General features: G+C 58.2%; 52 protein-coding genes and 1 other annotated feature (1 of these 53 only partly in view). Of the genes, 36 read left to right on the forward strand and 16 right to left on the reverse strand.

The window, feature by feature from the left end:
* The first annotated feature begins 97 nt into the window (after positions 1-97).
* From KQX66_RS08325 to KQX66_RS08350, 6 genes are all read left to right on the forward strand, one after another.
* On the forward strand, positions 98-1,126 hold the full coding sequence (locus KQX66_RS08325) for a putative 2-aminoethylphosphonate ABC transporter ATP-binding protein (protein ID WP_216791951.1): 1,029 nt from the start codon (positions 98-100) through the stop codon (positions 1,124-1,126).
* Positions 1,127-1,149: 23 nt separating this feature from the next.
* A complete protein-coding gene (locus KQX66_RS08330) occupies positions 1,150-2,862 on the forward strand; it encodes a putative 2-aminoethylphosphonate ABC transporter permease subunit (protein ID WP_216791952.1) in 1,713 nt (570 codons plus the stop codon).
* Positions 2,863-2,880: 18 nt separating this feature from the next.
* Positions 2,881-3,708, forward strand: coding sequence for a phosphonoacetaldehyde hydrolase (gene phnX, locus KQX66_RS08335; RefSeq protein WP_216791953.1), 828 nt, complete (start codon positions 2,881-2,883; stop codon positions 3,706-3,708).
* Between the two features lie 33 nt (positions 3,709-3,741).
* Entirely contained in the window at positions 3,742-4,842 is a 1,101-nt protein-coding gene (gene phnW, locus KQX66_RS08340; protein WP_216792154.1) for a 2-aminoethylphosphonate--pyruvate transaminase, read from the forward strand.
* Between the two features lie 84 nt (positions 4,843-4,926).
* Positions 4,927-5,712 (forward strand): DeoR/GlpR family DNA-binding transcription regulator, encoded by a 786-nt coding sequence (locus KQX66_RS08345; protein ID WP_216791954.1) that lies wholly within the window; start codon positions 4,927-4,929, stop codon positions 5,710-5,712.
* 159 nt (positions 5,713-5,871) lie between these two features.
* Positions 5,872-6,729 (forward strand): hypothetical protein, encoded by an 858-nt coding sequence (locus KQX66_RS08350; RefSeq protein ID WP_216791955.1) that lies wholly within the window; start codon positions 5,872-5,874, stop codon positions 6,727-6,729.
* A gap of 79 nt (positions 6,730-6,808) precedes the next feature.
* Here KQX66_RS08350 and KQX66_RS08355 read toward each other — a convergent pair whose 3' ends face one another.
* The gene (locus tag KQX66_RS08355) at positions 6,809-7,453 is read right to left on the reverse strand and encodes a TVP38/TMEM64 family protein (protein ID WP_216791957.1); all 645 of its coding nucleotides are present in this window, start codon (positions 7,451-7,453) and stop codon (positions 6,809-6,811) included.
* 220 nt (positions 7,454-7,673) lie between these two features.
* Positions 7,674-8,624, reverse strand: a complete 951-nt coding sequence (locus KQX66_RS08360; RefSeq protein ID WP_216791959.1) for a substrate-binding domain-containing protein — start codon at positions 8,622-8,624, stop codon at positions 7,674-7,676.
* Between the two features lie 213 nt (positions 8,625-8,837).
* Here KQX66_RS08360 and modA point away from each other — a divergent pair, with 213 nt between their 5' ends.
* Both modA and modB read left to right on the forward strand, forming a co-directional pair.
* Entirely contained in the window at positions 8,838-9,683 is an 846-nt protein-coding gene (gene modA, locus KQX66_RS08365; RefSeq protein ID WP_216791961.1) for a molybdate ABC transporter substrate-binding protein, read from the forward strand.
* A 5-nt stretch (positions 9,684-9,688) separates the two neighbouring features.
* Positions 9,689-10,354, forward strand: coding sequence for a molybdate ABC transporter permease subunit (gene modB / locus KQX66_RS08370; RefSeq protein ID WP_216791963.1), 666 nt, complete (start codon positions 9,689-9,691; stop codon positions 10,352-10,354).
* A 43-nt stretch (positions 10,355-10,397) separates the two neighbouring features.
* Here modB and KQX66_RS08375 read toward each other — a convergent pair whose 3' ends face one another.
* Positions 10,398-10,946, reverse strand: a complete 549-nt coding sequence (locus tag KQX66_RS08375) for a DoxX family membrane protein (protein ID WP_216791965.1) — start codon at positions 10,944-10,946, stop codon at positions 10,398-10,400.
* 587 nt (positions 10,947-11,533) lie between these two features.
* Here KQX66_RS08375 and KQX66_RS08380 point away from each other — a divergent pair.
* The 4 genes from KQX66_RS08380 (at position 11,534) to KQX66_RS08395 (ending at position 13,452) form a co-directional block, all read left to right on the forward strand.
* On the forward strand, positions 11,534-11,626 hold the full coding sequence (locus KQX66_RS08380; protein ID WP_438804182.1) for a YjcZ family sporulation protein: 93 nt from the start codon (positions 11,534-11,536) through the stop codon (positions 11,624-11,626).
* Positions 11,627-12,003: 377 nt separating this feature from the next.
* Positions 12,004-12,201, forward strand: a complete 198-nt coding sequence (locus tag KQX66_RS08385) for a hypothetical protein (RefSeq protein WP_216791970.1) — start codon at positions 12,004-12,006, stop codon at positions 12,199-12,201.
* Positions 12,202-12,224: 23 nt separating this feature from the next.
* A complete protein-coding gene (locus KQX66_RS08390; RefSeq protein ID WP_216791973.1) occupies positions 12,225-13,043 on the forward strand; it encodes a ferric iron reductase in 819 nt (272 codons plus the stop codon).
* A gap of 85 nt (positions 13,044-13,128) precedes the next feature.
* Positions 13,129-13,452, forward strand: a complete 324-nt coding sequence (locus KQX66_RS08395) for a DUF2325 domain-containing protein (RefSeq protein WP_036686265.1) — start codon at positions 13,129-13,131, stop codon at positions 13,450-13,452.
* Between the two features lie 61 nt (positions 13,453-13,513).
* Here the strand turns inward: KQX66_RS08395 and KQX66_RS08400 are convergent, their stop codons facing one another.
* Positions 13,514-14,200: a FadR/GntR family transcriptional regulator gene (locus KQX66_RS08400; RefSeq protein ID WP_216791975.1), complete on the reverse strand. Its 687-nt coding sequence runs from the start codon at positions 14,198-14,200 to the stop codon at positions 13,514-13,516.
* Positions 14,197-14,589 carry a DUF2500 domain-containing protein gene (locus KQX66_RS08405; protein ID WP_216791978.1) on the reverse strand — a complete coding sequence of 131 codons (393 nt, stop codon included), beginning with the start codon at positions 14,587-14,589 and terminating at the stop codon, positions 14,197-14,199. The genes KQX66_RS08400 and KQX66_RS08405 overlap by 4 nt, the downstream gene beginning before the upstream one ends.
* Before the next feature lie 211 nt (positions 14,590-14,800).
* On the opposite strand from KQX66_RS08405, the gene KQX66_RS08410 reads away from it, so the two are divergent.
* The 3 genes from KQX66_RS08410 (at position 14,801) to KQX66_RS08420 (ending at position 19,981) form a co-directional block, all read left to right on the forward strand.
* A complete protein-coding gene (locus KQX66_RS08410) occupies positions 14,801-16,333 on the forward strand; it encodes an FAD-binding oxidoreductase (RefSeq protein ID WP_216791980.1) in 1,533 nt (510 codons plus the stop codon).
* Positions 16,334-16,336: 3 nt separating this feature from the next.
* Positions 16,337-17,710, forward strand: a complete 1,374-nt coding sequence (locus tag KQX66_RS08415) for a (Fe-S)-binding protein (RefSeq protein WP_216791982.1) — start codon at positions 16,337-16,339, stop codon at positions 17,708-17,710.
* 576 nt (positions 17,711-18,286) lie between these two features.
* Positions 18,287-19,981: a methyl-accepting chemotaxis protein gene (locus KQX66_RS08420; RefSeq protein WP_216791984.1), complete on the forward strand. Its 1,695-nt coding sequence runs from the start codon at positions 18,287-18,289 to the stop codon at positions 19,979-19,981.
* Between the two features lie 95 nt (positions 19,982-20,076).
* On the opposite strand, the gene KQX66_RS08425 is transcribed toward KQX66_RS08420, so the two are convergent.
* Positions 20,077-21,816 carry a methyl-accepting chemotaxis protein gene (locus KQX66_RS08425; RefSeq protein ID WP_306665868.1) on the reverse strand — a complete coding sequence of 580 codons (1,740 nt, stop codon included), beginning with the start codon at positions 21,814-21,816 and terminating at the stop codon, positions 20,077-20,079.
* Positions 21,817-21,995: 179 nt separating this feature from the next.
* On the opposite strand from KQX66_RS08425, the gene KQX66_RS08430 reads away from it, so the two are divergent.
* On the forward strand, positions 21,996-22,454 hold the full coding sequence (locus KQX66_RS08430; protein ID WP_216791989.1) for a VOC family protein: 459 nt from the start codon (positions 21,996-21,998) through the stop codon (positions 22,452-22,454).
* Between the two features lie 277 nt (positions 22,455-22,731).
* The gene (locus tag KQX66_RS08435) at positions 22,732-22,956 is read left to right on the forward strand and encodes a hypothetical protein (RefSeq protein WP_216791992.1); all 225 of its coding nucleotides are present in this window, start codon (positions 22,732-22,734) and stop codon (positions 22,954-22,956) included.
* A gap of 270 nt (positions 22,957-23,226) precedes the next feature.
* Here KQX66_RS08435 and KQX66_RS08440 read toward each other — a convergent pair whose 3' ends face one another.
* Both KQX66_RS08440 and KQX66_RS08445 read right to left on the reverse strand, forming a co-directional pair.
* Positions 23,227-24,051, reverse strand: coding sequence for an alpha/beta fold hydrolase (locus tag KQX66_RS08440; protein ID WP_216791994.1), 825 nt, complete (start codon positions 24,049-24,051; stop codon positions 23,227-23,229).
* Positions 24,052-24,354: 303 nt separating this feature from the next.
* Positions 24,355-26,625, reverse strand: coding sequence for a helix-turn-helix domain-containing protein (locus KQX66_RS08445; protein ID WP_216791997.1), 2,271 nt, complete (start codon positions 26,623-26,625; stop codon positions 24,355-24,357).
* 357 nt (positions 26,626-26,982) lie between these two features.
* Between KQX66_RS08445 and KQX66_RS08450 the strand changes: the two genes are divergently transcribed.
* The 5 genes from KQX66_RS08450 to KQX66_RS08470 all read left to right on the forward strand — a co-directional run bounded on the left by KQX66_RS08450 (position 26,983) and on the right by KQX66_RS08470 (position 36,885).
* Positions 26,983-28,512 carry an extracellular solute-binding protein gene (locus KQX66_RS08450; RefSeq protein WP_216792000.1) on the forward strand — a complete coding sequence of 510 codons (1,530 nt, stop codon included), beginning with the start codon at positions 26,983-26,985 and terminating at the stop codon, positions 28,510-28,512.
* Positions 28,513-28,663: 151 nt separating this feature from the next.
* On the forward strand, positions 28,664-29,632 hold the full coding sequence (locus tag KQX66_RS08455; protein WP_216792002.1) for an ABC transporter permease: 969 nt from the start codon (positions 28,664-28,666) through the stop codon (positions 29,630-29,632).
* A 22-nt stretch (positions 29,633-29,654) separates the two neighbouring features.
* The gene (locus KQX66_RS08460; protein WP_216792005.1) at positions 29,655-30,521 is read left to right on the forward strand and encodes a carbohydrate ABC transporter permease; all 867 of its coding nucleotides are present in this window, start codon (positions 29,655-29,657) and stop codon (positions 30,519-30,521) included.
* A gap of 18 nt (positions 30,522-30,539) precedes the next feature.
* A complete protein-coding gene (locus KQX66_RS08465) occupies positions 30,540-31,814 on the forward strand; it encodes a glycoside hydrolase family 88/105 protein (RefSeq protein WP_253957015.1) in 1,275 nt (424 codons plus the stop codon).
* Positions 31,815-35,181: 3,367 nt separating this feature from the next.
* Entirely contained in the window at positions 35,182-36,885 is a 1,704-nt protein-coding gene (locus tag KQX66_RS08470) for a DUF8769 domain-containing protein (protein ID WP_216792008.1), read from the forward strand.
* 81 nt (positions 36,886-36,966) lie between these two features.
* Here the strand turns inward: KQX66_RS08470 and KQX66_RS08475 are convergent, their stop codons facing one another.
* Positions 36,967-37,830, reverse strand: a complete 864-nt coding sequence (locus tag KQX66_RS08475) for a hypothetical protein (protein ID WP_216792010.1) — start codon at positions 37,828-37,830, stop codon at positions 36,967-36,969.
* A 105-nt stretch (positions 37,831-37,935) separates the two neighbouring features.
* On the opposite strand from KQX66_RS08475, the gene KQX66_RS08480 reads away from it, so the two are divergent.
* The 7 genes from KQX66_RS08480 (at position 37,936) to KQX66_RS08510 (ending at position 43,322) form a co-directional block, all read left to right on the forward strand.
* A complete protein-coding gene (locus KQX66_RS08480; protein WP_216792012.1) occupies positions 37,936-38,571 on the forward strand; it encodes a stalk domain-containing protein in 636 nt (211 codons plus the stop codon).
* 216 nt (positions 38,572-38,787) lie between these two features.
* A complete protein-coding gene (locus KQX66_RS08485) occupies positions 38,788-39,369 on the forward strand; it encodes a spore coat protein (RefSeq protein ID WP_216792014.1) in 582 nt (193 codons plus the stop codon).
* Positions 39,370-39,587: 218 nt separating this feature from the next.
* Positions 39,588-39,950, forward strand: a complete 363-nt coding sequence (locus tag KQX66_RS08490; RefSeq protein ID WP_054973428.1) for a response regulator — start codon at positions 39,588-39,590, stop codon at positions 39,948-39,950.
* 193 nt (positions 39,951-40,143) lie between these two features.
* Positions 40,144-40,536 carry a hypothetical protein gene (locus KQX66_RS08495; RefSeq protein ID WP_216792016.1) on the forward strand — a complete coding sequence of 131 codons (393 nt, stop codon included), beginning with the start codon at positions 40,144-40,146 and terminating at the stop codon, positions 40,534-40,536.
* A gap of 83 nt (positions 40,537-40,619) precedes the next feature.
* The gene (locus tag KQX66_RS08500; protein WP_308647192.1) at positions 40,620-41,486 is read left to right on the forward strand and encodes an alpha/beta fold hydrolase; all 867 of its coding nucleotides are present in this window, start codon (positions 40,620-40,622) and stop codon (positions 41,484-41,486) included.
* Positions 41,487-41,793: 307 nt separating this feature from the next.
* On the forward strand, positions 41,794-42,504 hold the full coding sequence (locus KQX66_RS08505; RefSeq protein WP_253957016.1) for an HD domain-containing protein: 711 nt from the start codon (positions 41,794-41,796) through the stop codon (positions 42,502-42,504).
* Positions 42,501-43,322, forward strand: coding sequence for a DUF3658 domain-containing protein (locus KQX66_RS08510; protein WP_216792023.1), 822 nt, complete (start codon positions 42,501-42,503; stop codon positions 43,320-43,322). Before KQX66_RS08505 ends, KQX66_RS08510 begins: the two co-directional genes overlap by 4 nt.
* 27 nt (positions 43,323-43,349) lie before the next feature.
* Here KQX66_RS08510 and KQX66_RS08515 read toward each other — a convergent pair whose 3' ends face one another.
* The 6 genes from KQX66_RS08515 to KQX66_RS08540 all read right to left on the reverse strand — a co-directional run bounded on the left by KQX66_RS08515 (position 43,350) and on the right by KQX66_RS08540 (position 49,994).
* Positions 43,350-44,522 carry an aminotransferase class I/II-fold pyridoxal phosphate-dependent enzyme gene (locus tag KQX66_RS08515; RefSeq protein ID WP_216792025.1) on the reverse strand — a complete coding sequence of 391 codons (1,173 nt, stop codon included), beginning with the start codon at positions 44,520-44,522 and terminating at the stop codon, positions 43,350-43,352.
* A gap of 66 nt (positions 44,523-44,588) precedes the next feature.
* Positions 44,589-44,812 (reverse strand) — a binding site (T-box leader).
* Between the two features lie 99 nt (positions 44,813-44,911).
* Positions 44,912-45,526 (reverse strand): ABC transporter ATP-binding protein, encoded by a 615-nt coding sequence (locus tag KQX66_RS08520; RefSeq protein ID WP_216792028.1) that lies wholly within the window; start codon positions 45,524-45,526, stop codon positions 44,912-44,914.
* Positions 45,516-46,457 carry an ABC transporter ATP-binding protein gene (locus KQX66_RS08525; protein WP_216792156.1) on the reverse strand — a complete coding sequence of 314 codons (942 nt, stop codon included), beginning with the start codon at positions 46,455-46,457 and terminating at the stop codon, positions 45,516-45,518. The genes KQX66_RS08520 and KQX66_RS08525 overlap by 11 nt, the downstream gene beginning before the upstream one ends.
* Before the next feature lie 60 nt (positions 46,458-46,517).
* Entirely contained in the window at positions 46,518-47,393 is an 876-nt protein-coding gene (locus KQX66_RS08530; RefSeq protein ID WP_253957017.1) for an ABC transporter permease, read from the reverse strand.
* Positions 47,390-48,376 carry an ABC transporter permease gene (locus KQX66_RS08535; protein ID WP_216792030.1) on the reverse strand — a complete coding sequence of 329 codons (987 nt, stop codon included), beginning with the start codon at positions 48,374-48,376 and terminating at the stop codon, positions 47,390-47,392. The genes KQX66_RS08530 and KQX66_RS08535 overlap by 4 nt, the downstream gene beginning before the upstream one ends.
* Before the next feature lie 25 nt (positions 48,377-48,401).
* Positions 48,402-49,994: an ABC transporter substrate-binding protein gene (locus KQX66_RS08540; RefSeq protein WP_253957033.1), complete on the reverse strand. Its 1,593-nt coding sequence runs from the start codon at positions 49,992-49,994 to the stop codon at positions 48,402-48,404.
* A gap of 375 nt (positions 49,995-50,369) precedes the next feature.
* On the opposite strand from KQX66_RS08540, the gene KQX66_RS08545 reads away from it, so the two are divergent.
* The 6 genes from KQX66_RS08545 to KQX66_RS08570 all read left to right on the forward strand — a co-directional run bounded on the left by KQX66_RS08545 (position 50,370) and on the right by KQX66_RS08570 (position 56,205).
* A complete protein-coding gene (locus KQX66_RS08545) occupies positions 50,370-50,693 on the forward strand; it encodes a metal-sensitive transcriptional regulator (protein ID WP_054974605.1) in 324 nt (107 codons plus the stop codon).
* 13 nt (positions 50,694-50,706) lie between these two features.
* Positions 50,707-50,907 (forward strand): copper ion binding protein, encoded by a 201-nt coding sequence (locus KQX66_RS08550; protein WP_010493235.1) that lies wholly within the window; start codon positions 50,707-50,709, stop codon positions 50,905-50,907.
* Between the two features lie 99 nt (positions 50,908-51,006).
* Positions 51,007-53,250, forward strand: coding sequence for a heavy metal translocating P-type ATPase (locus KQX66_RS08555; RefSeq protein WP_216792034.1), 2,244 nt, complete (start codon positions 51,007-51,009; stop codon positions 53,248-53,250).
* Between the two features lie 274 nt (positions 53,251-53,524).
* Positions 53,525-54,205, forward strand: a complete 681-nt coding sequence (locus tag KQX66_RS08560; protein WP_216792158.1) for a response regulator transcription factor — start codon at positions 53,525-53,527, stop codon at positions 54,203-54,205.
* Positions 54,202-55,272, forward strand: a complete 1,071-nt coding sequence (locus tag KQX66_RS08565) for a sensor histidine kinase (RefSeq protein ID WP_216792036.1) — start codon at positions 54,202-54,204, stop codon at positions 55,270-55,272. Before KQX66_RS08560 ends, KQX66_RS08565 begins: the two co-directional genes overlap by 4 nt.
* Positions 55,273-55,356: 84 nt before the next feature.
* Positions 55,357-56,205, forward strand: coding sequence for a DUF8832 domain-containing protein (locus tag KQX66_RS08570; RefSeq protein ID WP_216792038.1), 849 nt, complete (start codon positions 55,357-55,359; stop codon positions 56,203-56,205).
* A gap of 342 nt (positions 56,206-56,547) precedes the next feature.
* On the opposite strand, the gene KQX66_RS08575 is transcribed toward KQX66_RS08570, so the two are convergent.
* On the reverse strand, positions 56,548-57,024 hold the full coding sequence (locus tag KQX66_RS08575) for an SRPBCC family protein (RefSeq protein WP_216792040.1): 477 nt from the start codon (positions 57,022-57,024) through the stop codon (positions 56,548-56,550).
* A gap of 446 nt (positions 57,025-57,470) precedes the next feature.
* Between KQX66_RS08575 and KQX66_RS08580 the strand changes: the two genes are divergently transcribed.
* Positions 57,471-57,671 carry the 5' end (the start) of an ABC transporter permease gene (locus KQX66_RS08580; RefSeq protein ID WP_216792042.1) on the forward strand. It continues 606 nt past the right edge of the window, so 201 of the gene's 807 nt are visible here — the first part of the coding sequence; the start codon lies at positions 57,471-57,473; its stop codon lies beyond the right edge, outside the window.

Consider the following 57,671-nt stretch of genomic DNA (forward strand, 5'->3'; position numbering starts at 1 on the left):
TTTACTTGCGTTTGATACTCCGTTAACAAAACCGGCCTATACTTGAACTGAAAGCAAGTAAGCCGGTCTCCTGCGGGCCGGTCTGAAGGAGGCTCTTATGCAACCGTATTTATCGATCCGACAGTTGTCCAAATCATTCGGTTCGTTCACAGCGTTGAAACAGATTAATCTCGATATGTACAAAAACGAATTCGTCTGCCTGCTCGGGCCGAGCGGCTGCGGCAAAACGACGCTGCTGCGCTTGATCGCCGGTCTCGAAAGCCCGACCGATGGACGGATTGCCGTAGACGGGAAGGATATCACCGCTTTGCCGCCCGCGAAACGGAACTTCGGCATGGTCTTCCAATCATACGCCTTGTTCCCGAACCTGACGGCTTACCAGAACGTCGCTTACGGGCTGCAGAACAAGAAGTGGTCCAAGAAAGATATCGACTTCAAGGTGCGCGAGGCGTTCGCGCTGATCGATCTTGAGCATGTCATGCAGCGCTATCCGTCCCAGCTGTCGGGCGGCCAGCAGCAGCGCATCGCTTTGGCCCGCGCCATCGTACTGTCGCCGGACATGCTGCTGCTGGACGAGCCGTTGTCGGCTTTGGATGCGAAGGTGCGCGTGAAGCTGCGGCAGGAAATCCGCGAGCTGCAGACCAAGCTCGGCATTACGACCATCATGGTGACGCACGATCAGGAAGAGGCGCTGACGATGGCCGACCGGATCGTCGTCATGAACAATGCGGAGGTCGTTCAGACCGGCACGCCGCAGGACGTGTACGACCGCCCGAACTCTCCGTTCGTCGCCGATTTTGTCGGGGCGATCAACTTTCTGGAAGACGGGGTATGGCAAGCCGGGCAGGAAGGCAAGCGGGCGATCGCCGTCCGGCCGGAGCATATCGAGGTCAGAGCGGGCGATGCGGGCGAAGGCATCCCGGCCGTCGTCCGTAACGTCGAATTCCGCGGTCCGTTCTACCGGCTGAATCTCCAAATGCTGCACTCCGGCGCAGGCGAGCTGGTAACGGTGGACGTTCCCGCCCAAGCCTCCCGCGAGCTGCCGCTGGCCAAAGATGCCCGCGTCCTGCTGAATGTGCCCGCGGAGAAGCTGCTGTCGTTCCAGGCGGAAGCCTTGGCCCATTGAATCCAAGCGAAGGAGATTTCATCATGTGGACTGCACGAACCCGGGCGCTCAGCCCGAAAGCGGGGGGCGCGGAGCTCTGGCAGATGTCGCTTGTCGTCATCGTCGTCCTGCTGCTGCTCACGTCCGTTTTGTTTCCTCTGGGCGTCTTGTTCGCCAAGGCGTTCCTGGACCGTGAAGGAGCTTTCGTCGGGCTGGCTAACTTTGTGCGTTACTTCTCGACGCCGGCGCTGTCCCGGTCGCTAACGAATACGATCTATGTCTCGGTCGTTTCGACGGGCATCGCCGTCACGCTGGCGTTCTTCTACGCGTACGGGGTCATCCGGACGGCGATCCGGGGCAAGGGATTCTTCAAAACGATCGCGCTTGTGCCGTTGTTCGCGCCTACGATGATGCACGGCATCGCGCTGACGTATTTGTTCGGCAACCAAGGTCTTGTCACGAATGGCCTGTTCGGACTGGTGCCCGGGTTTGAAATCGAGCTGTACGGCCCGGTCGGCATCATCATGGCGGAGGTCATCTACTTGTTCCCGCAGGCGTTTCTCATCCTGGCGGCGTCGCTGGCCGTGACCGATTACCGGCTGTACGAAGCGGCCGAGACGCTCGGCGCGGGAAAGCTCAAGCGGCTGCTCACGGTGACGCTACCGTCGGTCAAGTTCGGGCTGATCAGCGCCATCTTTGTCTGCTTCACCGCGTGCTTCACCGATTTCGGAGCGCCGCAGGTCATCGGCGGGAAGTTCAACGTGCTCGCGACGGATATTTACAAGCAGGTGATCGGCCAGCAAAACATGTCCATGGGCGCGGCGGTCGGCATTCTGCTGACGATCCCGGCGGTTGTCGCGTTCGTGGTGGACCGGCTCGTGCAGCGCAGGCAAAATGCGCTGATCACGTCCAAATCGACGCCATACCGCATTGCGAACGGCCGACTGCGGGACAAGCTGTTCACATTGTTCTGCACCCTGATGTCCATCGGAATTCTCATTCCGCTGCTGACAATCGTTTATGCTTCCTTGGTGAACGTATGGCCTTACAACCTGACGCTGTCGCTCAAGCATTTTGATTTCTCCGCGAAGGCGGCGGCCGGGTTCGAGCCGTTCTGGAACAGCTTGGTTCTCTCGCTGCTGACGGCAGTTCTGGGCACGCTATTTGCGTTCGTCACGGCGTACTTGATCGAAAAAACGCGGATGCTGCGAAGCGCCCGGCAGCTCGGCTATTTCTTGGCCATCCTGCCGCTGTCGCTGCCCGGCATGGTCATCGGGCTGGCCTACATTTTCTTCTTCAACGCGCCGGACAACCCGCTGCACCCGATGTACGGCACCGTAGCCATTCTGGTGTTGGCAAATGTCGTTCACTTTTTCTCGGTGCCCTTCATCACGGCAATGACCACACTGAAGAAGCAAGACAAGGAGTTCGAGCTGGTGGCGGAGTCGATGCGAGTGCCGTTCTACCGGACGTTCCTCAAGGTGACGGTGCCGCTGTCGTTGCCGGCCATTATCGAGATGGCGATGTACTTCTTCGTCAACTCTATGGTAACGGTGTCGGCGCTCGTCTTCCTGACTTCGCCGGACTTTAAGCTGGCGGCGGTCTCTATCGTCCATATGGACGATGCGGGCGACACGGCGGCCGCGGCGGCTATGTCGGTGCTGATCCTGGGAACGAATATCGCCATCCGGCTGCTTTACGAGCTGATTTTGCGGGGCGTGAGGCGGCGGACGGAAGCTTGGCAAGTACACAAATGATACGGGAGGAATAAAAATATGACGGTACAAGGAGTCATTTTGGATTGGGCGGGAACGGCGGTCGACTACGGCTGCTTCGCGCCGGTGGCGGTATTCGTGGAAGTGTTTGCGAAACGGGGAATTACGTTGACGGCCGAGGAAGCGCGCGGGCCGATGGGGATGCTGAAGCGGGACCATCTCCGCGAGCTTTGCCGCCTGAAAAGCGTGGCGGAGCAGTGGAAGGCGGCCTTCGGCCGTGCGCCGGAGGAAGCCGATGTCGATTCGCTGTACGCGGATTTCGAGCTGATGCTGTTCAGCATTTTGAAGCAATACGCGACCCCGATTCCGGGAGCGATCGAGCTGGTGGCGCGGCTGCGGTCGCAGGGGATCAAGGTCGGCTCGACCACGGGATATACGACGGAGATGATGGAGATCGTCGCCGCCGAGGCGAAGAAGCAGGGCTACGCGCCGGACGGGCTGGTAACCCCGGACGAAATGCCTGCGGGCCGGCCGTATCCGTGGATGATCTACGAGAACGCAATTCGGCTCGGTATTTATCCGATGAAGCATATCGTCAAAGTCGGCGATACGATCAGCGATATTCGGGAAGGGCTGAACGCCGAGACTTGGACGGTCGGCATTCTCAAAGGCAGCAGCGAGCTCGGCATGACCGAGGCGGAAGTAAACGCATGCGATCCTGCCGTTCTTCAGCGGAAGCTCGAAGAGATCGGGCGGCGCTACCGGTCGGAGGGCGCGCACTACGTCATTGACTCCATCGGCGCATTGGACCCGGTCATTGCAGACATTAACCGGCGCTTGGCGGCAGGGGAATCCCCATGCTCCACAGCGGCCGTATTGAAAGGATGAATTCTCATGACAGAAACGATGACCATTCCGGCGATGCCGGATAATCCATATTTGCTGCTGACGCCGGGACCTTTGTCCACAACGAAGCGGGTGAAGGCGGCCATGCTGAAGGACTGGTGCACGTGGGACCGCGAATACAACGACTTGGTACAGGACATTCGCGGCAGGCTGGTCCGGCTGGCGACGACGGAGACGGACCGGTATACGGCCGTGCTGATGCAGGGAAGCGGCACGTTCGTCGTGGAATCGGTGATCGGCTCGGCGATCCCTGCGGACGGCAAGCTGGCGGTCCTCATTAACGGGGCTTACGGCGAGCGGATCGCGCAAATGGCGGAGCGGCTGCACATTTCGACCGTCCGGATCGCGCTCGGCGAGACGACACCTGCGGACGCAGCCGCCCTGGATGCCGTCTTGGCCGCGCAGCCGGACATTACGCATGTAGCCGTCGTCCATACGGAGACGACGACCGGGATGCGCAATCCGCTGGAGGATGTTGCCCGGACGGCGAAGAAGCACGGCAAAACGCTGATCGCCGATGCGATGAGCAGCTTCGGCGGCATCGCCATCGACGTGGCGGCGCTCGGCATCGATTTTTTGATCAGCAGCAGCAACAAGTGCATCCAAGGCGTCCCCGGCTTCGGCTTCGTCATCGCGAAGACGGAGGAGCTGGCCGCCTGTGAAAGACGCGCCCGGTCGCTCTCGCTCGATCTGTACGATCAATGGGAAACGATGGAGCGGCAGCAGGGCAAGTGGCGGTTCACCTCACCGACCCATGTCGTGCACGCGTTCCATGAAGCGTTGCTGGAGCTGGAGGACGAGGGTGGCATCGCGAAACGGCAGCAGCGGTACGAGAACAACCAGCGCCTGCTGGTGCGGGGGATGGAGGAGCTTGGGTTTCAAGCGCTGCTTCCGGCTTCGTGCCAATCGCCGATCATTACTTCGTTTGTGTACCCGGTGCATCCGCAGTTTTCATTTGCTGAATTTTACGCGCGGATGAAGCTCGAAGGCTTCGTTCTGTATCCGGGCAAAATCTCGTCCGCGGACACGTTCCGCATCGGCAACATCGGGGATGTGCATACGGACGATATCGGGCGGCTATTGGAGGCGATCGGGCGGAACCGGTTCTGGTTATAAAGCAGCGGACCGGAAAATCGTGTAAACCGCGGCGCCCGGGTGCTATAATGCAAATATCATACGCAGGGCTGGAGGTTGCGCCGAATGTCTTTGGTGGGGGAAGAACGCAAGGATTTCATCTTGAACATGCTCAATCTGGAAGGAAAAGTAAAAACGTTTGAGCTGGTCGAGAAGCTGAAGGTGTCGTCGGAGACGGTCCGCCGGTATTTGGAGGAGCTGGAGGCGGAGAACAAGCTGAAGCGGGTCTACGGCGGCGCGATCAAAATCAACCTGGCGCGGGAAGAGCCGCCGCACCTGAAGCGGGAAGTGCTTTACGCCGACGAGAAGAAGCGGATCGGCCGGGCGGCCGCGTCTCTGGTGGAAGACAACGACGTGATCTTCATCGACGACGGCACGACGACTCAGCAGATGATTCATTTTTTGCTTAACAAGAAAAATATTACGGTGCTGGCCTTTTCCGCTCCGGCGCTATATCTGCTCATCGACTACAAGAACAAGGAGCTGTTCTCCGGCGACGTGTATTTTATCGGAGGCAAGGTTAATGCCTCGCAGGCGCGGGTATCCGGCTCGATGGCCGAGCGGATGGTCGAGCAGTTTTATGCGGACAAGGCGTTTATCTCAATCGACGGCCTTATGGTAAACCGCGGAATTACCAGCTTCGATGCCGAACGGGGGCAGCTCGCGCGCAAGCTGATCGAGCATTCCAAGCAATCGATCGTGATGACCGACCGCTCGAAGATCGGCGAGGGGCAGTTCTACAAGCTGGCCGATCTCAAGGAAATCGACATCATTATCAGCGACGTGAACATGCCGAAGGAATGGGAAGCCGACCTCCAAGCTTCGGGTGTCACGTGGATACATGCCATGTAGGAAGCAACTGCCTTGTCTTGCGGTACCGTACAGGGGCCGCTGCCCAAGCGAAAACTGTCTCCCCGAGGGCCACAAGCCCGGGAGCCTATCCGGAAGCCTAGGCTTCCGGATTTCGTCGTTTTGTCGAAGGATGAACAGATACAGATAGAAGAGAATGGGATGACGCAAATGGATCGGGATTTATTTGAGGCGATGAATTCAAGTGCGAACAAGCTTAAACAGATCGCGGAAGAAAATATGGAACCAACGCTTGTCGATAAATTTTTTGCAAATAAGTACGTCAAGTCGGTCCTCAAGACCATGCTTTTTATTATGGCAGCCGTCTTTTGCGTTTTGGCGGTTCTCTACTTGCTGATGGGAGGGATGGTTTTTTTGATGCTGGACGCCATTTTCAAGCAATTCACGTCCGATGAAAAAAGAGTGCAGGAAGAACTGGCCATTCATTTGAAAACCAAATATCAGGAAGAATTCAGGATTGAAAAGGTTGATTATAACGGGACGATTGATCATTATGATGTTGAAGTGCGTTCTGCTGCAAAGCCCGATTATAAGATTCAAGTGGGTGTTTCGGAGAAAAACAAGCGGTACCTGTTTAGAGACGACTATGTGCAAGCTTTTTGGAACGATGAACTGAAGGAGACGGTTTATCCGAAACTGCAAGAGCTGCTTCCGAAGGAAAAATACCGCATAACCAAAGTGTCGGACTATCATTCCCTGGGCGGAGAATTTCCGGACGAGAACGAACTTATTTTTGGGCCCAACCATATTTCTTTTCAAGAAGCGATTGACCGGCAGCTTCTTTATCTGGATATCCGGTATGAACGATTGGAAGATGGAACAGCTATTGGGGACGAGTTGAAAAATGTATATGAAATGGTTGATTTGGCGAAAAATTTTCGTATTAACAGGATGTGGATCGAAATGAGGTCTAATAAAGATAGAAGGGAACTAAGCTGTCGAATCAACGATGCGAATAGCATCACCAGCATGGCCGATCTGGAAAAGGTTTGCGATTAAACGGTCGAAGCCGTTTCTCTCGTTCCCTCGTTCCCCCCACGGGGGAGGGACTATTGCCTCTGGCGCGGTGGGCCGGGATTCATCCGGTTCCCCGCTCGTCTCCGTTCAGACCTCGCTGCTCCTCTTTGGCCGCGGTCGCTTTTGTAAAATGCGCCTCGATTTTTTTGCTAAGGAACAGCGAACCCCCGATAAACAACACCACATAGAGCAGTTCAAGCGGCTCGCGGACGAAACGCTCCAGATCGTGCCCGATGTACGAAACGGAGAAGATCATGATCGCTTTGCCGGCGGCCACGGCGATCAGAAACGTATGCAGCCGCATGCGCGCGACAGCGGCCGCCATATTGACAAGCACGAACGGGCCGACCGGAAACACGCTCAGCAGAAACACATAGCTGAACCCGTTGTGACGGACCCACCGCATGCTTTTTTCGACTTTGGGCTTGCGCTTCCACCGTTCGAAGTACGGATGGCCGGCCGCTTTGCGAATGATGAGGAAGGTCGTCAGGCATCCGGCGATCATGCCGATCCACGAATACAGAAAGCCGAGCCATAAGCCGTATACCGCGGCGTTGACCCCGACGATGACCAGCGTAGGCAGCGGAGGAACGAACGACTTGGCGAACGTGAGCAGGATGCCGGGAAGCGGCCCCAGAGAGCGGTATTGCTCCAGCCAATGCTTGATATTGTCCTCTGTCAAATGCTCGATGATTGAAAAATCCATGCTGATGCGATCACCCGAGTCCGGTTAAATTTTGTGCCAAGCGGCCATCACGATTTATTCGATCTCTTCGTACTTGCTCGGCAATCGGTCTTGCTCATAAAGATCGTAACGCAGTCACGGGTATAAGGGAAGGCAAGCCACAATAATGACACAGATGACGATCCGCGATCCATACCCATTTTTTCAAATGCCCCCGCCCCTTCTCCTGTCAACCGGTCCGTCACGTTTCCAGTAGAACCTTGCCCGTTTCGGTCAAGTCGTATCCGCCGATGGGGCGCAGCTCGCGGAGAAAGGCGTCCGATTGCAGGATGCGCCGCACCGCTTCGATCCATTCGCGGTTGTCCGGCTTCTTCAGCATCACGAGATCGTAGCGCTCCCGGATCAGCGGGATAAAATCGACGCCTCCGACGATGCTCGCCGCTTTCTCGATCCCGACCCCGACATCGGCCTCGCCCGCGGCGACTTTGCCGGCAACGCCCATGTGGCTCGATTCCTCCGCCTCATAACCGGCAAGGCTGCCCGGAGCGATGCCGTGCAGCCGCAGCTGCTCGTCCAGCAGTACGCGCGCGCCGGAGCCTTTCTCCCGGTTGGCGATACGCAGGCCGGGCTGTGCAAGATCGCCCCAGCTCCGCAGTCCTTTCGGATTGCCCTGCGGCACGTAAAGCCCGGCATTCCGGGTAAGCAGATGCACGACGATATACGAAAAGCCGACCAGCAGCTTGCGGATATACGGTATATTGTATTCCCCGGTATCGCCATCCAGCAGATGCGTGCTCACGATATCCGATTCGCCGCGGTACATCGAGATCAGGCTGTCCAGGCTGCCGACATACGAGCGCAGCGGGCGAACGCCCGGCGCCCGCTTCTCCAGATGCTTGGCCAGCATGTCGAGGCTGATGTCCTGCCCCGTGATGACGAGCGGACGGCTGCCCGGAGCAAAAACGGCCTCCGGCCTGGAGGCGCCGGACGGCATCGGGGCGGCTGCGGGCGGCATGCGGCCTTCGCGGGCTCTGGCTTTATACGCCTCCAGCTCCGTGGCGTCGATACGCATTTGCTTGCCGACGCGGTAGGCGGGAAGCTCGCCTTTTTTGATCAGGTCGTACACTGTCAGCTTGGATATTTTCAAAAGCTTTGCGATTTCTTCAGTTGTATAGGAAACGTCGTTGGTCATGACGCTGAAACCTCCCGTCTTGCATTCGTCTTCGCAGGCAGCGCCGGTCTGGTCCCGGCCTGGACACGAAGTCGTCACACCTATCATACGATGGAAGCGCCAGCGATTCAAACCGTTGTTTACAGGGTTCCTTTTTTTCGCTTATAATGAGTTTCGAGTTAATTATATCTAGTTATATCTAAACATAATTAAATAGATGGGAGAGAGGACTTTGTGCGTAAAATCACTGCTTCTTGTTTATTCCTGCTGCTTGCTTTATCTCTAGCCATCGGGCTTGCCGGCTGTGGCGAAGCCAAGCCTACCCCGGCGGACGCGCCGAAAGCCGGGCAAGAGACCAAACAGGCCGCCCCCGCCGAAAAGGTGGAGCTGACCGTCTCCGCGGCGGCGAGCTTGACCGACGCGCTCAAGGAGATCCAAACCACTTACGAAAGCAAGAACGCGGGCATCAAGCTGAACTTCAACTTCGGGGCCTCCGGCGCGCTGCAGCAGCAGATCGAACAGGGTGCTCCCGCCGACGTATTCCTGTCTGCCGCCGCCAAAAATATGAAGGCGCTGGTGGACAAGCAGCTTGTCGATGCGGCGCAGCAGAAAAACCTGCTCGTCAACGAGCTCGTCGTCGTCGTACCGGAAGGCGGCCAAGCGCAGGTCGGCACGGTGGACGATTTGGCGAAGCCGGAAGTGAAGCACGTCGCCATCGGGGAGCCGGAATCCGTACCGGCAGGTGGCTATGCCAAGGAAGCGCTGACGAACGCGAAGCAGTGGGATGCTTTGCAGCCGAAGCTCGTCATGGCGAAAGACGTGCGGCAGGTACTGACCTACGTCGAATCGGGCAACGCGGAAGCGGGCTTCGTTTACAAGACGGATGCGCTCACGTCCAAGAAAGTGAAGATCGCCTTCAACGTCGATCCGAAAACCTACAAGCCGGTCGAATATCCGGCCGGAATCGTCAAAGCGACGAAGCATGCCAAAGAAGCCGAAGCCTTCTACACGTACCTGCAGAGTAAAGAGGCGGCGGACGTGTTCTCGAAGTACGGCTTCACCATTCCTGCCGGGAAGTAGCGGGTATGCCTGGCATCGATTGGAACGCTTTTCTGTCGCCGGTCCTGCTGTCGGTCAAAGTATCGCTGGTTGCCAGCGCGCTGGTGTTCGTCCTCGGGATCGCTGCGGCATGGGGCTTGTCCCGCCGCACGTTTCCGGGGAGAACGCTGCTGGAAACCGCGCTGATGCTGCCGCTGGTGCTTCCTCCGACCGTGATCGGCTTCATCCTGCTGGTGCTTCTCGGCAAGAAAAGCTGGTTCGGCCGCTGGATCGAGGAATGGTTCGCGGCTCCGCTCATCTTCACGTGGTGGGCTGCCGTCATCGCTGCGGTCGTGGTCGCCTTCCCGCTCGTGTACCAAACGATGAAGGTCGGCTTCGCTTCGGTCGACCGCAGCCTGGAGGACGCCGCGCGCTCCGCGGGAGCGGGCGAGTGGCAGGTGCTCCGCTACATTACGCTGCCGCTGGCCTGGCGCTCCCTCGCTACGGCTTACATTTTGGGCTTCGCCCGGGCGCTCGGCGAATTCGGGGCGACGCTGATGATCGCCGGCAATATCCCGGGGAAGACGCAGACCGTTCCGACCGCCATCTACATGGCGGTGGAATCCGGCCGCATGACGCTCGCCTGGTGGTGGACCGGCTCAATCATCGTCATTTCGTTTATGATGATGCTGATTGTGAATAAGAAAAAGTAAGACCACGGAATCGATCCGTGGTCTTCTTTGTCATAGGCTTGCTTTATACTCCCATCGGGGCACGGGTGCCGCCGGCGGTTTTGTTAGGATTATGGCCGTCTCCGCCTTTGTTACGGAACATTTTGCGGAGGTAAGGCAGTACGTAGTAGTCGCCACCGAATTTGCCGGTGTTGGCCCCTGCGGCCAAGAGGACGAAGCCGAGGAGGACCATCCAAGGGTTCGTGCTTACGGTTCCAGCGAACAGGAACATGAAGTTCATCACTAATCCGAAGAAGGCGGCTGCCGTCGCGAGTGTCCCGAGAATTAAGCCAAGACCGACGAGAAACTCACCGAGCGGGATCATGACGTTGATCAGCTTCGCGTTAGGCAAAGCGAAATTTTCGATAAACGCGTTGAAGGTCGGGTAAATCAATTCGTTTGTGGCCTTGTCCATTGGCGGTTTGGCGATAGCGCCCTTCAGGAAGCCGGTGGCGTCGAACCCGCCGGTAAGTTTGTGGAACCCGGCCGTAAGCCATGTCCATCCGACATATACGCGTAACACGAGCAGTAAGCCGGCAGCATACACGTTTTCTCTTAACCATTTCATAATCATCATAATCGCTCCCTTTGTTATCAAATTGTGTCTAAATTTTGACACATTCATTTTTTTCATTATTGCACAACGCTAAAGAGATGAAGAGGGATAAATTACCATCATTAAGGGATAATATCCATTTAAACTTACAGGATTAGATGGTCGATCGATCCATTCGATCTTCCAACAAGATATCGTGAAAAAATTCACAAATTCCAGTAAGAAAAATCGTTCGCTTGCCTTTCAATAAGGTAAGCGCCTTTGTTAAGGCAAGATCGGCTGCTATAGCAGTGTCGTCGGCCGGAGCGGGAACGAAGCACGGTGTTCATATCGCATGTTCCTTTCCTTTGATTGATGTCGGGATTTGCTTCCTCCCTACGCCTTTACTATAGCATGTCCGAGAGAAAAGAGATGTGAAAAAAGTCACACAGTCGAAAAATGTTTGATCCTGTCGCTTCAACCTGCCAAATGAATGGGCCCGTCTGAGTCCATGTTCCCCCCTCACTCGTCCATACCGGTTATTTGTCTTCCACATACATTAATCTTGTGAATATCCGACATGGGGAGTATGGCGGATATTCAATTTTGTCGAAGGAGTGATCATTGTGGGTGGTTTTGGCGGTTTCACATCGACAGGCGTCATCCTGGTTCTGTTCATTCTGCTCGTGATTGTCAGCTGCAGCCTCTTGTTCATCTAAGCTTCCTGAGTGGAAGCAACGGCAAGCCGGGCACCTGTGAGGGCCCGGCTTTTTCCAATGAAAGCCGTGTTCTCATTTGCAAAAAATATGGCGGCCGATTTGTTTAATTTGCGGTCTGGACCAGATCCACTGCGAGGTACTGCGGACTATAGACCCGGTTCAAAATAACGCAGCCACCGTCACTTGGCCGGTGTAGGGCTCGCCCCTCCTTGCATTAATTTGGAGCGAATTTCAAGTTTTATGCATCGTCCGGCAGCCGGGCCACGAGCATTAGGAGAAAAGAGGCACCCCATTGACAACGAGAATGATAACCATTATCATTTGTGATATACATGTTGTTGAGAATCATTATCATACAATAAGAGGAGGAGCCGTCCGTGGGTTTGCTGTATGAGCTGATCAGGCATAGAAACCTTAGCCGGGCAGGCAGCATTGCGGACCGTTCGATTCCCGACAGACTACAGCCGCAGCCGGAAGATCGCCGGTACGGTTCATACATACAGAGGATATCGGTTCAAGTGTTGGAAGAGGAAAAGGCTCAGGGGAGCATCGAAAGAGCGCCCGAGCGCCAATAACCGGAACGGGAAGGGAGAGCGGCATGGAGCAGGCAAGGAATGAAGCGCTGGCGGAGCAAGGTCTCAGTGAGCTGGAGGCGCAGTTTTTTTTCATACGGGGGCTTCCCGACGAGGGGGAGCTATCGGTCAAGCTGTCGCAGCTGCTCGAACGCCGGCATGCGGACATGCTTCTGGTGAAGTACGGCAAGCATATCCGCGCGTTGGATGAGCAGGCGCCTGCCACTTACTTTAGCGGCTGGCTCGGCATGCTGTGCGCGGCGCAGCAGTATATGATCAGCCGGTATGATGCGGCGTTCGATTTTTCGCCGGGCAATCTGACGGTCAATTTGTATCTGAAGGAAGGCCGTCCGATGTTCGGGTTCCGGCTTCATGACGCCAAGACGCTGTCGGTGCCTGCGGAAGACCGGGCCGGGTGGAGACGCCAGGCGCTCTCCGCCTTGTACGGAGAGACGCTTCGGCCGCTGCTCGCATCGCTGGCGCAAGCGGCAGGGCTTGACGCGGGGCAGCTGTGGGGACAGATCGCGACACGGATGTACTACGTGCATGATATGGCGCTAGCCAAAGCCGATAGCGAAGAGCTGCGGGCCAAGCTGACGGAGGACTTTCAGGCGCTGCTGTCGGACTTGCCGCCGGACGTATTCGGCCGGCCGCGGCATCCGCTCGATGTGAAGTTCCGCTACGTCGACGATCCGCGGAATCCCGGAGAGCGGCTGCGGATGAAAGTCAGCTGCTGTCTCGCTTACAAGACGGATACGGATCACGGGTATTGCTATACCTGTCCGCGGATGAGCAGTGCCGAGCGCGAGGAACGGAAGCTCAAGCTGCTCGCGGGCGCGAAATAACGAGAATCGAAGGCATACACGATAAAAATACATGCGCGGAAGGCTCTCTCAGGAGACAGCCGTTTACGAAAAGGAGGCTCGAAACATGCCGTCGATTTTGGTCGTAGGAGCGGATCATCTGGGCAATATGCCCGATCATCTGGCGAATATCGGTTTTGACGAAGTGATGCATATGTCCGGACGCAAATGCCAAATGGTGAAGAAGGGGATTCCGGAAAAGGTGGACGCGGTGCTTGTGCTGACGGATTACGTCAATCACAATCTGACCAAAGCCATCAAGCAGCAAGCGAAGGAACAGGAAGTGCCGATTTATTATGCGAAGCGTTCGTGGTGCTCGGTGCAGAAGGCGCTCTGCTCCTGCGCGGACGGCTGCGAATGGTTGAAAAAGGGCGGAGGAGCCGCCCATTAAACGAGGAAAGCCTGTCGGAATATGCCGGCGGGCTTTTTCGTATGCACATGGCCGTATGCCATCAGGCTTCGTAGGTTAAACGGCGGAGCATCCGCTCCACCTTGCGCAAGTGGGAGGCGACGCGTTCTCTGGCAAGGGCAGTGTCCTGCAGCCGGACCGCGTCGACGATGGCTTGGTGCTCTTCGGAGAGCCGGACGGTCTGGCTCTGCTCCGCGAACAGCCACAGTCGGCGGCTTTCCCGCATCGCCGGACCCATGGTCAGGAACAGCGTCTCCAGCGTGCGTACGAGCAGCTCGTTGCCGGACGCTCCAGCCAGCTTCAGGTGAAACCGGATATCGCATTGCTCCAGTTTGTCCTCGTCGGTCAGGGAAGCCATCTCGGCGAGGATCTTGTCCAGCTCGATCAGATGGTCGTTGCTGCGGCGCGCCGCGGCCAGCGCTGCGCCTTCGGTTTCCAGGATGAAGCGCAGCTCAAGCCATTGCCGGAGCTGCTCCACGTTGCTGATCTCGGGCGCTTCGATCTGAAGCGCGCCGCTATTGCGGAGCACGAACGTTCCGCCGCCGTGGCGGACGTCCACCCAGCCGTGCGCTTTCAGCGACATGAGTGCTTCCCGGATCGTGGAGCGGCCGACGCCGAACTTCACGGCGAGCTGCTCGACCGAGTCGATCCGGGAACCGACCGGCCAGACGCCCTGCTCGATTTGCTCGCGAAGGGCGTCGGCGACGATTTCATAGCCTTTGCGGATCATGAATGCTCTTCCTTTCTCATGCGGACAAAATCAATGAAGCGGGTGCCCTGATACGTCAGCTCGCCGAAATCCCCTTCGACCAGCAGTCCGTATTGGGGGCCTTTCAAAGGAAGCTCAACCCGTCCGCCGTCCTCGAATTCGAAGGTCGCGAAATATTTCGTAAACGCTCTCGAATCTCCGGACCCGCCCGACACCTGCGTGCGTTTGGCGACGACCCGGCAGGGGGCGATAAGACGATCGGCCGCATTGTTGGCGGACCAGACGGAGACAGAAGAGAAAATCCCGTACAAGACGGCACCTACGATCAGAACCAGGATAAGCACAAAGAAGAAAATGAAGAAGGGCGGAGGCCCGTCGAGAGGACCCCTTGGAGTTGAGAAAAAATCCATGACATTCCCTCCAGTCGAGACGTAAGCCGACATTATGCAGCGGCTATGCATGAAGTGACAGCATACAAGATTTCCCTTATTGTACCATGTTTGCCGGGGCGAATCATGTCGGCTTGCGGTACGACGGAAGCATTGACGGAGGAAGTCGGGTGCTTTTATAATAAAGTCATCAGATGACCTGATTAATTCGGGACATACGGGAGGGAACGCTTTGCTGGTTGCAGCAGTTTGTCAAGAATTAAGAAGGATTGTCGGGGACGCCTGGTTCCGCGACGATACCGAAACGCTCGTTTCGTACAGCTACGATGCTACGCCGCTATATCAATCGATGCCGGACGGCGTTATTTTTCCCGCTTCGACGGAAGAAGTGGCGGCGGTGATGCGCGTCTGCGCCCAGCACCGGATTCCGGTGGTCACCCGCGGGGCGGGCAGCAATCTGTGTGCGGGCGTGGTACCGCTGCACGGGGGGCTGATTATGGTCATGACGCGAATGAACCAGTTGCTAGAGATCGATCAGGACAACCTGACGGCGACGTTCCAGACAGGTCTGAATACTAAGCGCTTTCATACGGCTGTCGAGGAGACGGGGCTGTTTTATCCGCCGGACCCGAGCAGCATGATCATCTGCACGATGGGCGGCAACATCGCCCTGGGCGCAGGCGGGCTGCGCGGGCTCAAGTACGGCACGACCAAGGACTATGTCATCGGGCTTGAGGCGGTGCTGGCGAGCGGCGAGGTGCTGCGGACGGGAGGCAAGCTGGTGAAGGATGTCGCGGGCTACGACTTGACGCGGCTGCTCGTAGGGTCCGGGGGCACGCTGGCGATTTTGACGGAAGCGACGGTCAAGCTTGTGCCGAAGCCGGCGTACCGGCGGGCGATGATCGCGGTTTTCGCCGATTTGCCGGCGGCGGCGCGGACGGTGTCGCAGATTATTGCGAACCGGATTACACCCTGTACGCTTGAGTTCATGGATCAGGCGACGATCGAGGTGGTGGAGGCGTTCGCCAAAATCGGCCTTCCGGTCGATGCGCAGGCGATCTTGGCGATCGAGCAGGACGGCGACGAGGCGCAGGTGGAGAAGGACCTGGAGCTGATCGAGACGATCTGCCGACGCGAAGGGGCGATCCAGGTGAAGGTGGCCGCGACGCCGGAGGAGGGGGCCAAAGTGATGGAAGCACGGCGCAGCGCGCTGGCGGCGCTCTCCCGGCTGCGGCCGACAACCATTCTGGAGGACGCGACGGTGCCGCGCTCGAAGATTGCCGACATGGTGCTGGAGGTGCAGCGCATTGCGGCGAAGCACAACGTGCGGATCTGCACGTTCGGTCATGCGGGCGACGGAAACCTGCACCCGACGGCGATGACCGATGCGCGGGATGCGGAGGAGATTCACCGGGTAGAGCTGGCGTTCGAGGAAATTTTCGACGCGGCGATCCGGCTCGGAGGCACGATCACCGGGGAGCACGGCGTAGGGCATGTGAAAGCGCCGTATCTGGAATGGAAGGTCGGCGCGTCCGGCATCAGCCTGATGAAGCGGCTGAAGCAGGCGTTCGATCCGGACGGCTTGCTCAATCCCGGCAAGCTGTTCGCGGAGACGCGCAAGCGCATTGTATTTACGTCGGAGCCGGGAGCGGGAAACGAAGCGGGTGGAACCACAGGGCCGGAGCAAGCCGGTGCCGGGGAAACGGGCTTGTCCGGGGACTCGCTTGAGGACGGCCGCGATCCGGCAGTGAAAGGCGGTGCGTGACGCATGAGCACGGAGATCAAGCAACTGACCGAGAAGCTGCAGCTCACGCTCGATCCCGATCAGCTGACCAACTGCATGCGCTGCGGCTTTTGCCAGACGGCTTGTCCGACGTTTCAGGAGACGGGGCTGGAGGCGGCGTCGCCGCGGGGCCGGATCGCGCTGATGAAGGCCGTCTATGACGGCAAGATGGAGCCGGACGCGGCGTTCCGCTCGCAGATGGAGCTATGCCTCGGCTGTCGGGCCTGCGAGCCGGCCTGCCCGTCGGATGTCAAGTACGGTCAGCTCATCGAACAGGCCCGCGAGTCGATCGCGGCGGTAACTGCCGAGCGGTGGCCGGTGCGGACGGTGAAGCGGCTGTTCATGGAGCGGCTGTTTCCGCATCACGGCCGGATGCGGCTGCTCGGCTCGTCGCTGAAGCTGTACCAAACGAGCGGATTGCAGAAGCTGGCGCGCGGGCTCGGCGTCATGAAGCTGTTCCCGCCTCATATGCGCGAGATGGAAGCGGTGCTGCCGCAAGCGGCCGGCGACGGCGTCATCCGCCGTTGGGAGAAGCTCGGCCTGCCTGCCCGTTGGGAACAGGGCGAAGGCGGACAGTCGCTGCTCGTGATCCCGGCCGAGGGCGAACGTCTCGGGCGGGTCGGGATGTTCCGCGGCTGCATTATGGATGTGCTATTCACGGAGACGAACGTGAACACGATCAAACTGCTCCGCCTGGCAGGCTACGAGGTCGTGGTCCCGGCCTCGCAGACGTGCTGCGGCGCGCTGCACGCCCATGCCGGCGAACGGGAGAGCGCCCGCCGTCTGGCCTGGACCAACATCGCCGCCTTCGGCGCGGCCCGCGTAGATGCCGTCGTCAGCAACGCCGGCGGCTGCGGCGCTACCCTGAAGGAGGTGGACCACCTCCTTCACGGCGATCCCGAGGAGGCGGAGGCCCGCCGGTTCGCCGCGCAGGTCCGCGACGTATCGGAGCTGCTCGCCGAAGGGCGTCCGCTGCCGCTGAAGCCGCTCGGCCAGGGGGCGGAGCAGGTGACGGTCACGTACCAGGACTCGTGTCATCTGCGCAACGTGATGCGCGTCTCATCGGCCCCGCGGCAGCTGATCCGGACCGTGCCCGGCGCGAAGCTGCAGGAGCTGCCTGACGCCGACCGCTGCTGCGGCTCCGCCGGGATCTACAATTTGACGCAGCCGGAGATGTCCGCCAGCGTGCTCGACCATAAGATGGAGCAAGTGGAGCGCACCCGGGCGCACGTCATTCTGACGGCGAATCCGGGCTGTCTGCTTCAGATGAAATGGGGCGTGCACCGCCACGGGAAAGACAAGACGATGCAGGCGATGCATCTGGTTGATTTTCTCGCCGAATCGGCGGGGGAGCGGTAGTACGCAGCGTCACCCTAATGCCGGCATATCCGTTGAGGATTATGCCGATCAGAGTGTTGAGAAAGTGGTCTAAGCAAAAATAGAGAAACAAACGGAGGTGGGGAATCCACTGGAGAAGCGATAGCGGCCGCCTTTGTCTTCGGGAAATGTCCGCTAGTAAGCGGCTTCCAATCAAATTTCCCGAAGACAAGAGTGGTCGGAAGTGGATACCCCACCCCTTCGTTACCTCTATAATCCCATTTGACCACTTTCTCAACAAGCTCGCCGGCATATCCGTTGAGGATATGCCGGTTTTTGCTATTGACGCTCTGCATAAGCACCAAAACGGGCTTGTCCCCGGTCCGCTCTTCAATCGACTCCAGCGCTTCGGATACCTTCACCTTGCTTTTTCCGCCAGCTGTTATCCTTTTCTCCTTAGGGAATTTGTCGAAAAAAATAAAAAAAGATGCGCCGATCTCTTAAAAATAACGTGTTAAAAGCGGAATGTAAAAATTTTAATATCAAATCCTTGTCTAAAAATGTCGATAAATATGTTGAAAAATGTCGAATAAAATCAGGACTTCAGGGGGACTGCGGATGAAGATTTCAAGCTGGTTAAAGGTGATGGGCGGACTTTTATTGGTATTATCGCTGCTCAACTGGTTCAGCGTCAGCAAGCTGGAGAACGGGATCGCCCAGGAGCGGCTGGCGGTACAACGGCAGGCGGAGTTCAAGCAGCTCGGCTTCGACTTGAAGAACGCCTCCGATTACTTGACCGAAGAGATGAGAAGATATGTTCAGTTCGGGGACAAGCAGCATTACGATAATTATTGGAAAGAGGTCAAGGAGACCAAGTCGCGCGACAAGGTTCTCGAACAGCTGAAAGCGCTTCAAGCGCCGCAGGAAGAGCTGGATCTGATCGAGAAAGCGAAGAACAGCTCCGACACCTTGATCAAAACCGAGGAAGCCGCCATGAAGGCGGTGGAGGAGAAAAATTTCGACAATGCCCGGAAGCTTATGTTCGGCGAACAGTACGATGCCAGCAAAAAAGAAATTATGGGCTATATCCAGCAGTTTCAAACCAAGATGAACACCCGGGCCCAGCAGGAAGCGGACGCGGCCCGTCAGACGGCTACCTCCATGATGAACTTCGCGGTAATCCTGCTGGTGGTGACGTTCCTGACCTTGTTCGGCATTTTTGCTTTGATCTTTATCAAGCTGCGGCCTTTAAAAACGGTGAATGAGAAAATTGCCGAGCTGGCCGGCAACGGCGGCGATCTGACGGCGAGGCTGACCTCGAATACGAAGGACGAGATCGGCGAAATCGCAGGCTCGCTTAACCGGATGCTGGACAGTCTGCACGGCATGATCAAGGAGATTACCGGCACCTCCGAGAAGGTCTGGGAGACGTCGGAGAAGCTGATTGCCAATACGAAGCAAACCTTTGCCGCAACCGAGGAAATCGGCAAGCGGATGGCGGTGATCGAGCAAGGGGCCGTCATTTCGGTGCAGAACACGCTGGACGGATCGCGGGCCATCGAAGAAATGGCCAAAGGCGTGCAGCGGGTGGCCGAATCGGCTACCGAGCTGTCCGAGGCCGCTGTGGATACGGAGAAAGAAGCTGTGGACGGCTTCGGCCAGATGGAACAGGCCAAGCGGCAAATGGACCAGATCGACGAGTCCGTTACCAAATCTGCCGAGATCGTATCCAAGCTGGACGAACGCTCGTCCCATATCGGGCAAATTGCCGATACGATCGCTACGTTGTCCAAGCAGACGAATCTGCTTGCGCTCAACGCTTCGATCGAAGCGGCCCGGGCGGGCGAGCATGGCCGGGGCTTCGCGGTCGTGGCGGCGGAAATCCGCAAGCTGGCGGAAGGCTCCGCCGCCTCGGCAGGACAGATCGGCGAGCTGCTCCAGGAAATTCGCAGCGATTCGACGGAAACGGTCAAAGCGATGCAGCGGGTAAGCGAAGAGGTGGCCCTGGGCAGCCACAAGGTGCGGGCCGCCAGCGATTCGTTCCAAAAAATATTGCAGGCCACCAAAGAGGTCGCCGTCCAAATCCAAGAGGTTTCGGCCATTTCGGAGGAAATGGCGGCAGGCTCGGAGGAAATTGCCGCCTCCGTCTCCGATATGGCCGATGTGGCCAGAGAATCTCTGGACGGCGTGCAGATCGTCAATGACAAAACCCAAGCGCAAACCGCTTTGGTGCAGGAGGTTTCCTCCTTGTCCGAAGGATTGAGCCGGGAGGCGGAAAATCTGGAAACGCTGGTCCGCAAGTTTACAATATAAGCATGAAACCATGTGCGAAATGGAAAAGGGAGGAAGTCCGCAGCGCGTATACGCTGCAGGGACTTCCTCCCTTTTTTGGGACGCCTGGAGCGCCCTTACAATTTGAACCGGTTGACCAGTTCGGATAAATCCTGCGCCGTCCGGCTTAACGATTCCGCGGACGAAGCAATTTCTTCCGCAGAGGCGAGCTGTTCTTCGGTCGTAGCGGCAATCGTCTGTGCCGACTCGGCGGAATGTCTGGCAATTTGGTTCATCTCCGAAGCGGAAGCGGACACCTGCTCCGAGCTTGCCGCCATTTCTTCGGCTGCCGCCGCCACTTCCTGAATTTTACCGGAGACGTCGTTTGCGGTACGGGTGATTTGCTGGAACGCTTCATCCGCCTCGGTCACGGCTTGGAGGCCGATTCGCACCTCCGACAAGCTGCGGTTCATCGTGAGCACCGCTTTGGACGTATCGGTTTGAATCTGTGTGATGATGTCCGAGATGCTTTGAACGGCTTCGCCGGACTGCTGGGCAAGCTTCTTCACCTCGTTCGCGACGACGGCGAAGCCTTGTCCATGCTCACCCGCTCTTGCCGCCTCGATGGAGGCGTTGAGCGCCAAGAGACCCGTTTGCGAAGCGATGTCGTTGATGATTTGCAGAATGCCGCCGACGTTCACGGAATGCGTCTCCAACGTCTTGATATCGTCGCTCGCTTGTCCGACCGAATCGCTTAGAGCGTTCATTCGGCTCCTCGCTGCTTGAATGGCGTCATTGCCATGCTGCGCTTGGACGGCGGATTCTTGAGACAGCTCGGATACGTCCGACGTCGTTTCGGCGATGCGTTGAATGCCTGCGGCCATCTCTTCCATCGCTCTTCCGGTTTCGTCCGAGCGCATCAGCTGACTTTCCGTGCCGGAAGCCATCTCTTGGATGGACAGCGTAACGGTTTTGGTCGCTATCGTATTTTGCTCCGAGCTGGCTTGCAGCTCCTCGGAGGAAGCGGCAACCGTCGTGGATGCTTCTTGAATTTGCACCACGGTCATTTTGAGATGAGCTACCATATCGTTCAGGGAAACAACCAGACTTCCGATCTCGTCCTTTTGCTTAACCGCGAGCGGTTCGACCGTCAAGTCGCCGCCGGCCACCCGGTGCAGCGCTTCGGATACAAGCTTCACGGGCTTGGATATGATGCGGATCATCACGATGACCAAGGCGATTCCGATTATGACCGAAATAACGATTATGCCAATCGTAAGCTGGATAGTGCTTTGATAGATTTGCCCGCTTTCCTGCGTTGCCGTCTTGGCGCCTTCGTTATTGATTTTGATCATCTTGTCCAGCAGCTTTTGCATTTCGTCATAGGTTTGCTGGGATTGCGCCATCATCGCCGTCAGTTCTTTTTCCTGCTTCACCGCGCCTCGAACCAGGTCGATTTGCTTGCCCAACGTTACGGTGCGATCATAAACTTCTTTATAACTGTTCCATTTCGCCCGAAGCTGCTCCGTATTGATGCGATCTTCGTCGCTAACGAACGTCTCGCTGTATAGATCCAGCTGCTTGTCGATTTCCGCAAACGTAGCATCGGCTTCCTGAATGTATTGTTGTTTTTTGGCGACTTCCGGATTGGTCAAAATTTTATATTGCAAAACAAGAACGTGTTCTGTCAAGTAGTTAACGTTGTTGGCAATCCCTACTCCCGAAAGCCAAGCGCCGGTAATTTCCTCCGTCTTGGATTGCATCTTTGCTCCCCGGTCCAGCGAGTTGAGGCCGAAGCCGGCCAGCAGCAAGATCAGGAGCAAAAACGACAAGAACAGTTTTCTCCCGACTGATAGCATAAAGTGATGTTTGCCCATTATGTTCTCTCCTTTGTTGTGTTCACTCCTTTTATCGACACAATTCGATAAAATTATGAGGTATTTTCTGGGTGAATTTTTTGGTTGTTAAAACAAATTGGAAGAGTATGCGTTTTCGCGTGCTTTTGTGCTACACTGTCATCGAAAGGGAGGACATCTAAACTGGAAAGGCGACCCCCGTGATACAAGGATTGTACGAAGCTCATTTGCCGGTAAGAGATCTGAAGCGATCCATCGCGTTTTATGAAAACATCGGCCTGGAACTGGCGCATCAAGGCCGCGGCCTGGCCTTTTTCTGGATTGAGAAGGGAAAGAGCTGGCTCGGTCTGTGGGAGGCGGAACAGGTGAACGTCCCGTACCATCCGTCGTTAAGACATATCGCCTTTCAAGTGGAACTGGAGGATATAAAGCGGGCCAAGCAGTGGCTTGCGGACAAGGGGATTGAGGTGAGGGAAGCTTTCGGGTTTGCGCCGACGGGTCCCATCGTGCTGCCCAACCGGCCACATGCGCACGCAGCCATATATTTCGAGGACCCGGACGGCAATTCGCTGGAGTTCATTTGCCCGATTGAGCTGGACACGTCTCCCCTGACGCAGATGATCTACTTGGAAGAGTGGGAGAATCAGCTCAAGGGATGATGGCGCACAGTGGATAAACCACTTTTCGTAGTTGAAAAAATTTGGTTGAATCGTTCCAGTGTCGATTGCATGTTTTTCAGAAAAATGGAGCGGAGGTGATGTTGAAGAATTAGATGAACTGAGAGACGTTCTACTGGTGGGAGGAGGAGGACTTGTGCTCGGTTCGCTTTTACGAGCCAACAGGTCAACACTTCCATCTCTACAGCGCTACCTGGGTTCTGCCAATCAGATCATTTACTTCGTAAGGCGGTATTTACCTAAATTAGGAGGTATTTATATGAAACTGAAAAAAACACTGTCTACTCTTATTATTTCCGGAGCCCTCTTGCTCTCGGCTCAACCGGCGTTTGCTGCTTATGAATCTGAACCCAACGACGAGTTGGAAACTGCACAAGTAATTAACCTCAATACACTCTATGAGGCAACCTTTTCCGCTCCATCAGACAGAGATTGGTTTCAATTTACTATACCATCTAATGGAGATTTACATTGTATCTTCTAAACCATCCGGAACCAACTTTTATATTATTCCATGGAAATATAATAATGCTACAGGAGAATGGGTAAATGTATTTAGTACTATTGAGCATGCCCCGACAAGAACTCACGATGTTATTGTTCTGAGAGATGTTAAGGCCGGTGATAGATTCGCGTATCAAGTCTACAATCACAGTAGTTCTACCAATGTTCCATACTACACCTATTTTGAAAGTTGATAGTCGTTATTAGATGTAAAGGGGCTGCAACGTGCGCCCCTTTTTTATATTCAAATTTAACAAGTGTCCCGCGCCACCGTATCGAGCCAGAGTCCGACATGATGCTGCACCAGCTCCCGCTGTTCGATCTGCAGCAGATGGCCGGCTCCGTCCAATATGGCATAGGTTGCACGAGGGAACGATTCCAGCACGCGAAAATGATCCTTGTACCCGCAGATCGCGTCCTGCCGTCCGAGGAGAAACAGCGTCGGCTGCGGAAAACGGCTGTCCTCCGGGATCGGATCGCATTGAAAATGGTACCCTTGCGTGCGCCACTCCGAAGACAGAAATGCACGGTCGGCGAGCGGACGCCCCGGCTGCCATTCCTCCCGGAACAGTTCCCAGTTCGCCCGCGATTGCACGGTGGCCAACGTTTCGAAGGCTGCCCGTACCTCCGGATCGAGCTCGGCCAGCAGCGCCTCGTCGCGGACCGGCACGCTTCGTTCGGGGAGGGTGCGGGTCTTCCGGTGAAGCGCCGGAGCGAGAAGACACAGCCCGTCCGCCCGGCGGTGCTCGGCGCGCCAGATCCCTTGCGCCATGTAGCCGCCGAACGACATCCCCATGAGCGCGAACCGCTCGTTGTCCGGCAGGATCGCCCGGAGGCCGTCCAGCAGAACCGACAGCAGGTCGTCGGAGGTTTTCATCCAAGGCTCAACCGGACTCCGTCCGTGTGCCGGAATGTCGACGTAGATCCGCTTCCAGCCCGGCCGTTGCTCGAACAGCGGCTCCATCCACGCCATCATCGACCGGTGGTCGGTCGCCAGCGCATGCAGCACGATCAGCGGGTATCCTTCGCCACGGGTTTCGTAGTTTAGAGGCGGATTTGTTTTTTCGTTATTCATTCTAGCTCTGGCCCACTTTCCTTAGTCAGTCGCCGGTAATAACAGCGCACGGCAGATGCCTTAATTGGCCTTAGTATACTGCAATTCGGAGAATAGAGGAACTGTAATGACTTATTGGCCAAAAACCAGGCGAATAGGATAAAATTCGACACAATTAACGAACGTGCGTTCCTCTATCTTTTAACCGGATGCATTCGCTTCCCGGATAACGCATCCGTGTTCCTTTATTTTCCAATTCAGAGCCTGTACCCTGTAAGCCCTACCTTCCTATAAACCGCTCCGCCCCCGTATGAGCCGGCATTCTCATCCCTCTCCCCGCGACTCTTTCCGGTACTGCCCCGGAGGCATGCCGACGAACTTCTTGAACGTGCGCGAGAAGTTCTGCGCGTTGCTGTACTGCAGGCGCGAGGCCATCTCGTCAATGCTCGTCTCCGTATGCCGCAGCCAATGCTTCGCTTTGGCGATGCGGCTAGCGAGCAAGTAGTCGGAGAACGTGGCGTCATGCACTTCCTTCAACGCCTGCTTGCCCAGCGTGACGGGCAGGCCGAGCGCTTTGCAGCAGCTTTCCAGCCGGACGTCTTCTTCGTTATGTGCATCGATGAAGCCGGTTAACTGCTCAGCGGCGCGCAGCATATGTCCGCGGTGCTCCTCCTCCAGCTCGGCGATCAGCAGATCGCACGCCCGCGTCTTGAGCCAATCGCTCCACTCCTCCAGCGTGGAAAGCTCCAGCCATTCCGCAGCCACAGGCTCCGCCAGAGGGCGGGATAGCGACTGGCCGACCGAGCGGTACAGGAACAGCGTCAAATCGATCATCCGCGATTGCAGCCACTGGTAATGGATGGTGCGGACCCCTTCCAATTCGCGCAGTCGGTCGATATAACCGTAAGCCAGCTCGCGATCGAGCGAACGGATAGCATACAGGACATCGTTTTCCAGTTCCCGGAACGAAAACGGCACTTCGGGAGATTCCGTTTCGCCGCCGAATTCCTCAATCGGGATCACTTCGTTTTTTCCTGCAACCAGCTTGTGCTTTAGCGCTTCTTCCGCTTCCTGCGAAGCTACGTTCAAATAAGCGTAGTCCTTACGCAGGCGGCTCACGCCAATGGAGACGGTGAACGGAAAATAGTGCCGGATAAAATCGCGAATCGTTTGCGCCGCTTCCCGCACCGCGGCCTTAGCTTCTTCGGGTGCTTCCGCAGGGAGCGTGAGCACCGCCATGAAGCGGTCCTCTCCCCAAGCGACAACCATACCGCTGCCTTTCGTATCGATGACCTCTTGAATAACGCTGGATATGCCGTATTTAAAGTAGTACAGATCGATCTCGGAATAGAGCGTTTCCAAGCTGCGGTATTGGTCGATCTGGACGGCAAGGCAGCCGAATTCGCCTTCCTCCGCCAGCGGAAGCTGATAGCGCTCGCATTTGTCGCGATCCTGCTGCGACCGGATGCCCTTGAGCAGCAGGCTCCGGAAGATGGTCGCTTTGATTTCCGGCGTCAGCTCCTTGATCCTCTCCTGCAGCTCGTCGCGGGTCGCTTTGATCCGCCGTACCGTATCGTAAACGTGCCGGAATTCGTCCGGGGCCGGATCGGGGGGACGGACCGGTTCGCCAGCGTCCGTACCCGCGCGAGCTGGGCCGCTATCCTCCACCAGCGAGACGAGCTCGCTCCAGCCCCGCCACAGTCGCCCTGTTGCCAGCAGGGTGACAAGCACGGCAAGCGCCAGCAAGAGGCCGGCGATGGCAAAGATGACGTTGCGAAGGCTGCCGATTTTGGCAAACAGCACGTGATTCGGAATCGCGAACCCGAATATCCAGTCCTGGTACGACGGGGGCAAATAAGCGACAAACAGGTCATCCGCCGCCTTCGGCTTACCTTCCTTGATCAACGGGACAATTTCGCTTTCCAGTGTCGACCTGCCCAGAGCCCCCCGGGCCTGCAAAATGTCCCGGCGCTCGTCCAATATAAAGTACGTTCCCTGCTCCCCGTCGGGCAGCCCGAGAATGTGATCGAAAAATTGCTGATTCAAATGAATGATCATATATAAATCCTGCGTCGTCTGAAAAACGGGCAGTCTGCGCACGTACACCGTCGTCGGCGTATCATGGACCGTCAGATTGAGCAGGACGGCCTTTTTGCCCGTCTGTTCGAAGGCCACGATCACGTTCCGGTAGTCGTCCTGAAACGCCGTCACCTGTCGGTTCGTGCTGAACAGCCGGCCGCTCGATACCCGGTACAGCGCGATGTTGTCCACGTCCTCCAGCGACGTCTGCATGCGAAGCATCGTTTCCTGCACGCTGATCAGCCCGATCCCGTCCTCTTCCGTCCATGGGGAAGCGAGGCTCTCGACGGCGGGCAGCTTCTCGAATTGCAGAATGGCTTGATCGATTTGTTTAAAATAGCTGGACACCCGGTCTTGCGTCCGCTGCAGCGAGCTGCGGTACGCCTTCTCTACTTCCTCCGACAGGCTTCGGGTGGCGAGGAGATATACCGTAAAACCCATAGCCATAATGCAGAGAGCGCTGAGCAGCAGCATGACGATGACGGTTTGTGCTTTTTTCGAACGCTGCAGCCGCATGCCGGTTCCCCTCCGTTTCTGTCTGAGCTGTCACTGTCGGCGCTTAGGCAGCACGTGCTCGCATCTTAACAGTACAATGAAAAATTATAGCATAGGAAGTGTCATTTCAGGCAAAAAGCACATTTGCGCGTTTTAACACTTGCCGTTCGACGGGAAATCCGGCATCCGGGGCCAGAATCGGGCATGGTCATTTGGCCGGAAATCGCGGATATACGGTTTTGACAATTGCCGCGGATGGCGGGCGGGAGTACAGTAAAGGCATGGCAGGCCGGCCGAACGCACAATGGAATCGATAGACCGACATTTGAAAGCAGGAAAAAGGGGTTGGACACATTGGTTAAGCTTAGATGGAAGCGTATGGAAAAACGCATCGGCGCCGCAATGCTGGCTACAGCTTTATTGACGGTAGCCGCAGGCTGCGGAGGCGGAGACGCCAAAACCGACGGGAAAGGCTCGACGGGAGCGGCGCCGTCCGGACCGGTCAAATTAAAGCTGGCCTACGACAACGGGAATACGATCCCGAGCACATCGCCGGACAGCAACGAAGCACTGAAATTTTTGCAAACGAAGCTGGGCGTCCAATTCGAACTGAACATCAACTCGTGGGAGATTTATAAAGAGAAGATTCGCGTGCAGATCGCCTCGGGCGACGTCCCGGACGCCTTCGCCTGGCGGACGATGGACGACTTTATCGTCGGCATGATCAAGGCGGGTGAAATCGTCCCGCTCGACGACTATATCGACAAGTATCCGAACCTGAAAAAGCAGAAAGACCTCTATATCACGAAGTACCAGAATAAAATTTACGCCATCACGAACGCGCGCAACCCGGTCGCTTCCGGCGACATGCCGATGATCCGCAAGGACTGGCTCGACGGCCTGGGGCTGCAGCCGCCAAAAACGACGGAGGAGCTGTATAACGTAGCCAAAGCGTTCGCGACGGGCGACCCGGACAAGAACGGCAAGAAGGACACGATCGGCATCCAGATCGGCTATGCGAACAATGCGTTCATCGGCGTCAGCGGGCTGCAGCAGCCGTTCGGCATTCAGGACAAGTGGGTGAAGCAAGGCGACAAATATGTGCCGAGTTTTGCGACACCGCAATTCAAGGAATGGCTGGAATGGATGCAGAGGGCGTTCAAAGACGGCCTGATCGACCCCGACTTCGCGGTGACCGACGGCCGGACCGCCGAATCGAAGGTCGTCAGCAAAGGGCAATCCGGTATTTTGTTCCAGTATGCATCTCGTATTAACGATTTCGAGGACAACTACAAGAAATCGAATCCGAACGGCAAGCTCGTTCCGTTCGAGCCGGTCAAAGGGCCGTACGGCCAAGGAGCGACCGGACGCGTGAACTACGGCGGCTTGTTCGTGACGAAGAAAGCGGCGCAGGACCCTGCCAAAATGCAGAAGCTGATGGAATGGCTCGACTTCGGCGCCAGCCCGGAGGGCGAGCAGTTCAACCTGTTCGGCGTCGAGGGCGTACACTATACGAAAAAAGACGGCAAGAACGAAGTGAACGCCGAGCTTACCAAACGCGACATGCCGGGCGCGTTCCTGTGGACGCTGCCGGTCGGCAAGACCGAGGAAGTTTTTGTCGTCAAGAAGAACAGTCCGGAAGCGCAGAAGCTCGTAGCCGACGGCAACCTGATGCTGGAGAAATTTTTGAAGCTGCCCGCGCCGCTTGACTTTGCATTCTCGCCGACCCGCTCGAAATACAACGCCGAGGCCGATGCGTTCATCAACGGCAGCATCGTCAAAGTGATTATGGGCAGCTTGAGCGTGAACGATTGGGACGGGATCGTGAAGCAGTGGTACGACCGTTTCGAAGGCAACAAATGGATGGATGAAATCGCCCAGGCCGCAGGCTCCGGCGACGCAAAATAATAAGAGACGGGAACGTCGGCGGACCAAGCCGGCGTATCCGTCATGCGCACAAACGGGCGGCCAAGCCGAGCCGGACTGCGCGTGACGAAGAGGGGGGCGCCGCACTCGCCGCGCCCCGCCAAACATCGCAATCAGGGAAGGGGGACATCCCATGGCAACCCAGCCGAAAAGCGCGGCTTGGAACGCTCCGGGAACGGGAGCGGCGGCCAGGCCGGGACGCTCGCGCCTCGCCAAGAAGCTGTGGGCGGACCGCTACATGTATTTGCTGGCGCTCCCGGGCATGGCGTTTATTCTGCTGTTCGATTACGTGCCGATGTACGGCATCATACTGGCGTTTCAAGACTATAACCCGTTTGCGGGCGTGCTGCACAGCGATTGGGTCGGACTCGCGCATTTCGAGCGGCTCTTCAAGCATCCGGACTTCTGGATGGTGCTGCGCAATACGCTGGTCATCAGCTTTTTGAATCTGGCGCTGTTTTTTCCGACGCCCATTGTGCTGGCGCTGCTGCTGAACGAGGTGCGGATCGCCTTTTACAAGAAAACGATTCAGACGATTATCTATTTGCCTCATTTCGTCTCGTGGGTCGTCATTTGCTCGCTGACCGTCACGTTGATGAACTCGGAGGGCTTGGTTACGCAAATCGTCAAAGGGCTCGGCTTCGAAAACGTGCAGTTGTTGATGGATCAGCGTCTCTTCTGGGGCGTCATTACGGTGCAGAGCATATGGAAGGAGGCGGGCTGGGGCACGATCATTTTCCTCGCTGCGCTGGCGGGCATTAACCCGGAGCTGTACGAGGCGGCCCGCGTCGACGGTGCTACGCGCTGGCAGCAGATCCGATCGATCACGATCCCGGCGCTGATGAACACCGTGGTCGTGCTCCTGCTGCTGCGGATCGGACACATTATGAGCCTGTCGTTCGACCAGCTGTACATGATGGGCAATCCGATGGTCATGCAGGTGGCGGAAGTGTTCGATACGTACGTGTTTAAAGCGGGCGTGCTGCAAGGCAACTTCAGCTTCGCCGCTGCGGTCGGCTTGTTCAAATCCGTTGTCGGGCTCGTGATGATTCTCGGCTCGAACTGGCTTGCGAAGAAGACGAGCGACAATTATCTGTTTTAGGTAGAAAGGAGGCGCAAGCCCGATGAAACCGCAAAAAGGCCGGCTGTTCGAAGCGGTCAACGGAGTCCTGCTCGGGCTCCTGGCGCTGCTGATGATATTTCCGTTTTGGAACGTACTGGTCACGTCGCTGTCCTCGCCGCACCTGGTGTTCGAAGGCCAACTGCTGCTGTGGCCGAAAGGCTGGTCGACGATTGCCTACGATACGGTGTTTAAAAATCAACAGTTCATTCAAACGTTCAAAAATACGATATTCGTAACCGTCATCGGCACGGCGCTCAGCATGCTGCTGACGACGACGCTGGCTTACCCGCTCTCCAAAAAATCGGTGCACGGCTCGACGGTCATGCTGTTCATTGCCTTCTTCACGATGCTGTTCAGCGGGGGCATCATCCCTTCTTACCTGCTGGTTAAGGAGCTGCATATGCTCAATACGCTCTGGGCGCTGATCGTGCCAAGCGCGCTCAGCGTCTTCAATCTGATGATCATGGTCAGCTTCTTCCGGTCGGTGCCGGCGGAGTTGGAGGAATCGGCAAAGATGGACGGCTGTAACGATATCGGCGTGCTCGCGCGGATTATCGTGCCGATTTCGCTGCCGGTCATCGCAACGCTGACGCTGTTCTACGCGGTGTCGAAGTGGAACATTTTTTTTCAGGCAGTCATGTACAACAGCGCCGTGGATAAAATGACGCTGCAGGTGCTGCTGCGGCAAATTCTCGTGCAGATGACGAACGAGGCCGTCGATGCGGCAATGAGCGGCGATACGCCGCGGATCGGGGTGTCGGTCAAAATGGCGATGATCGTAATCGCGACGGTGCCGATTCTGCTGATTTATCCGTTCCTGCAAAAATATTTCGCCAAAGGAACGATGATCGGGTCGATCAAAGGATAGGAGAGGGGTCAGGCAATCATGGACAATCAACTGCTGCTCGCCAAAGCGCAGCAAATTTATCACTATATGGTGACCGCTCCGGAAAGCGATTGGCAGCGCAACATGTACAACTGGGACTGGAAGCCGGGCGTAGGGCTGATCGCCGCGGTGAAATACGGGCAGGCGATCGGAAGCCCGGAGGTGCGCGACTATCTGTGGCGCTGGATGCGGGACAACCGGCACAAGGCGGCGGAGCTGCGCGTGATCAATTCGACGGCGCCGTTCGCGGCGCTGACGGAGCTGCTGCGAGAGCAGCCCGACGCGGAGGGGGGATGGCTGGAGCTGGCGCAGGAACACGGCCGCTGGCTGATGGAGGAGGCCCCGCGCACGTCGCAGGGCGGCTTCGAGCATACGGTAACCGAAGGCGTCGATTTCCCGGAGCAAATGTGGGCGGATACGCTCGTGGTCGGCGGCTTGTTCCTCGCCCGGCTCGCTTCGCTGACCGGCGACCGGGCGATGGCGGAAGAGGCGGTCCGCCAAGTGGAAATCCACCTGCGGCTGCTGCAGGACGAGGCGACGGGCGTATTGTTCCACGGCTACGACGGGCGGCGCGGCGATCATATGTCGGCGGCGCGATGGGGCCGGGCGAACGCATGGGTAGCCTTCGGCGTACCGGAGATCGTGCGCGAGGTGCGGGGGCTGGCCGAGGTGCCCGCAGAGGTCGGCCGGAGATATACGAGGCTGCTGGAAGGGCTGCTGCGCTTCCAGACGCCGAACGGGATGTGGCATACCGTGCTGGACCGGGACGATTTTTATTTGGAAACGTCGGCTGCGGCGGGGATCGGTTACGGGATGCTGCTCGCTCTGAAGCACGGAATGGCGGCGGATGCGGCGCTGCGGGCGAAGCTGGAAGAAGCCGTCCGCAAGGCGGCACAGGCGGTGCTTATCCACGTGGACGTGTACGGAGCGGTGCACGGCGTGTCCGGCGGGACGCCGGTCATGCCGACGGTGAAGGCGTACAACGAGGTGAAAATAACGCCGACGCCTTACGGTCAGGCGCTGGCGCTGCTGCTGGCCAGCGAGCTGCTGACGGAGGGGAGCGGCGGAGGAGCTCTTGGTTTGGCAAGGCGAGACCAATTGAGGAGGGACGAAGATGAACAAGGGAAGCAAAGGCAGAGGACGGATGCGCTGGTTGTCGGCGCTGGTCGCAGGAACGACAGCGCTATCCGCGCTGGTTCCGATGGGGGCGCTGGCGTCCATCGCTCCGTCGGCAATGACGCCGGATGCGAGCTTGTTTTACGACCGGGTGGATAACGTATTCCCGGACGCGGCTTCCGTGGAGCGGCAGCTGCAATTTTTTCAGCGCAATCTGGTCGGCAACCAGCAACCGGACGGGCGGACGGACAATTTTCCGCAGAAGGTGGTTGTGAACGCCGCTGCCGGCAGCTTGACGGCAGGAAACATTGTGGCGAACTTCGGCTTCGAAGAAGGCGCAGGCGCAATACCGGACGGCTGGACGGCAACGGACGGACAAGGAGGCGTGCCGGAGGTGGGGACGGTCCGCTGGGTGAACGAAGCGAGCGCCGCGATCGAAGGCTTGAAGCTGCTGCAAATGGAAGCGGCAACAAGCCGCAGCGCAGCGATTTCGCAAACCATCGCGAACCCCGTCGACGTGTTGGTCGACTATGCGACGCCGGTGAAAGCGGCGGTGGCGCCGAACAGCGTGATGATTCTCAGCGCGTTCTACAAGGCGGAGCAGGTCGTCCCTTCCGAAGGAGGACAAGGGGTCTACGCAAAGGTAACCTTCTTGGACGAGGCGGGAAGTCCGTTGGCACCGCCGTTCACGGTGACGAATGCCGTCTATGCCCGCGGCGGCTGGCAGGAGCTTCGCGGACCGGTGACAGCACCGGGCGTGCAGGCGGCAAGCATCCGGGTCGAAGCCGGGCTCGACCGGGCGAAGGGCTCGGTGCAGTGGGACGGCATCCGGCTGATGCGCGTCGATACGACGACCGGCAGCGGCGGCGTCGTCGCTGCCGCGAAAGGCACGGCCGCCTTCCCGAACGGCGGCTTTGAAGCGGCTTCCCCGGCGTGGACGCTGAAGCCGCTCGGCGGTGCGGCCGTCGAGTCGTGGAGCGGGTCCGCGGCGGGTGGCTATGCCGGCAAAGGCGGCATGCTGACGTCGAAGTCGGCCGACACGGCGGCGGCGCTGACGATGACGGCGAAAGCGTCCTCGAACGGCACGCGCCAGTTCGGTGGCGACTACCGCATCGCGGCGGTCAAGTACAAGACGCAGCCCGGCTTCGCCGCGCAGGATGGCCGCGGTGTGGCGATGCGGCTCCGATTCATGGACATGAAGGACCGGGAAATCGGGCAGCAGACCTTTTACGGCGCGCCGACCAACGGGCAGTGGGGCGAGATCGGCGGCGTATTCGATACGCCCTATCCGGTGCATTACATCATCTGCGAGCTTATGATCGACAGAGCCGTCGGCACCGTGCAGTTCGATCAGATGTCCTACATCGGTGTGGACCAGCAGAACAGCAGCACGGAAGCGGGTTTCGGCTCGGCGGGGCTGCTTGCATACATGTGGAGCATCACGGGTAAAAAGGACGCGGCGCTTGCCAAGCGGGCGAAGGACGCGCTTGATTTTTATTTGAACCGGCGGGTGACGACGACCGACAACCCTGCGAATGCGTCCCGCTTGCTGGACGGGAAGGCGAACAGCGGGGAAGCGTACGTGCCTTACAGCGTCAGCGGCAGCACGGTAAATGCGGATTATCCGACGACGGCGTTTGGGCTTCATAATCTGGTGGCGGCGCTGACCTACGGACAGGGGCTGTTTACCGAGACCCAACTGGCGCAGGCGAAGGACAAAGCGTACTCGATGTGGCGCTGGCTGACCCGGGTGACCAAATTCAGTACGCAAAACTCGATGAATCAAGCGCTTGTCGGTCTGCTCGGCGGGGTGGAGCTGGCTGTGGCTGCGGACGATGCGGCGCTGAAACGGGAAATCGCGGATTATTATATCCGGGGACTGGCGGGCACGAACCTGCCGGACCAAGGGATGCGCGTACGGGCGCGTCAGTTGGTGGACGGCCGGAACATTTTTTACGAGGTGAACGGCTTTGACGTCAGCTATGCGGGCTTATCACTCAGCGATCTGGCGGACATCGTCGAAACGATCCCGGACGGAGACGCGGCCTTCGGCGAGCTGAAGCAAATCATTCGGGCGGACGGACTGGAGATGGCCGACTATTTCAATGCGCGGCTGGCGGCGGACGGATGGATTTTTGCGGGTTCGCGGCATAACGAGGGCGGCGGCTCGGCTTTTAACATGGGGAATTTCTCCGGGTTATCGTACTGGGGCGATGCGCTCAAGGCCGATGTGGGCCGCTTCCTGATCAAATCGTTCGGTTCGGCGACACCTTCCTACGGCGATACGGCCAATCTCGGGCACATTGCCGTGCACGGGCCGGTCGCGATGCACCGGATGCTGCAAAAGTACTCGTGGAACCGCAGCGAGCAGCAGAAGCTGGAAGAGTACAATTTGCGCAAAGGGCAAGTGTCCGTCTACTTCAAAAACGACAATAAGCAGCCGTTGAACTTGTCCGTATCCGGCACGGATTTCACCGAGCATTTGCTCGACACGGGGAATGCCGATCCGGATAAGCCCGGCTTTCCGAAGATCGACCGGCTCATTGGCTGGTATGCGACGGATGCGGAGGGCAAGAAGCAGTATGACGACGTGAAGCGGACGACGGACAACTGGTCCACGCCGCGATATGACATCCGCAAGGATACCGGCAGCGCCGGTGGTTCCGGCGGCTGGGCGAACCTGACGCAGCAATATTACGTGACGAACGGCACGTCTCTGTACAATGTGCTCGCCGTGCGGATGGGCTCGGCGCAAAGCTACACGTCGCTGAACCAACTGATCGGCCTACCTTATATGTCCGTGCCGAACCGGCCTTATATTCCCGGCGCGCTGGAGCCGGACCGGGTGCGCATTAACGGCTTGTATGCGGTGGACGGCAGCCCGCTGCTCGATCTTAGCGCGGACAGCGGCTCGGCGGCGGCTCCTGCGATGGTGGCGGGCACCGCGAGGGTGAGCGGCTGGCCGCTGCTGAAGGCCGAGAATGCGCCGGGCGGCGGAGCGGCCAAGCCGACGTGGCTGTCGAAGGCCGACCTCGACAAGCTTAGCGCAGGCTTTGTGACGGCAAACGGCAAAGTGATGGACGATTTGTATACGAAGGCGCTGTGGGACCCGACGAATGTGCGGACCTCCGACAATAACGGCACGATCGTGCAATTTGCCAACTCCGACAAGCTGATGGTGCAGCTTACGGACGGCGCGGCTGCGCAATACCAAGCGGGAGACTGGGTTTATTTTGTGAGCAAAATCGAACCGAACGCTTCCGCCACCGGCTTCCGTACAAGGCCGATCGCGAAATACGCCGGCCGCACCGACGTGCTGCGTGCTTTGGTTGTCGAGGACGAGGGGATGCTGCTGCTGCTCGCGGAAGGGCGCGCTCTCTTCGTCGATAAAGCGGGCCGCAAGGCTTATATCGACGGCCGTCCGGCGGGAGCGGCCGAGACGGCTGCGATGCAGGCGGCGGCTGGAGAAGCTTCGCAGCCGCGTGAGTAATACCGAAACCATAAGATAGAGAAGGAGAGAGAAACCATGCGTACCCATTCCGATCTGGAACGGAGGCTTTTGCAGCGGTGGCTGCAGAAGCAGGAGTATAACGAGGACCTCCAACTGCTGCGCGTTCCGTTCAGCAGCCCGGGTTACCATACGACGCTAAAGGATGTTCCTTTTGTGCATCCGACCCGGGAATCGCTTGGGTATGCCGTCGCCCTGCTGGACGGCGGCGGTGAAGAGGAGCTGGAGCGGGCCTGCGCGATTCTGGACCGCGTTATCGCGCTCCAGGAGACGGACCGCAGCCTGCCGACGTACGGCATCTGGTCGTGGTTTTACGAGGAGCCGCTCGGCGACATGCGCCCGCCCGACTGGAACTGGGCCGACTTCTGCGGCAAGCAGTTGCTGCTGGCCGTGCTCAAGCACGAAGACCGGCTTCCCGAAGCGCTGAAGGAACGGCTGCGTGAAGCGGTGTTTCGTGCCTGCGAAGCGATTATTGCGCGCAATGTGGGACCGGGTTACACCAACATCGCGATCATGGGCGCTTTCGTCACGCTGATCGCCGGCGAAACGTACGGGCAGGAAGCTTTTGCCGCCTACGGCGGGCAGCGGCTGCATGCCTTTTACGAATATACGATGCGCCTTGGGGCGTTCGAGGAATACAACAGCCCGACCTATACGAAGGTCGCTCTTGTCGAGCTGTCGGATCTGTACGCCTGGGCGCAATCACCGGAAATCAAGACGCTTGCCGCGAAGCTGCTCCGTTTGGCGTGGGGGTCGGTCGCCAATCATTTTCATCCGGCCACCCGCCAATGGGGCGGGCCGCATGCCCGCAGCTACGATACGACGTTGTCGCCCTCCGTGCTGTCTTTTCTTCAGATTGCGCTGCAGGGCCGCGTCGAATGGCTGACGGAGGAAGAGCTTGCGTACGATCCGCAATGGTACGGCAGTCCGATCGGATGCCCGGACGAAGTTGCCCCTCTGTTTACGGAGCCGTCCGTCCGCACGCACACTCAAGTTTTTTACCGGAATGAAGAAAAAGGCATCGAGAAAACAGCGTCGTTCTATCAAACCGAAACGTTGTGCATCGGCTCGGTCAGCCGCGAAAACATGTGGAATCAACGCCGCAATCTGCTGGCTTACCTGTCCGGCGACCACGGCACGTCCTACGTATGGCTGCGCTGTTTGCATGACGGCTACGATTATGCCGCCGCCGTCTTTACTTCCGTGCAGCAGGAAAACCATGTCCTCTTCGGCGTCGGCTTCAGCACGAACGGCGGCGACACGCACAACAGTCTGGACCGTATCCGCGGATCGATCGAAGCCAAGGACCTGCGGCTGCGGTTCGAGATCGGCGGGGCCGAAGCGAAAGCGAATGTCGAGCAGGATCTTCATGGAGAACTGCATGTGACGGTCGGCCGCCATGTGCTTAGCATCCGGCCCGTGTTCGCGTCGCTGGCCGAGACATCGGCCCGCTGGGAATGGAGCCGAGAGGGAGACCGGCTATACGTGGATTGCGTGTTCTACAGCGGGGCAAACCGGACGATCGATTTCGAGTCCTTGTGCCAAGCGGGGGCGCTGGCGATTTGTACATTCGCTGAGGAGCGGGTTTCGTGCAGCTACAAGCTAACCTTAAAGGATCAAGCGGCATTCGTGGAATGCCCGGCTCCTTCCGGGGGTGGGCCGCTGCGGCTGAGCATGCGGCTGAAGCCGTCTCTGATGGACACGATGCTGTCGGCGTTATAAATGAGTGAAACCCGGATTGCGCTGCTCTTGTGCGCGTTCCGGGTTTTTGCGCATGCTGCCCCGATGCTGTTGCAAGCACCATCACTTTGCTTTCACGTCCACGGTCCAAGTCACTTTAAGCTTGCCCTTGATCCGGTCCCCGTTCGCTACAATGACGTACTCGCCGTCGCGGTCGGCGTGGATCGTTCCTCCGAATCCGCGGTCGTCGCCGGAGAGCGGCGGACCCGGCCGGTAGTCGGCGTAATCGTTAGGGCCGCCAGGTCCCCGCACCTGCATGCCGTAGCCGCCGCCCTTGTCCGACTCCCACGTCATGGTAAAGGAAATGATCTGGCCTTTCTTCGCATAAACCGGAATGTTCTGCGTGCCGTTCATATAACGGAATTCGGCTTCGTACAATCCTTCCCCTCTCGTTTCCTTCCAACCTTGCTTCACGCCTTCGGGATACAGCGCTTGGACGCCCAGCACGATGAGCGGAAGCGCGAGGCCAAGCAAGCTCCGGACCCAAGCCGACCCCCGTCCCAAGCGGCTCCCCGCGTAGAAGAAGAGGGCGAAGACCGCTCCGACCGTTCCGGCGATTCCGGTGATGACAAGGCTGCCCGGGAACGGAGCGCGGAACGGTATGACCAAGAAGCACAGAAGTCCGGCGGCCGCATGGAGCAGAGCCTGAACGGCACTCTTGCGAAAGGCGGGCTTCCAGCACGCCAGCCCGTCGATGGCGAACGTCACGAGCATGCCATACCCGTACAGCATTAGCCACAAAAACATGCCGATGCCAAGACCCGGCGCCGCATCGGGCCGCAGCGCCTCGAACGGCTCGAAGGCGTCAAAGTCGCTTTTCGCCCAAATGTATACGAGCCCCGCAGCAATGCCCAGTCCCGCTCCCGAAAGCTTGCTCAGCACATAAACGGCCGTCCGTTTCGCATAAGGAAGCAGTCTATTCTCCATAAGTCCACCCTTTCAGTTAACAATTATGCAACCTTTTTCCATGCCAACCTCGTCTTATCCCTAGTATAATGAATAGAACGCAACAACGAATCCAAGGAGGTACTCATGAAAAAATTTATACTTGGACTGCTCTGCGGAGCCGTGCTTGCCGCTTCTACCGCCGTTTACGCCTCGGATGAAATCCGGGCGACGCTGTTTCCCGTAAAATTGAAATTCAATGGAGAGGTTCGCGATACGGGCTCCCGGTTCGCAATCTTGAATTATGACGGACATACGTATGTGCCGCTTCGCTTCATGGCCGAAAACTTGGGGGCCGGGGCTGTCTATGACGAGGAAGCCCGTACCGTCTCGGTCGTTTCCGAGCCGAAGAATGCCAGCGACGCGCAGAAAAAAATATGGGCCGCAACGTACCGCCTCGAACGCGGTATGGAGGCCAAAGACGTGAAAAGCGTGCTGGGCGAACCGTCCTTCCTGACGCTGATCGACAGCTCCAAGCAGCAGCTGTGGCGCTACGACTTCGGAGCAGCGGCCGGCTACAGCAGCGGCGGTCTCAGCGCGGACACCGAAGGCTTGCGCCGAGGCGACTTGGAGGGGCAGCTGTTCATTCGTTGGAACGCAGGCGGACAAGTCGACCGGTACGAGCTGTGGACGGTAAAGAAAGCTGCGGACGGCACACGCAGCGTCTCCTCCTTCACCGTATACCCCGACGGCTCCACAAGCGGGTCCGCCGCTGCAAACTAGGCTGAAAGCCGGTTCCTTTCGGGGCCGGCTTATTTTTATTGCTCGATGAGAGGCCGTCGCTCCCAGTGTCTTGTGAAATCTATCACATTAGACGCAGGATAAATGCAGTCGGTTGCGGCCGTTTGCAAAATTTTGGATGTATTGCGCATAATCGTTTCCAATCCTTGGACATACTATCGGTGTTCCGAAATATCCATTCCAGTTCAGGAGGTTTTTATGCACACGCAGCAACGTTTTGCCGCCCACGAATTTTTGGAAACCCAAGAGGCGGTCCGCACGAAAGCGGCGCACATCGAACTGTACGGCGTTTTGTTCTCGATGGCGCAGGATACGCACTTGAAAGATATTTTGTTCAATCAGCAGCGACGGATGCTGGAGGGCTACGATTACGGCATCGGCCTGCTGCAAGGCAAAGGCATCGCCATGACGCCGCATACGCCGGAGCTGCGCATTTATGAAAGACCGCAGCCAGGGCTGCGGCAGCCGTCCGTGCCTGGGCCGAATCCGAACGCGACGCAGCTGTCCGATGTGTCCATCGCGACAATCGCGCTGAACCTGCACAAAACGGGCTCGGCTGTCGCCATGCTGTGGGCCTGCGAATGTGTAGATCCGCAAATTCGCCAGTACCACGCAACGTCGGCGAACATTTGCCAGGAGATGGCTTGGGAAATGTTCCAATACATGAACTTCAAGGGCTTCTACCAAGCCCCGCAGCTGGCTGACCATACGATGCGCACCATGATCCAAGCCGTACAGCCTGCAGAGCCGCAACAGCCTTACCAGACGCATTTTCAATAATAATTCCCGCTGCTTTCGGGAAGCCGGTCGTTCTCTTGTTCAAGAGAACCCGGCTTTTTTATGTTGGCCATAGACCCTATATGAAGTTCCTTTCTCGGGAAAAATAAAAATTTTCGGCTAAAAAAGGGACAAATTGTTCCTTAACCTAATAGTTTCTTAATAAAGCTCTGTCATAATAGGGATACAACATTCACCTTAGACGGTTGGGGGTATTGCCTATGGCTAAAGTAATGGTAGTCGATGATGCCGCTTTCATGCGGATGATGCTGCGAACGATGCTGACGGAGGAAGGACACGAGGTGGTGGCGGAAGCGACGAACGGCATGGAGGCGGTCAACGCTTATTTATCCGCCCGGCCCGACCTGGTCACGATGGATATTACGATGCCCGAGCTGGACGGAGTTGGAGCGGTCAAAGAAATCCGCAAACACGACCCGAACGCGAAGATCATCATGTGCTCGGCCATGGGCCAAAAGGGTATGGTGCTGGAAGCCATTACGGCGGGAGCGAAAGATTTTGTCGTCAAGCCGTTTCAAAAAGACCGCGTCATCGAGTCGGTCAACAAGGTGCTTGGCTTGTAACACGTCCGGCGGAATCAGGGTTATCGGCCGCCGTTTCCATAACGGGCTCGAATCGCATTCTCTTCTTTAAAAATGAAAAACCGGTCGTTTTCGCCCCAGGGCGGAACGGCCGGTTTTTTTGCAAGCGGAGCAACCTTTTCACGGTTCGTCAGGTCTAATGGGTAAATGTTACATATGACGGGAGGACGAACCGTTGGCAACGATCGTATGGCATAAACCGAGCGGGCGGAACTATCTCTTTCTGGGCCCGGGATTCGGAGCTTACAAAAGGCAGAGGGCGGGCCGGCTTGGCGGCGATTGGTTTCCGCACGAGGAATCGGGCGAAATCATGGTGGCGGCGGTGTGCGACAGGAACGGAATCATCCGTTGGTTTCCGTCGGATGAGCTGCAGGTGCTTGAAATCGACGGCAAGCTTGTGAGCAGCTGGTTCGAGGGCTTGACCGATCCGGACGCGCCGCTGCCGCAAGACGACGTATGCTGCGCACAAGCGGAAGCGATGGAGCAGTGTCCCGCTTGTTGGACACGTGTGACGGCGGAAGAGCGGGAATGCCCGTCCTGCGGACTCACTTTAATGATGGAACCGTGAGCGCGCATCTTTTGCGAAGGGGAAGGGTATGCTAGGAATTGCATTTCCCTTTCATTTTGGAAAAGAAAGGATGTGAAGCGCTCGTGCCATTCGCCAAAATTAACGGAACGACGCTGTACTATAAAGTGAAGGGCTCCGGCGTTCCGATCGTGTTCATTCATCCTCCGATGCTGACGAGCAGCAATTTTGCGGATCAACTGGAGCATCTTTCGGGCAGGTACCAGGTTATTGCGTTCGATATTCGCGGCCACGGACAGAGCGGGCAGTCCTCGGAGCGGCTTACATACGGCCTGCTGGCGGAAGACATTCGTGGATTGCTCGACCATTTGGAGCTGAAAAAAGCTTATTTATGCGGGTATTCGACCGGCGGAACGGTCGCGTTGGAAGCGATGCTCCGCTACCCCGACCGGTTCTACGGGGCGATTCTAATCAGCGCTATGTCGGAGTTAAGCGACTGGTACCGGCGCAGCGAGGTTTGGGCGGCGGTCGGGCTGATGGGGCTTCGCGCCAAACGGATTGTCGCGGCGGTCATCGCTTGGGGCAACGCGAACAAATGGAAGACGTTCCGGCGTCTTTACCGCACGGCCACGGAAGGACAGCTGCGGAACGTGAACGATTACTTCAAGTGCAGTCTGACGTACAACTGTACGGAAAAGCTAGGGCAGATTCAAACGCCGGTCCTGCTCCTATACGGGGTGAAAGATAAAGAATTTCACCGGTATGCCCATATCCTCCACCGCAGACTGCCCGACAGCACGCTGCATTTCTTGCCCAAGGTCGGCCATCAGCTTCCGACCAAATCGGCGTCGTTGGTCAATGCGTTAATCCGCAAGTGGATCGACGAGCGGCATCCTTGGAAGACGGCGGACAAATCCCGCCAGCAGGTACCGTCCTTGCCGGCTTTTCCCCCGCCGGATGTACCTCAGGTCGAAGAGACGACGGAGGCGTAGGCGTCCGGCTCGATAATCCACGCAGGGGAGACATGCGCTTTTAGCGCCGAGCGGCGAACAACTAAGCGGTCTACAACGATTGCGTTTAGACTGCTTTTCTCTTGTTATCCGACGTCTAAAACAGTGGGCCATGCGAAGCGGGCATTTGACCGATCATTATTATGCGCCGCGGCTTCTCATTTTCCGCTATAATTCATTAATTCCACACCCGGCGGCAATCCATGCGATTGCGGCCTTCTTTTCGTGCCGCTCCAGGGCATAGTACAATAGCGAGACGATACAGAATTCGGAGAGGATGATTACGCTTATGGACCCGATCAAACGAGAAAAGCTGCTGGAGCAGGCGGCTGCTTATGCGAGAGCCGAATTGGAACGAGACAGCAGCGGCCACGATTGGTGGCACATTGTCCGAGTGACCCGCACGGCCAAGCGGCTGGCGGCGATCGAACAGGCGGACACGTTCATCTGCGAGCTGGCGGCGCTGCTGCACGACGTGGCCGATGAAAAGCTTAACCCGAGCAAGGAAGCCGGATTGCAAAAGGTGGAGAGCTGGCTCGCCGAAGCGGGAACGGACGAAGCGGACCGCGCTCATGTTATGGACATTATTTCGACGATGTCCTTTGGAGGAGGACGCGGCAAGCCGATGGGCACCGCCGAAGGCCGGATCGTGCAGGACGCGGACCGTCTCGATGCGATCGGCGCCATCGGAATCGCCCGGGTGTTCGCTTACGGCGGCTGGAAGGGCCGGCCGATGCACGATCCGGAGCAGCCGGTCCGGGAGAACATGACGCCAGAGGAATACCGCAGCCATCCGGGAACGGCGATCAACCACTTTTACGAGAAGCTGCTGAAGCTCAAGGATTTGATGAACACGGACGCCGCCCGCGCCTTGGCGGAGGAGCGCCACCGCTTTATGGAGCGGTATTTGGAGCAGTTTTATAACGAATGGGACGCCGTGGACGGAGCGTTTGATCCCGCCGGGGAGACTGCTTCCACGACTGAGACGACGTCCCGATGACGGTCCAGATTGTCTTCGGTGCGGCAGCGGCAGGCTGTTTAAAGGTTGCCATGGGAACCAGACCCGACAAGTCGGTGCTTCATTGGGAAGACGACTTGATGTCGGGTCCTCCGGTTTGCGGGGCCTCGCAGAATTGGGAAGACGTGCGTCTTCGCTGGCGGGAAAGCATCGCCAATGAGGAAGCCCGGCAATACTTGCCCTATCTGAAAAGCAACATGGAAGCTTGGCGGGAATGGCTCTCCCGTCTTTCCGCGAATCCGGTTCCTGTCATGATCTGGGCAGCCGACAACGTTTTTGAACAAACCGGGCTTCGCGCCGTGCTTGCTTCCCTGCCGCCATACGTTTCCGTATCCGTCATGAACGTAACCCTCGCTTCCGAAGGACGGCTCCGCCATACCGGGGAAGCTGCCCCCGACGAATTGGCTTCGTGGATCGGGAAGGCGGAGCCGCTTGCGCCGTGGGCTAGAGAGGGGCTTATCCAAGACTGGCGGAGACTCGCAGAAGAAGCGGGCTTGCTTCGCATTTATGAGAATGGTCACCTTCGGACGGCGGATGAAAGCTATTTCGACGAAACGATCGTTCAGGTCGTCCGTACACTACAGGCACAGGCAGAGGCCCAAGGCTGGGTTAAAATCGGACTGCTGATCGGGGAAATTCTTGTTCATGCTTTGGACTGTCCGATTTCCCATAGCTGGATCGAGTATCGGCTTCGCCGTTTAATCGAACGGGGCATTCTCATCTATACGGGTTCACTGGAAGCCATGCATGATTACGCCGTAAAGCTGGCCACGCCTACGCTTGCGGATTCGGTCGGTTAGCCCGCTTCCTACGAGAGCGTGCCCGTATTACTCGAACTGCTTCAGGAAGCGGCCCATCCGCTCGATCGCTTCGGTCAAATTTTCCACTGAAGAGGCATAGGAGCAGCGGATATGGCCTTCCCCGGCGGAGCCGAGAGCGTTGCCGGGCACGACCGCAACCTTCGTTTCCTCCAGCAGACGCCAGGCGAACGCCTCGGACGAAAGGCCCGTGTGCCGGATCGACGGGAAGGCGTAGAAGGCTCCCCGGGGCTCGAAGCAGGGCAGGCCGATCTCTTGGAAGCCTTTCAGCACGAGCCGCCGCCGCTGATTGTACGAGCCGACCATCTCCTTCATTTCCTCCGTACCGTTTCGAAGCGCTTCGATCGCCGCTTTTTGCACCGTAATGGGCGCGCAGATCATCGTGTATTGATGGATCTTGGTCATCGCGGCGATGACTTCGGGATGGCCGCAAGCGTACCCGAGCCGCCAGCCGGTCATGGCGTACGCCTTGGAGAAGCCGTTCAGCAAAATCGTCCGGTCCCGCATCCCCGGCAGCGACGCAAAGCACGTATGCTCGCCCTCGTAAGTCAGCTTGTCGTACACCTCGTCGGAAATGACGATCAAGTTATGCTTTTCCACGACTTTGGCAATTTCAAGCAGATCCTCCCGGGACATCGTCGCGCCGGTCGGATTGTTCGGATAGTTAAACAGCAGCGCCTTGGTCCGCGGCGTGATCGCGGCTTCCACCTGCTCGGGGGTCAGCCGGAAATCGTTGTCCGCCGTCGTGGTTACCGGAACCGGCACACCGCCTGCCATTGTGACGCATGGCGCGTACGAGACGTAACACGGCTCGGCGATCAGCACCTCGTCTCCGGAATGGACGATGGCGCGCAAAGCCAGATCGACCGCTTCGCTGACCCCGACCGTAACCAGCACCTCGCTGCGGGGCTCGTAATGCACGCCGTAAAATCCATGCAGGTGAGCGGCAATTTCCTCGCGCAGCTCCAGCAAGCCCGCGTTGGACGTATACATCGTGTAACCGTGCCTTAAAGACTGAATCCCCGTTTCCCGGATCGCCCAAGGCGTCACAAAGTCGGGCTCCCCGACGCCGAGCGAAATAATCCCGCTCATCTCCGACGTGAGATCGAAAAACCGCCGGATGCCGGACGGCGGCATATCCCGGATGACGGGGGAGAGGCGTTCGGACCAATTCAAAGTCATAACCATTCACCAGCTTTTCATGGATTTGTTCGTGCAAATTTGCAAATAAAAAAGCCCCCGTCCCCAAAAAGGGACGAGAGCTATTGCTCACGCGGTACCACCCTCGTTGACTCCACGACATGCGAAGTCCACTCGGTCCTATAACGGCGGAACACCGGTCCACTCCTACGGCTGCTAGCTTCAGAGGGCGACTCCAGGGTGGCTTTCGGCAGGGCTTCTTTCCCGGGCTCGCACCTTCCCCGGGTCGCTTGGAAATACGCCATGCTTACTTTCCCCATCGTTGTCTTTCACGAAAAATAAATTAACAGTACTATAGCACGGGGCGTTTTCGGCTGTCAATCATCTCTTCGGGCAGCGTCGCCGCCACAACGTATTGAACCATCCGAAGTTCAGTCCACGCCTGTAAGCTCGTTCCAGTTTATGACATTTGTGCAGAGATGCCGGATCAAGCCCGGCTCGTGGCTGACGACGAGCACGCCGAGCTGCCGCTGCCGGGCGATTGCGAGCACGGCCTGCCAGATTTGAGCTTGCGTGATCGCGTCAAGCATCGTCGTCATTTCGTCGGCGATGAGGAACCGCGTATACGGCCCGAGCGCCCGCGCGACACAGAACCGCTGCAGCTCGCCGCCGGACAATTCGCCGGGTCGGCGGCGGAGCCACTCCTGCTCAATGCCCAGCGCGTCCAGCAGCGCCGGATCGGGTTCCCCGCCTTCGCGTAGCACGCGATGCATCGGCCACTTCGGATTGACCGCCCTCTCCGGGTGCTGGAAGACGAGCTGCACCGGGTGGTAGCCGCTGCGCGGGAGAGGGCTGCCGCCTAACGTAATGCGCCCTTCCGGCGGCTCCTCGTACCCGGCCAGCAGCCGCCCGAGCGTCGTTTTGCCGCAGCCGCTAGGACCGACCAGGCCGGTCATTTCCCCCGGCGTTAACGTAAGGTCAACACCCCGGAACAGCCAGGAGTCCCGGCCGCGCCGGTATCCGAGGCCTCGCGCTTCAAGTCGCATGGATGCACCTCACCGTCCCGCCGCGCAGCTCCCGCATCATTGGCCGTTCGCGGCTGCAGTCCGGGCTGGCCGAGGCGCAGCGCGGCACGAACAAGCAGCCCGGCGGCAGCGCGGACGGATGCGGCTGGACGCCGGGAATCGGCGTGAAGCCGTTCTGCGGCAGCGCCTGCCAGAGCGCCTGGCTGTACGGATGGCGCAGCCGGGCTCCGTCGCCGGAGAAGTCGCCGGCGGGCGCCGTTTCGACCGTCGTCCCGGCATAAAAGACGGTGACGTTGTTGGCAAAGGGGAGCACCGACTCGATGTCGTGAGTGATGAGCAGAACGGCGCAGCCTTCGTCCGCCAGCTCGCGGAAACGGCTTAGCGTTTCCCGCACCGCCGCAGGGTCGAGACCGGGCGTCGGCTCGTCGGCAATGACGAGCCGCGGGCCGCCAACCGTCGCCGTCGAGACGAGCACCCGCCGCGCCATGCCGCCCGACAGCTGGAACGGGTACCGCCGCTCGGTCCCGGGGGCAAGACGGTAGCGGTCGAAGATGCGTCGGACCGCGGCGTCGGCATCGCCTTCGCGGACCGAGCTCCGCACCTGATCGCCCACCCGCATCAGCGGGTCAAGGAAATTGACCGATTGCGGCACCAGCGCAATCTCCTTGCCGCGCAGCGCCTCCTGCCGGGCAGGGGTCAGCGGCTCGCCTTCGTACCGCAGCGTCCCGGAGACGGCTGCATTGTCCGGCAGGATGCCGAGGATGGCGTGGGCGAGCAGGCTTTTGCCGGAGCCGCTCGATCCGACGACCGCGAGCAGCTCGCCCCGTCCGACCGTCAGGTGCAGGCTGCGGATGACCTCCACCGTAGATTGCCGCAGTCCGCGGTCGTACCGCGTGAAAGCGACGGACAAATCGTTCACTTCAAGTACAGGGACATGAATATTTTGTGGCATAGATTCAGGCACGTTACGCCGAGCCTCCTCTTTTTGTCATGCTGCGGGGCCGGATGTGCTTCAGCTCTGCGGGTCCCGCGGATCGAGCAGCAGACGCAGACTTTCTCCGGCCCGGTCGAACGCCCGGACGACGATCAGCAGGCAAAGGCCGGGGAAGACGGCCAGCCACCACATGCCGGTCGACAAATACCGCATCGACTCGGACAAAATAATGCCGATCGCCGGCTGGTGCGGCGACAGGCCCAGACCGATAAACGTCACGCCGGCTTCGTGCAGAATCGCATGCGGGAAGAGCAGCAGCAGCCCGACGAGCAGCTGCGGCAGCAGGTGAGGCAGCATATGCCGCGTCGCCACTTGCCAGCGGGACTGGCCGAGCCGCCGCGAAATTTGCACGAATTCGGCGCTGCGCAGCTGCAGCACCTCCGCGCGGATGACCCGCGCCAAGCTTGGCCAATGCGTCAGGGCGACGCCGATCACGATGCCGCGCATGCCGCCGCCGCAGACGAACGCGATCAGAATGAGCGTGACGAGGTGCGGCACGCTCAGGAACAAGTCGATCAGCCATGCGACGATCCGGTCGGCCGTCCGGCCCATCGTCGCGGCAATGAGGCCCAGCGCCGTGGCAATCACCGTGCTGCAAGCGGCGGCAATCAAGCCGACCTGCACGCTTAGCGCAAGCCCTTTGAGGGTGCGGGTAAACATATCCCGCCCGAGCCAATCGGTGCCGAACGGGTGCTGCAGCGATGGCGGAAGGTTGCGCCATTCCAGCCGGGTGGACAAGTTGTCCGGGCTGAGCAGCAGCCCGATGAGCAAGGTCCCCAGAATGAGCACGGCCGCGCCGATCGCCGCGATCAGCGCCCGATGCCTCCGACCGGGACCGAGCCGCGCCTGGGGGCGAAAGTGCGCCGAGCCGCTGGATGTTTGTATCTTATTCATAGCGCCCGTCCCTCCCGGATTCGCGGATCGACCAAGCGGTAGAGCAAATCCGCGATCAGATTGCCGGTAAACACGAACAGGGCGCTGAACAGCACGATGCCGAGCAGCAGCGGAACGTCGCCCCGCAGCCCGGCTTCGACGGTGGCTTGTCCGAGGCCGGGATAGGAAAATACCTGCTCGGCCAAGACCGCCCCGCCGAACAGCTCGCTGAACGCGGTGAACTGCAGCGACAGGGCGGGCAGCGCGATATTGCGCAGGCCGTGCCGCCGGAACAGCCGGAAGCCGCGCTCGCCGCGGGCCCGGGCGAACAGCACGTAGTCGCTGGCGAGCACGTCGAGCAGCTTTTGCCTCGTATGCAGCGCGATGTTCGAGATGCCGACGATGCTTAAGGTCAGCGCGGGCAGGATCATATGCTGCACCCGGTCACTCCACGTAACCTCCTGAGCCAGCACCCCGGCAGGGACGCCCAGAGCTACCGGAAACCAGCCGAGCCATACTCCGAACAGCAGAAGCAGCAGCAGACCCATCCAGAACGCGGGCGTGGAGGCCAGCGTATAGCAGTACCATTGGATCAACCGGTCGATCCACGTATCTTTCTTCATCGCGGCCAAGCTGCCTGCCGCAAAGCCGAGCAGGCCGGACAGCAGCCAGGCGGCGAACATCAGCGCCAACGAACCTGCGAATCGCTCTCCGATCACCTCCGCCACCGGCCGGCGGTAAATCATCGAGGTGCCGAGGTCGCCCTGCAGCAGGGCCGTCCCCCAATTCGCGAAGCGTTCGGCCGGCGGCTTGTCGAGTCCCCAATGCTCGGCGATCTGCTGCCGCTGCTCCGGGCTCACCCGCATCATGTCGGCCCCGACGTAGGCTTGAATCGGATCGATGGGGGAGGCGCTGACCAGCACGAAGGAAATCGCGCTGATCGCCGCCAGCAAAGTGACCAGCCGGATCGCTTTCAAGCCTAAAAACGTAAGCAAGCTGCGCATCGTCTCATAACCTCATTTTCCGGGCCTAGTTCGTCCATTTCCATTCTTCGATATTGTCCGTAACCGGCCAGCCGTGGCCGTGCGGATGAATGCGCTGCTTCCCGATATCCAGCTTGTCCTTGACCAGATACAGATGGTCGATGTTGACCAGCCAAGCCCATGGCGCGTCGCCCTGCGCGCTGACGCCGGTCGTGCCGTCCCATTGGGCTTTTTTCCAAAATTCCCAGGCGTCTTCTTCCTTCGTGGCCCGGAGCGCCTTGTCCATCCAAGCGTCGACTGCCGGATTGCTGTAATATCCATTGTTGTAATATTCGACGCCGCGGTATTTGCTGCTATACACGTTGTACATTTCGAGCGGATCGTTGCTGCCCCAGCCCATCATGACAGCGCTGGAATGCATCAGCTTCTTGACGTCGTCCCAGCTTTTCCCATCGACGTTGACTTGAATGCCGATCGGCTTCAGCATGTCGGCTACGGCCAGCGCGAGCGATTGCCGCGTCACGTCGCCCGAAGGGTAGATGAGCGGGAATTGCGCTTTGAGCGCTCCCTTCTCCAAGATGCCGTCGCCGTCGGCGTCTTTCCAGCCTGCATCCGCGAGCAGCTTCTTCGCGCCTTCGACATCGGCGTCGGGGGTGACCGTCTGCGGATTCCACCAGGGCAGCCGATCGTTGATGGTGTAGGCCGGCGTGCCGTGTCCTTCCAGTACGCCTTGGACCAGCGCTTTGCGGTCGATTGCCGTGTTGACGGCTTTGCGGATCGCGATATCCGCCGTCACATCGTTGCCGATGGGACTGCCATCCTTCGTGATCGTCCCGGAACCGATATAAGGAAACACGATGCCACGGTTATCCACGGTATGTACGGCTTCGACCCGCATCCCGGCGACCGGCTGCTTGCTGAAGGCGGCGGGGATGTAAGCGGCGTCCACTTTTCCGGCCTTGGCGGCGGCATAAGCGGCATCCTCGTTCAGGAACAGAAACGTCAGCTTTTTGAAAAACGGCTTCGGCCCGTAATAATCGGGATTCGCCTCGACGATGACCTGCTGGCCCCGGTCCCATTGCACGAGCTTGTACGGTCCGGACCCGACCGGCTTCTGGGCATAGTCTTGGCTGTGGGCGTGCTTCGGCACGATGCCCGTCTGCACGAGCAGCGTCAGGAACGTCGATTGCGGCTCTTTTAGCGTAAACTTGACCGTGGCGTCATCCGCGGCTTCGACGCTCTTCATATTCGTGAGATCGATAATGGAGCCGTTTTTGGACGCCGTTTCGAACGTATACTGCACGTCGGCGGCGGTTACCGGCTTGCCGTCGGAAAACTTCGCGTCGTTCCGCAGCTTGACGGTCCATACCGTCCCGTCGCCGCTCAATTCGTAGCCGGTGGACAGATCGTTTACAATTTTCATTTCGGCATTCCGCTTCAGCAGCGTGCTTTGAAACAGCGGCGAGCCGTACCGCCCCCAGCCGGTGGTCGGATCGAAGCCGGCTTCCGGCTCGGAGCCGACGGCCAAGATCAGCTCGTCCTTCGTGGCGGCAACCGGGGATTCTTCCTTCTTAGCGGTCGGGGTGCATCCGGTTAAGATCAGGCCAAGAATAAGTCCCCATAACATCACCCTGAGCATTGCGGGTTTGTTCACGTTCTCTCACTCCAAATCCGTAGTTGTCTTATCGTCTTTTTCCATCGTGTTACGATTTAATCGTATTGTAGCACACGCTATGGGGGGAGTCACTACGAACGTACAAAAAAGTCGGCCAGAAGGGCGCCGCGGCCGGTTCTGCATACCGTTGGATTTTTCGCAGCTGCCTTGGAAGAAAGCCGCCGCCCTCGAAGCAGGGAAATGCAGCCTTATTTTCGAGGTGTCTTAAGCAATCACCCGGTTTAGAATAGCCTGGGGAATGGAAAACTAACGACGGACGGCTTTTTGAAAAAAATGCAATTCACTCGTTGACATAGGGTAGGGGGGTATAGTAATATAAAGCCAAGAGGAGGGAACACAATGGAAAACATTACGGAGGCGGAACATTGCTGCTCCACGGACAGCGAGAGAAAAAGCCATCATTCCGATAAAGTCAAAGCCAACCTCATCACCCGGTTGAACCGCATCGAAGGCCAGATCCGGGGCGTGAAGGGCTTGATCGAGAAAGACACGTACTGCGACGACGTCCTTAACCAGATCGCCGCGATCCAATCGGCGCTGAATGGCGTCGGCAAGCTGCTGCTCGAAGGCCATATGAAGTCTTGTGTGATCGAACGCATTCAAGCCGGCGAGCACGAAGTCGTTGAAGAGCTGCTTACCACCATCCAAAAATTAATGAAATAAGGAGAGATTCCCTATGCAAACTATTACATTGAAAGTTGAAGGCATGTCCTGCAATCATTGTGTGAATTCCATCGAGGGCGCTTTGAAGAACATCGGCGCAACCGGCAAAGTTGACTTGGCTGCAAAATCCGTTCAAGTGCAGTATGAGGAGTCGAAAACGAATCCGGATGCAATCAAAGCTGCGATTGAAGACCAGGGCTACGACGTAGTTTGATCCGCGATTCACCGGTTTTGCCGAGGTGCGGCTCCGGCCGCTCTCTTTTTTTGATTAAAATATACCCCATACGGGTATATTGAGGAGAGGTGCTTAGCTATGGAACAGCGATTGGAACAACAACAGCAGCCGGATCAGCAGCAAGCCTCGCTTGCCATTACGGGCATGACCTGCGCAGCCTGCGCGAACCGGATCGAGAAGGGCTTGAACAAGCTGCCCGGCGTCGGGAAAGCGACCGTGAACTTTGCGCTCGAGACGGCTCACGTCGAATACTCCGGGCAGGCGGTGTCGGTTGACGAGATGATCCGGAAGGTCGAACAGCTTGGCTACAAAGCGGGGCTGAAGGAGGAGCGGCAGGACGACGGCGACCACCGGCAAAAAGAAATTGCCGCCCACCGCACAAAGCTGATCTTCTCCGCCATTCTTTCGTTCCCGCTGCTGTGGTCGATGGTCAGCCACTTTTCGTTCACTTCGTGGATTTATTTGCCGGAAGCGCTGATGAATCCATGGGTGCAGCTTGCGCTCGCGACGCCGGTGCAGTTCATCATCGGCTTGCCGTTCTATACCGGCGCTTACAAAGCGCTGCGCAACAAGAGCGCTAACATGGACGTGCTCGTCGCGCTGGGCACGTCGGCGGCTTATTTTTACAGCCTGTACCTGACGCTGGAGTGGGCTGCGGCCGGCTCTTCATCGCACCATGGCATGCCTTCCATGTATTACGAGACGAGCGCCGTGCTGATCACGTTGATCGTGATGGGCAAATGGTTCGAGGCGCTGGCGAAAGGACGATCCTCGGAAGCGATCAAGAAGCTGATGGGCCTGCAGGCCAAAACGGCGCTTGTCGTCCGCGACGGCGTCGAGCTGAGCGTGCCGGTGGAAGAGGTGTTGGCCGGAGACGTCGTGCTGGTGAAGCCGGGCGAGAAAATTCCGGTTGACGGCCTCGTCCTCGACGGCATGTCGGCGGTCGACGAATCGATGCTGACGGGCGAAAGCATTCCGGTTGAGAAAAAGCCGGGTGACGCCGTCATCGGCGCTACTGTCAACCGGAACGGCAGCCTGCGGATCCAAGCGACCAAAGTCGGCAAAGAAACGGCGCTGGCGCAAATTATCCGGGTCGTCGAAGACGCGCAGGGCTCGAAGGCGCCGATCCAGCGGGTGGCCGACCAGATCTCCGGCATCTTCGTGCCGATCGTCGTCGGGATTGCGGTGCTCACGTTCTTGATCTGGTATTTTGTGGTTGTTCCGGGCGAATTCGCCAATGCGCTGGAAAAAGCGATCGCCGTCCTCGTCATTGCATGCCCTTGCGCCCTGGGGCTCGCGACGCCGACCTCCATCATGGCCGGATCGGGCCGCGCGGCGGAGTTCGGGATTTTGTTCAAGGGCGGAGAGCATCTGGAATCGATGCACAAGATCGATACGATCGTGCTGGATAAAACCGGCACCGTTACGAAAGGGAAACCGGAGTTGACCGACGTGCGCATCGAAGCGGCGGATGAAGCGACGGTTCTGCGCTTGGTCGCTGCCGCAGAGAAGCAATCCGAGCATCCGCTGGCGGAAGCGATTGTGGAAGGCATCCGCTCGAAGGGCATCGCGTTCTCCGAAGCGGAGCGGTTCGAAGCGATTCCGGGCTATGGCATCGCCGCTGTCGTCGAAGGCCGCGAGGTGCTGGTCGGCACGCGCAAGCTGCTGCGGCGCGAAGGGATCGAATTCGCGCAGGCCGAGGGGACGATGGAGCGGCTCGAATCGGAAGGCAAAACCGCCATGCTGATCGCCGTGGACCGGCAGTATGCCGGCATGGTCGCGGTAGCCGACGCGGTCAAAGAAACGTCGCAAGAAGCGATCACCCGCTTGAAGCAGGGGGGGATCGAGGTCATTATGATCACCGGCGACAACCGCCGGACGGCGGAGGCGATTGCCCGCCAGGTAGGCATCGACCGCGTGCTGGCCGAAGTGCTGCCGGAAGGGAAGGCGGCCGAAGTCAAGAAGCTGCAGGCGGAAGGGCGCAAGGTCGCCATGGTCGGCGACGGCATCAACGATGCGCCGGCGCTTGCGACCGCCGATGTCGGGATTGCCGTCGGCACGGGGACGGACATCGCTATCGAAGCGGCCGACGTGACGCTCATGCAGGGCGATCTCATCCGCTTGCCGGACGCCGCGGCGATGAGCCGGAAAACGATGGCCAACATCAAGCAAAATCTGTTCTGGGCGCTTGCGTACAATACGCTCGGTATTCCGATCGCAGCGCTTGGCTTCCTTGCCCCGTGGGTGGCGGGAGCCGCGATGGCGCTAAGCTCGGTGTCGGTGGTGCTCAACGCGCTCCGATTGCAGAAAGTGAAGCTCTAAAATTCTGGTGAATAACGAGTGGAGCAACCGAAAGCATTCTGTAGAAACGAAGTGTTCGCCTTTGTTTCCGGATTTCAACCTAAAGAGGGGTTGCATAATCCGGAAATCCGGGAACAACAGGATCGGAAGAATGCTTTGGTTGCGCAGCGCCAGTTATTCACCGGACTTTCAGGTAGAGCGGAAGGCGGGTGCCCGGTTGCCGGGCGCCCTTCTTTCGGTGAATACGGAGGAATCGGAAAGGAGCTGCAAAGCCGCGGTGAACAAGACGATTCTCATGGTCGACGACGAGGCGAAAATCAGGGATGTCGTCGCTTCTTATTTGCAAAAGGACGGGTACCGTACGCTGGAGTCCGCGAGCGGCTCGGAAGCGTTGGACGTGCTGGAGCGGGAGGCGGTCGATCTCGTCATCCTGGACCTGATGCTGCCCGATATGTCCGGCGAGGAGGTATGCCGGCGCATCCGGCAAAGGTCCTCGCTGCCGGTCTTGATGCTAACGGCCAAGGTGTCCGAGAACGACCGGGTCACCGGGCTATCCATCGGCGCGGACGACTACGTGCTGAAGCCGTTCAGTCCGCGGGAGGTGGCGGCCCGGGTCCGGGCGATCCTGCGCCGCACGCAGGACGACGCTTTGCTGGCGGACCGGATGGCGTTCGGCGATGGCGAGCTGGTTATTCTCACGTTAAAGCGCGAAGTATACAAGCAGGGCGAACCGGTGGCTCTGACGCCCAACGAATACAAGCTGCTGCTTACGCTTGCCCGGCACCCGGAGCGCTGCTTCACGAGAGACGAGCTGATCGAGAAGGTGCTCGGCTTCGACTTCGAGGGCGACGAGCGCACGATAGATCAGCATGTCAAAAACCTGCGGCAGAAGATCGAGCCGGTGCCGAAAGCGCCGCGGTATATCGTAACGGTGTACGGCGCAGGCTACCGTTTTGCCGGAGGAGCTTGGCCGTGAGAGGGCTGTATGCCAGATTTGCGCTCGTATTTGTCGGATTAACGTGCGGGATTCTGATCCTCGCGTTCACGGTACTGCTGGTGCAGGCGCACCGTCATTTTATGATGTATCAGCAGCAGGCGGCGGCGAGCGCGGATATAGGGATGTTCAATGCGCATCTGGAGCAGGCGATTGTCCAGTCGGTCGTCTGGATTGCCGCCGGAGGCATCGTCTTGGCGGCCTTGGCCGGCTTGTATGCGGCGAAGCGGATGGCTGCGCCGCTCATGGCGATGAAAGCGATGGCGGTCCGCATGGCCGGGGGCGAGCTGGAGGCCCGTACGGAGGTTCGCGGGAACGACGAGCTGGCCGACTTGGCACAGGCGATTAACGCGCTGGCTGCGCAATTGGAGAAGCAGGAGCGCCTGCGGAAGACGATGACCGCCGACGTCGCCCATGAGCTCCGCACCCCGCTGGCTACTTTGAAGAGCCACATGGAAGCGATGATGGATCGCGTCTGGGAGCCGACGCACGTCCGGCTCGCGGCTTGTCACGAGGAGGTCGAGCGGCTGAGTCATCTGGTCGGCGATTTGGAGCAGCTGACGCAGATGGACTCGCCTCATTTTCGGCTTCGCCTGCAGACGGAAGATTTGTCGGCTATCGCCGCTCAGAGCGTGGAGACCGTCAAAGCTGCTTTTGTGCAAAAACAAGTTGCCCTCCGGTTCGCCGCCCCGGCACAACCGGTGCTTGTCCAAGCGGACCGCCGGCGGATCGGGCAAATTTTGGCCAATGTGCTCAGCAACGCCTGGAAGTACACGCCATCCGGAGGCCGGGTCGAGGTGACAGTGGAGCACGCCAATGGCGAGGCGCGGGTCGTCGTCGCAGACACCGGGATCGGCATTTCGACCGAGGAGCTGCCTTATGTGTTCGAGCGGTTCTACCGTACTGATAAGTCGCGGAATCGCAGTACGGGAGGAAGCGGCATCGGGCTGACTATCGCCCGGAGACTGGCGGAAGCGCACGGCGGACGTATGGAAATCGAGAGCGAGGTCGGCCGGGGGACGGTGGTGCGGATTTGTTTTCCGGGTTAAAGCGCGGTGGAGTGATGATCTTCACAAGATCTTCAAAAGCTTCCCTTACACTAAAAACAACCGAGAGAAAACAGGAGGGTATTTATGAAAAAAGCAGCCATTGCGACATTGCTTGGGACAGCCCTGCTGCTAAGTGCGTGCGGCCAGCAGGGGAAAGAAGCCTCGGCCCCGAAGGAGGCTCCGAAGGAAGAAGCCGGACACGGCAATCACGGAGGCGGGGCGTCCGAAGCGCCGAAGAGCGCCGAGGTCGTCACGACCTTCAAGCTGACGCCGGAGAAGCCGCAGGCCCGAAGTAATACCCCGCTTACGATTCAGATTACGGACAAAAACAACAAGCCGGTGGAAAATTTCGACATTACGCACGAGAAGAAGCTTCACTTGATTGTCGTCAGCAAAGACCTGTCGTTCTTCAACCACATTCATCCCGATTATAAGGGCGGAGGCCGGTTCGACATCACGACGCAGTTTCCGGGCGGAGGCGATTATAAGCTGATTGCGGACTTTGTGCCGACAGGCCAAGGAACGATGACTCAGACGCAGTGGATCAGCGTACAGGGCGATGCGCCCGCAGCCGCGGCGATTGAGCCCGAGTCCACGCTGGTCAAGACGGTGGACGGCAAGGAAGTCACGCTTGCGATTGACCACTTGATGGCGGGAATGGACGCGAACCTGACTTTCACGATTCGCGACGCCGCTTCGAAGCAGCCGGTGACGAATCTTCAGCCTTATCTCGGCGCGGTCGGACATGTGGTTATTTTGAGCGCCGATGCCGAGAAGTATCTGCATGTCCATCCGATGGAGGAGAAGGCTTCCGGGCCGGATGCCAAGTTCATGACGAATTTCCCGAAAAGCGGCGTGTACAAGCTGTGGGGCCAGTTCCAGCATGAAGGCAAGGTGTTCACCGTTCCTTTTGTCGTGAAGGTGCCCGGTTGAGCTCAGTTGAAGGTAATAGAGGTGTACGATGGGGTGGGGTATCCACTTCCGACCGCTGCTCCACCCCACAAAGTGAAGTTGAATCAGGGAAGCTTAGGCCGAGTACTTTGCGGGGGCCCCGGGTCTGCAGGAAATTTCTATTAGAAGCCGCTTAGTAGCGGACATTTCCCGATGACAAAGGCGGACGCTATCGCTTCTCCAGTGGATACCCCACCTCCGTATGTTTCTCTATTTTTGTATAAAACCTCTTTCTCAACCCTCTGAGACCGATTCGCAGAAGCCGAATCGGTTTTGTCTTTATCGGGATGCTCTACGCGCTGCCTGTCACAGCGAAGCCGGCTCCTACCAGTTCACATGGGCGTCGGGAGCCTTATCCGGCACCAGATTCAAGACGATATTGTGCTCAAGAAGCGCCTTCAGTCCGCACAGCACGATCGTAAACCCTTCCGTCGAGCCGATTGCTTGCTTGACGATGTCGTCCCCATCTCCCTGAAATCCTGTGTTCGTTACCGTCACGAAAGTTTCGTTATCCGCCCGGCGGGTAAAGATCCATTCAACCGTAGTGAAGCCGTAAGACGCCTCCCATTCGATGAGAATGCGCCGGTTCTCCTCGATTTCTTTGACATGGACGTTGGTGGAAACGCCGTACATTTCCCAATCCCACCGGACGCGTTTTCCGGCTTCCAGCCTTCCGCTGCTTTTGGTGAACCAGAATCGCGTCGTAACCGAAGGTTCGACGAAAGCTTCGAACACCTCTTCCACCGGTCTGCGGATCAGCATTTCCGCTTTTGCAGCCGGTGCTTGATGCAGGGTTGTCATTGTGCATTTCTCCTTTCATCGTTTTCCGTTTCTTGTAATATAGCATGTCACATCCGACACAATATTACATCGTTTGCTGTCAGTCGATATCAGATGTCGTCGTTCTCGCCAAGCGCTTGAGGTACAATTGATCCCCGTGCACTATGGACAAAGTACCCAGCTTTTCAATACAATGAATGAAAGCAATGGGTTAATTTTACATGTTATACGGTAATTTCTTTCGGGAAATAGGTAGTATTTGTCATACTGAAATTTGTCAAGTGCTTTGAGTATGACAAGATGTAGAAACGACGTTTTTTCTGAAAAAATTGTTGATTCCCAAAAATTTTGACGAAAGCCGCACGTCGTTCAGGCAACCAACCGTTTCCGGACAACTCCCCATCATTCACAAAATTGAGGACCGACGACCGAAGACGGCATCGTCGGACTCCGCGAGAGGTATCGCCATGGCTCATCACAAGTATGTCGTCGCGTTCCGCATCGGCTTCCAAAGCTCGCTGGAATACCGCTTTAATTTTTTTCTCTCCTTGTTCAGCGCGGTATTTCCGATCGTCGTGCATTACTACATATGGACGGCGGTGTATGCGAGCTCCGGAGAGAGCGGCCTGTTCGGCTATTCCTATCAAGAGATGATCATGTATACGATC

It is taken from the genome of Paenibacillus oleatilyticus (assembly GCF_018998565.1).
GTDB classification, from domain to species: Bacteria; Bacillota; Bacilli; order Paenibacillales; family NBRC-103111; genus Paenibacillus_G; species Paenibacillus_G oleatilyticus.

Bases quoted from the DNA above. Each gene is read 5' to 3' on its own strand.
- KQX66_RS08440 (WP_216791994.1), bottom strand. From the start codon at position 24,051: ATGAATAACGAAAAAACAAATCCGCCTCTAAACTACGAAACCCGTGGC.
- KQX66_RS08325 (WP_216791951.1), top strand. From the start codon at position 98: ATGCAACCGTATTTATCGATCCGACAGTTGTCCAAATCATTCGGTTCG.
- KQX66_RS08400 (WP_216791975.1), bottom strand. From the start codon at position 14,200: ATGATCCGCAAAGGCTATGAAATCGTCGCCGACGCCCTTCGCGAGCAA.
- KQX66_RS08445 (WP_216791997.1), bottom strand. From the start codon at position 26,625: ATGCGGCTGCAGCGTTCGAAAAAAGCACAAACCGTCATCGTCATGCTG.
- KQX66_RS08550 (WP_010493235.1), top strand. From the start codon at position 50,707: ATGCAAACTATTACATTGAAAGTTGAAGGCATGTCCTGCAATCATTGT.
- phnX (WP_216791953.1), top strand. From the start codon at position 2,881: ATGACGGTACAAGGAGTCATTTTGGATTGGGCGGGAACGGCGGTCGAC.
- KQX66_RS08415 (WP_216791982.1), top strand. From the start codon at position 16,337: ATGAGCACGGAGATCAAGCAACTGACCGAGAAGCTGCAGCTCACGCTC.
- KQX66_RS08515 (WP_216792025.1), bottom strand. From the start codon at position 44,522: ATGACTTTGAATTGGTCCGAACGCCTCTCCCCCGTCATCCGGGATATG.
- KQX66_RS08485 (WP_216792014.1), top strand. From the start codon at position 38,788: ATGCACACGCAGCAACGTTTTGCCGCCCACGAATTTTTGGAAACCCAA.
- KQX66_RS08405 (WP_216791978.1), bottom strand. From the start codon at position 14,589: ATGGATTTTTTCTCAACTCCAAGGGGTCCTCTCGACGGGCCTCCGCCC.
- KQX66_RS08560 (WP_216792158.1), top strand. From the start codon at position 53,525: ATGGTCGACGACGAGGCGAAAATCAGGGATGTCGTCGCTTCTTATTTG.
- KQX66_RS08425 (WP_306665868.1), bottom strand. From the start codon at position 21,816: ATGGGCAAACATCACTTTATGCTATCAGTCGGGAGAAAACTGTTCTTG.
- KQX66_RS08390 (WP_216791973.1), top strand. From the start codon at position 12,225: ATGGAGCAGGCAAGGAATGAAGCGCTGGCGGAGCAAGGTCTCAGTGAG.
- KQX66_RS08535 (WP_216792030.1), bottom strand. From the start codon at position 48,376: ATGCGCAGCTTGCTTACGTTTTTAGGCTTGAAAGCGATCCGGCTGGTC.
- KQX66_RS08465 (WP_253957015.1), top strand. From the start codon at position 30,540: ATGGACAATCAACTGCTGCTCGCCAAAGCGCAGCAAATTTATCACTAT.
- KQX66_RS08395 (WP_036686265.1), top strand. From the start codon at position 13,129: ATGCCGTCGATTTTGGTCGTAGGAGCGGATCATCTGGGCAATATGCCC.
- KQX66_RS08450 (WP_216792000.1), top strand. From the start codon at position 26,983: ATGGAAAAACGCATCGGCGCCGCAATGCTGGCTACAGCTTTATTGACG.
- KQX66_RS08480 (WP_216792012.1), top strand. From the start codon at position 37,936: ATGAAAAAATTTATACTTGGACTGCTCTGCGGAGCCGTGCTTGCCGCT.
- KQX66_RS08345 (WP_216791954.1), top strand. From the start codon at position 4,927: ATGTCTTTGGTGGGGGAAGAACGCAAGGATTTCATCTTGAACATGCTC.
- KQX66_RS08350 (WP_216791955.1), top strand. From the start codon at position 5,872: ATGACGCAAATGGATCGGGATTTATTTGAGGCGATGAATTCAAGTGCG.
- KQX66_RS08455 (WP_216792002.1), top strand. From the start codon at position 28,664: ATGGCAACCCAGCCGAAAAGCGCGGCTTGGAACGCTCCGGGAACGGGA.
- KQX66_RS08490 (WP_054973428.1), top strand. From the start codon at position 39,588: ATGGCTAAAGTAATGGTAGTCGATGATGCCGCTTTCATGCGGATGATG.
- KQX66_RS08505 (WP_253957016.1), top strand. From the start codon at position 41,794: ATGGACCCGATCAAACGAGAAAAGCTGCTGGAGCAGGCGGCTGCTTAT.
- KQX66_RS08520 (WP_216792028.1), bottom strand. From the start codon at position 45,526: ATGCGACTTGAAGCGCGAGGCCTCGGATACCGGCGCGGCCGGGACTCC.
- KQX66_RS08510 (WP_216792023.1), top strand. From the start codon at position 42,501: ATGACGGTCCAGATTGTCTTCGGTGCGGCAGCGGCAGGCTGTTTAAAG.
- KQX66_RS08475 (WP_216792010.1), bottom strand. From the start codon at position 37,830: ATGGAGAATAGACTGCTTCCTTATGCGAAACGGACGGCCGTTTATGTG.
- KQX66_RS08575 (WP_216792040.1), bottom strand. From the start codon at position 57,024: ATGACAACCCTGCATCAAGCACCGGCTGCAAAAGCGGAAATGCTGATC.
- KQX66_RS08545 (WP_054974605.1), top strand. From the start codon at position 50,370: ATGGAAAACATTACGGAGGCGGAACATTGCTGCTCCACGGACAGCGAG.
- KQX66_RS08525 (WP_216792156.1), bottom strand. From the start codon at position 46,457: ATGCCACAAAATATTCATGTCCCTGTACTTGAAGTGAACGATTTGTCC.
- KQX66_RS08470 (WP_216792008.1), top strand. From the start codon at position 35,182: ATGCGTACCCATTCCGATCTGGAACGGAGGCTTTTGCAGCGGTGGCTG.
- KQX66_RS08540 (WP_253957033.1), bottom strand. From the start codon at position 49,994: ATGCTCAGGGTGATGTTATGGGGACTTATTCTTGGCCTGATCTTAACC.
- KQX66_RS08555 (WP_216792034.1), top strand. From the start codon at position 51,007: ATGGAACAGCGATTGGAACAACAACAGCAGCCGGATCAGCAGCAAGCC.
- KQX66_RS08420 (WP_216791984.1), top strand. From the start codon at position 18,287: ATGAAGATTTCAAGCTGGTTAAAGGTGATGGGCGGACTTTTATTGGTA.
- KQX66_RS08570 (WP_216792038.1), top strand. From the start codon at position 55,357: ATGAAAAAAGCAGCCATTGCGACATTGCTTGGGACAGCCCTGCTGCTA.
- KQX66_RS08355 (WP_216791957.1), bottom strand. From the start codon at position 7,453: ATGGATTTTTCAATCATCGAGCATTTGACAGAGGACAATATCAAGCAT.
- KQX66_RS08375 (WP_216791965.1), bottom strand. From the start codon at position 10,946: ATGATTATGAAATGGTTAAGAGAAAACGTGTATGCTGCCGGCTTACTG.
- KQX66_RS08360 (WP_216791959.1), bottom strand. From the start codon at position 8,624: ATGACCAACGACGTTTCCTATACAACTGAAGAAATCGCAAAGCTTTTG.
- phnW (WP_216792154.1), top strand. From the start codon at position 3,742: ATGCCGGATAATCCATATTTGCTGCTGACGCCGGGACCTTTGTCCACA.
- KQX66_RS08330 (WP_216791952.1), top strand. From the start codon at position 1,150: ATGTGGACTGCACGAACCCGGGCGCTCAGCCCGAAAGCGGGGGGCGCG.
- KQX66_RS08530 (WP_253957017.1), bottom strand. From the start codon at position 47,393: ATGAATAAGATACAAACATCCAGCGGCTCGGCGCACTTTCGCCCCCAG.
- KQX66_RS08460 (WP_216792005.1), top strand. From the start codon at position 29,655: ATGAAACCGCAAAAAGGCCGGCTGTTCGAAGCGGTCAACGGAGTCCTG.
- KQX66_RS08435 (WP_216791992.1), top strand. From the start codon at position 22,732: ATGAAACTGAAAAAAACACTGTCTACTCTTATTATTTCCGGAGCCCTC.
- modB (WP_216791963.1), top strand. From the start codon at position 9,689: ATGCCTGGCATCGATTGGAACGCTTTTCTGTCGCCGGTCCTGCTGTCG.